This window comes from Methylopila capsulata (genome assembly GCF_016907975.1).
Classification (GTDB): Bacteria; Pseudomonadota; Alphaproteobacteria; order Rhizobiales; family Methylopilaceae; genus Methylopila; species Methylopila capsulata.
The window spans coordinates 112,087-168,702 of record NZ_JAFBCY010000002.1; the positions used below are offsets into that span (position 1 = coordinate 112,087).

Sequence of the window (56,616 nt, forward strand, 5' to 3'; positions counted from 1 at the left end):
TATTCCCGGCTGAACGCATCCGGGCTGAAATACTCGCCCGGATCGACGTTGATGGGGTCAACCTGACTCGAACCGTTGTAAGGCGCGTTGTTCAGGCGCGAGAACTTGAAGTGATTGACGTCAAATCCGACGACCGTCTGATTTCTAAGACCGAACAGGGTGTAGTCGAAGGTCGCGTCGGTGCGGTTGCCGACCTGCTCGTGTTCATGCGTGATAGCGACGTAGCTCGAACGATCGATCCGGCCTGCTCCGGGAATCCAGCGATATCTTTCCGCGTTGCGATACTCGCGGTCTGCGGTAATTCTGTAGAATATACTCTTGACGGCCACGCCGTCGGTCGGCGTCCATTCGGCCTTCAATTGCGTGATGTTGTCTTCGAAGCGGATCTCGCCGTCGCGGACATTGTAGTTCTTGCCGACCCAATCGCCCTCGACGATCCCGGCTCCCCGAAGCGGCGTGCCGAAATACTTCATTGGACGGTTGAACCCGCTGTCATGGGTGAACGTGAAGGCCAGGCCATCGACCGGCGCCCAACGCAGCGAGCCGCTGATCGCGACGTTCTTCGAGTTCCCACGGTCGACCCAGCCGTCGCTGCGATTGCCCGCGACGTCGAGGCTGTAGGAGAACTTCTCGTTGATCGGCCCGGCCGTGCCGAGCGCGAGGCCCGCAGTCTGATCGGTTCCGACGATGATCCGCGCCTCGTTGCGGCGCTCGTCCGTCAGCGGTTTCTTCGGGACGACGTTGATCGCGCCGCCGATCGCCCCCTCGCCATAGAGCACCGACGCAGGTCCGCGCAGCACCTCGATCCGGTCGGCCGTCCAAGTGTCGAACGGAAACGTGACCGTCCCGTTGCCGGGATAAAGCCGCGTGCCGTCATAGAGGATCGTGACCGAGCCGTTGCCCGAGAACCCACGCGCCGCGAAGGTCGCGCCGCCGTTGCCGGGCGTGCCGATGAAGCTCAGGCCGGCGGAGTTTTGCGTCACCGCCTCCTGCAGACTGTTCTGGCCGCGGTCGCGCGCGACCTCGCCCGAGATGACGTCGACGCTCGCAGGCGTCTCGAGAGGGGTGACGTTCAGACGCGACCCGGCCGTCGAGCGTTTGGTCAGGTTTGGCCCCGGCTGATAGCCGTCGCCTTCGCCCGTCACCGTGATTTCGCTGAGTTCGACCGATACGTCTTCGGCTGCGGCGGGATAGCCTGCGAGCAATGCTAACGAGGACGCGCCCGCAAGCGCGAAGGCGCGGGCGGGATTCGAAGCGGAAACGCCATAGGCGCTCCGACAGTTTGCAATGAGGTGGACGGACACGGCGGCTCCGGGCGACGGCAGTGGCACGTCACCGCGAACGAAGCCTCCCGATTCCCCGCCGAACAGGCGCGCAGAATCGTTCCGCACCCATCGAGGATCCCCGCCCGATGTGCTCGCGTGTGACCACGGCTGACGGCAGGTCTCCTGGCTCGCGGGTCGTCGTCCTCTCGTCGCCTTCCCGGGACCCGAAAGCCCAGTGGCAAATTGACGATGGACTCACCGCTTACAGTTGCGGGGGCAGCCACGGCATTGGACGTCGATCCGTCCTCACCGCGTTCCCTTTTGATCCCCGAAGGGAACCGTCGTGACGACAATTATGACGCAATCCGGAATTGCGCAACGGCATGTTTGCCGCAGCGAAACATGCCGTTGCGATTTTGCTCATAGGACATTCCCGCCGTCGAGACACCCGATGAGAAGCCGAACCGCCTCGGATGCGCAGAAGGATCGCCGCGGCCCACGCCGATGGATCACCTCGGCTTCGTGGAGTCCGTCGGTCGTCTCGAAGGCGTTGTCTTAGCTGCCGCCGACGCCGCCGACGGAGGGCCGGACGCCCGCTTCAGCCTCATGATCCAGCATACACCGCGCCGCACGAACTCGGCGCGGTTCAGTCCCGGAACGCAGCGCAGCAGCCGATGGTGACGTTTGCCCCGCCGTCTGCATTGCAAAGCAAAGCACGCCGCCAAAATTCCCGCATCAGATCAGACACGCGACCTATTCCGCAAAACAGATGCGCGACATGGACATATAACAACCATGTGAGCGCAAATGTATTATTACACACAACTACATACTCGTACAAAATATACAAAACAAGTCCATACACACGAAGCATAAGCGCCGGAGACTGATATGAAACTGATTTTCCTCATCGTTACTTCGAAGTTGATAATTTCAACATCGGCAATCGCTAACAATCTTCCCTATAATTCCACCAATCAGCACGAAAGAGATCGCGCCGATTTTTTTGAAACCATCCCGAAATCAGCATCAAAAGAATATTCTCGTGAGCCTTGGTTAAATCCGCCGGCTACCAATTCGACCAATCAGCATGCACGGGATCGCGCTGACTTTTATGGATCGTTGCCCAAACAGGTCCGCTAGGCTCATCAGAGCTGAGGACAATGAGCTTTGGTCCGGCGGCCAATCGCCGAAGGGCCAGCCTGTCCGGCTGGCCCTTCTCTTTGACGACATGTCATTCCCGCCAGGTTGAGCCGATCAACTGGAGGGCTGGACCCCGGCGTCGAATGACGCCAGCTCGTTTCATTCGGCCAAGCTCCTTGGTGACGGCCTCACGCTGCGTGCCAATACGGAGAGCGAGGCTCTGATGTGTGGGAAGGCGGTTGATTATAAGCTCCGATCCTTCCGCTTCCGCGAGGCGCAGGAGTTCCGCAGCGAGCCTCTGCGGCATTCGAAGCATCGCGGCTTCGATGATCCTTTGCGATGTCGTGCACTGGCGTCGCGACATGGCGCGCGCCACCGCCTTCGCGAATTCGGGAGAGACATCGAACGCCTTAGCGAATTGCCCGCGCGCAAAACGCCAGACCTCTACGTCTGCGCTCTCGGCGACGACGAAGAGAGGAGCGTCGCATTCATCAAACGCAAAGGCCTCGCCCACAAGGTCGCCCGGCTCGGCCTCCCCTAGGAAAGCCTCGTCGCCGGTTGGGAGCAAGGTACGAATCGAAAGACGTTCTGAAATCACGACCAATGTCGTCGCCGTTTCACTAGAAAGCTCTAATCGCCGGCCTCTCGGTAGAGTGAGCCTCTGAGCGTAGATCGATACAGCCTCATTCTCGATTTCTATAAGCAAAGATACACGATCATCTGACTGAGCAGAATGCTCGCAAAATCTCGGGAATGTCATGACGATGCTCATGCGTATCGGCGCACGCGAAGGCGTTAGCCGGTAGAGGGAACCGATTGCGAGAGTTAAGCGCGCAGGTCTCCGCGAGGCGGACGCGTAGGGCGCAAACAGTCGATTCCGCAGGGCGAGCTTGGTCGGACGTGGAACGCGGCCGGCCGGCGTTCCGCCGCCTCAAGACGCGGGACATCTATCATTATGGCGGCGGAGCAGCCGGCCGCGCAATCAATCGAAGGCCCACGCAGCGACCCGCTCCCGCATGAGTCACTGTAGTCCTGACAAACAACAGTTTTACTCGAATTCGCATTATACCCAGCATAATGCTCGCGCTGAGCATGAGCAGAAACAGAAAATATAATAGTAAATATAACTATTAATGAGACAAATAATCTCAATTTAATTTCAAGACATTTTCTCGAAGTAGCCGATCCGTGCTTCATACTTTTGGACGACGCTTTTTATCAGAGCCTCGTCTCGGGGACCGACGCCCCGGCGACGAGGAAGTGAAAAGCGGCAAAAGCTTCGCCCGGCGGCTAAGCTTCTGCTGTCGGCTCATACGACGTCGCCCGCCGGCGCGGGCCGGAACGCAAGGATGTCTGGATCTTCGGCGTCGGGCTTCCGTCGGCGGCTGAACAGAACGTAGAGCGCAGGCAGCACCAGAAGCGTCAGGATCGTCGACGAAACGATGCCGCCGATGACCACGGTCGCCAGGGGACGCTGCACCTCCGCGCCGGGGCCGGTGGCCAAGGCCATGGGCACGAAGCCGAGCGAGGCCACCATCGCGGTCATGAGCACCGGCCGCAGTCGGGTCATGGCGCCCTCGAGCACCGCGTCCATCAGCTCCTTCCCCTCCGCGCGCAGCTTCTGGATGAAGGCGATGATGACGAGGCCGTTCAGCACCGCCACGCCGGACAGGGCGATGAAGCCGATGCCGGCGCTGATCGACAGCGGGATGCCCCGCAGCAGCAGCGCCGCGACGCCTCCGGTGAGCGCGAGCGGCACGCCCGAGAACACCAGCATGGCGTCCTTGAACGAGCGCAGGCTCATGAACAGCAGCGCCAAGATCAGCAGCAAAGCGATCGGCACCACGATCATCAGCCGCTGAGTGGCGGAAACCAGCTGTTCGAACTGTCCGCCCCAGCCGATCCAATAGCCCGTCGGCAGCTTCACGCCGTCGGCGATCTGCCGCTGCGCGTCGCCGACGAAGGAGCCGAGGTCGCGGTCGCGCACGTTGGCGCTCACCACGATGCGGCGCTTGCCGTTCTCGCGGCTGATCTGGTTGGGGCCCGGCGCGACCTCGAGCGAGGCGAGCGAAGACAGCGGCACGTAGCGCGTCTGCGCGGCGGGAGCGCCGAACGCCGCGGGCGTGGGCCGGGCCCCGCCGTCGGCGTCCGCCGGCGGCAGCGGCACCGGGAGCGCTTTCAGCGCCTCGGTGTCAGTCCGCAGCTTCTCGGGCAGCCGCATCACGATGTCGAAGCGGCGGTCGCCTTCGAACAGCTGGCCCGCCTCCTTGCCGCCGACTGCGATCTCGACGATTTCCTGCACGTCCGCGACGGTGACGCCATAGCGGGCCAGGGCGTTGCGGTCGAGCCTGACGGTCAGGATCGGCAGGCCGGACACCTGCTCGGTCTTCACGTCGGCCGCGCCGGGCACCTTCTGGAGCTCCGTCTGCACCTCGCCGGCGACCTTAAGCAGGGTGTCGAGGTCGTCGCCGAAGATCTTGACGCCCACGTCCGAACGGACGCCGGAGATCAGCTCGTTGAAGCGCAGCTGGATGGGCTGCGACAGCTCGTAGTTGCTGCCGGGAATCTCCTCGGCGGCCTTCTCGACGTCCTCCATCAGAGCGGCCTTGGACTTCCTGGGGTCCGGCCACTGGTCGCGGGGCTTCAGCATGATGTAGCCGTCCGAGATCGACGGCGGCATGGCGTCGGTCGCGACTTCGGCGACGCCGGTGCGGGCGAAGACCTCCTTCACCTCGGGCAACTGGACGATCCGCTTCTCGAGCGCGGTCTGCATCTCGAGCGACTGGGTGAGGCTCGTCCCCGGAACGCGCAGCGCCTGGATGGCCGCGTCGCCTTCGTCGAGGTTCGGAATGAACTCGCCGCCCATCCGCGACGCGGCGAGACCGGTGACGACCACCAGCGCCGCGGCCGCCGTGGCCACCGGCCACCGCAGCCTGATCGACGCCCCGAGCAGGGGCCGGTAGACGGCGCCGGCACGCCGCATGAACCAGTTCGGCTTCTCCGACACCTTGCCGGTGACGAAGATCGCGATCGCGGCCGGCACGAAGGTCATCGAGAACAGCGAGGCCCCGAGCAGCGCGATCAGCACCGTCACGGCCATGGGCGTGAACATCTTGCCCTCGACCCCGGTCAGGGTGAGCACGGGCAGATAGACCACCGCGATGATCATGGTGCCGAACAGGCTTGGCCGGATGACCTCGCTGGCGCCGGCGAGGATCGTGTCGAACCGCTCGGACATGGTTAGCAGGCGGCCGCGACGCTCCTGCTCGTGGGCGAGCAGCCGGAGGCAGTTCTCCACGATGATCACGGCGCCGTCGATGATGATGCCGAAGTCGATCGCGCCCAGGCTCATCAGATTGGCGCTGACCTTGTTCTCGACCATCCCGGTGATGGTGAAGAGCATGGCGAGCGGGATCACGAAGGCGGTCACGATGGCCGCCCGGATGTTGCCGAGCAGCAGGAACAGCACGGCGATGACGAACAGAGCGCCTTCGACGAGGTTCTTCTCAACCGTGGCGATCGTCGCCTCGACCAGCGTCGAGCGGTCGTAGACGGCGCGCGCCTCGACGCCTTCGGGAAGCGTCTTGCGAATCTCGTCGAGCTTGGTCGACACCCGGTCGGAGACCGTGCGGCTGTTCTCGCCGATCAGCAGCATGGTGGTGCCGAGCACCACCTCGTGTCCGTCGAGGGTCGCGGCCCCGTTGCGCAGCTCGCGGCCGTCCTTCACCTCGGCCACGTCGCTGACGCGGATCGGGGTCCCCGAATGGGAGCCGATGACGATCCGCGCCACATCCTCCCCGCTCAGCGCCTGGCCGGGCGTGCGGACGAGATACTGCTCGCCGTTCCTCTCGATGTAGCCGGCGCCCACGTTGCTGTTGTTGGAGCTCAGGGCCGTCATCACGTCGCGGAAGGTGAGCCCGTAGGCCATCAGCCGCGCCGGGTTCGGCAGCACGTGGAGCTGGCGCTCGTAGCCGCCGATGGTGTTGACCTCGACAACGCCCGGCACCGTGCGGAGCTGGGGCTTGATGATCCAGTCCTGGATCGTCCGGAGGTCGGAGGGGCTGTAGTCCGCGCCGTCGGGCTTCTTCGCGCCGGGCTTGGCGTCCACCACGTAGTTGTAGATCTCGCCCAGACCGGTCGAGATCGGCCCCATCGCGGTCTCGGTCCCCGGCGGCAACTGGTCCTTCGCCTGCTGCAGCCGTTCGTTCACGAGCTGGCGCGCGAAGTAGATGTCGACGCCGTCTTCGAAAACGACGGTGACCTGGCTGAGGCCGTAGCGGGACAGGGACCGCGTGTAGTCGAGATTGGGCAGGCCGCCCATCTCCGTCTCGAGCGGATAGGTGATGCGCTGCTCCACCTCGAGCGGAGAGAAGCCGGCCGCGGTGGTGTTGATCTGGACCTGGACGTTGGTGATGTCCGGCACCGCGTCGATCGGCAGGCGCAGGAAGTTGAAGACGCCGAGCGCCGCGACGGCGAGACAGCCGACGACCACCAGCCAGCGCTGGCGAATGGAGAAGGCGAGTATGCGTTCGATCACCGGGCAGCCCCCCGGCCGACGCGCCGTTCAGTGCTCATGGCTCGCGCTCCCCTTGGCGAGTTCAGCCTTGACCACGAAGCTGTTCTTCTCGGCGTAGTCGTCGCCGGCCGTCAGGCCCGACGTCACCTCGACCATCGCGCCGTCGCGGCGGCCGAGAACCACGTCCCGGGCCTCGAACCGGTCGCCATCGCGGACGAACACGACGTCGCGCCCCTCGAGCGACTGCACGGCTGCGACCGAGACCGCGAGCGCTACGGGACGCTCCGCCGTGTGCAGCGCGCCGGTCGCGAACAGGCCAGGCCGGAGCCGGCCGTCGTTGGAGATCACGGCCCGGGCGAGAGCGCTCTGGGTGTCCGCCGCGCCGATCGGGGCGACGTAACCGATGGTCGCGGGGATCGGCGCGCCGCCGTCCTCGGGATCGATGCGCACCTCCTCGCCGACGGCGACCTTGGAGAGGTCGCGCCGGTAGACTGAGAAATCGACCCACAGGGTGGACAGATCCGTCACCACGAAAGCCGGCTTCTGCTCCGACACGTACTCGCCGAGCGACGCCTGCCGCTCGGTGACGACGCCCGTGATCGGCGCCTTGAGGTCGTAGCTCGTCAGGCTCTGGTTGCTCTCGATGACCGCGAGCAGATCGCCCTTCTTCACTTGGTCGCCCAAGCGCTTGGCGAGCGTGCGCACGACGCCGGGGAACCGCGGCGTCACCTGAACGGTGGCCTCCTGGTTCGCCTGCACCACGCCGTGGAGCTGCAGTTCCTCCCGAAGCGTTGCGGGCCCTGCGGTGGCGAGCTGGACGCCCGCCGCGCGGACCTTGGCGTCGTCCAGCTTCACGACGCCTTCCGGGAGTTCGTCTTCGCCCTCCGCGCCATGGCCGTGGCCCTCGTCCTTCGCGGCCCCCTTGGCGTCGACGGCGGCGACCGCCAGCGGCTTGCCGCCCGCGTCGGCCTTCGGCTTGTCGTGGCCGTGACCATCATCCTCGCCGGGCTTTCCGCCCGCGTCATGACCATGGCCGTCGTCCTTGCCGGGCGTCTCGCCCGCAGCGTGGCCGTGGCCATCGTCTTCGACGGGCGTCTCGTCCGCCCCGTGACCGTGGCCGTCGTCCGTCCCGGCGCCGGCTGGGGCCGCCGTGTCGGGACGGGGCTCGCCTCGCGTGCTCTCGGCGTACGCCTCGCCGTCACCGCCGAGCAGGCCGATATAAAGCGACAGGGCCTTGCCGGGAAGATCGGCGGGGTCGTTCTGGCCGACGTAAAGCGCGCCTGCGCCCACGATCGCGCCGACCAGCAGGGTGGCGGCGTCGCGCTTGATGGAACGGCTCACGGGCGGTCTCCTCGACCCTGGACGTTGGAGCGATCGGCGAGGGGCGCGGAGGCGGCGTCGCGGCGCGCATCGGGGCAGCGCGGCTTCAGCGCGTAGCCTTTGTAATTGTGGGTTTTTTCACCGTGCCCGTGGCCCCGGTGCTCCGGACCCATGGTGTGGTCGTGGCCGTCGCCGTCGGTGTGCCGGAACGCTCTGTCCCGAGCTTCGCAGTCCGCCCCACCCGGGCCTGCGGCGACGGCGGTCTCCGCGGCGAGGGCGCCGCCGCCCGGCGCCGCGCCGAGACCGCCAAGCATGAGAGCGACTGCCATGCATGAGGCCGAACGGGTCATGGCTTGTCTTTCGTCGACAGAACGAGGGCGGTTCCCGTCAAGCCTTCGAGGCTCGCGAGGGTGGAGTGGAAGGCGATCAGAGCGTCGATCTCCCGGAGCGACGCTTCCGAGAGCGCGGCTTGCGCGTCGAGCAGTTCCAGCAGCGTGTAGCGGCCTTCGCCGTAACCGGTGCGGATGCTCTCGTAGGCTTCGCGCGCCACGGGGAGGACATTGGCGCGGAGGAGCCGGGCCTCGTCGTAGGAGGCGCGCAGCGACTCGTAGGCGCGGCCCACCAGAATGATCAGGCCGTTGCGCGCGACGTTGCGCTCGGCGTCGGTCTTGGCGACGGTCTCCTGCGCCTCGTAGATCCCGCCCTGGTTCCGGTCGAACAGCGGCAGCGGCACGCTGAGCGATACGACCGCGGCGTTGGACTTGTCCTCCCGGTAATGCCGCCAGCCGACGCCCGCCGTGATGTCCGGCACGGCCTTGGCCTGGGCCGCGGCGAGCAACGCCCGGCGTTGCGCCTTCACGGCGGTGAAGCGAGTGATCTGGGGATTTTCCAGCGCGCGCCCCAGCAGGCGGTCGAAAGCCGGCGGCGCGCCGATACGTCTGATGTCGCCGCCGACGCGGGCGAAGGACGGCGTCGCCTCGCCGATCAGCACCGCGAGTTCGCGCCGTGCGGAGAGGAAGCCGGCCTTGGCCTTACCGAGCTCGACCCGAGCGATCTCGGTAGCGAGGCGGCCGCGCGAGATTTCGGCTCCCGACGACGCGCCGGCGTCGACCCGCTTCTGAAGCAGGGGCGTCAGGCGATCGAGATCGGCGACCTGGTCTTCGAGCTCCGCGACGCGGCGCTGCGCGCCGGCGGCGCGGGCGAAGACCTCCGCGGTCTCCGCAAGAACCTGAAGCCGCGTCGCGGCCCGGTCCCAGCGCGCTGCGTCGATCTCGGCGGACGCCGCCGCGATCCGGGCGCCGCGCTTGCCGCCGAGTTCGAACAGCTGGCTGATTTGAAGCGTGGTTTCGGCCGCGTCGAGGTTGCGCTTCGACCTGGAGCCGAACGCGTTGTCGACCTCGAACGCCAGCTCGGGGTTCGGTCGTGCGGTCGACTGGAGGCCGCGTCCCGCTGCGGCGCGGATCTCACGATCGGCGGCGGTGAGACCGGGGCTTGCGGCGACGGCGCGGTTGAGCGCCTGGGACAGCGTGAGGGTTCGCGCCGGCGGCGCGGCATGGAGCGCGGACGCCGGAAGCAGCGCGAGCGCAACCGCCAGCGCGAGCGCGCGGGATCTGACACACATGATGGGAGACCTAAACGGAACGAGCGAAGGCTAGCGCGCAGTCACACAGCCGGCACGGAGCACGTTCGGTCAGTCCCGAGGAGGAGGGAGGTCGATGAGTGGAGCGCGTCCGAGCATCGCCGGCTGGCTCGTCCAGACCGAAGCAGATCCGGCGACGGCTGGCGCGATTTCACCTGGTTGATGCAGATCCGTCAGAGCGGAACAACCATGACAGCCGTGATCTACAAGGGTGAAAGCGGAGTCAGCGCTTCCCGTTTCCTGACTTCTCTGATCCGAACCGCTGACGCCGACCGTCGCTGAGGCGTCGAGGCGCGCATAGCTCGCGGTCGCCCTGTCCCCAACGAAAGCGAACAGACAAAGCGCCACCATGATGCAGGCGCAGATATGCCCGCATGTCGCAGCCAACGCCTTCGTCACACGCTTCATCCCGACGCTTTCGATTTTCCGGTCCTCAAAGTCAAGCGCTCACCGGTCACATGGTTGCGATGAAGGACGCCTAGCGCAAAATATCCCTTGCACCCCTGTAGGGCGGGGCCTTTTTATTTATCTCGTCTTCTGAGATCCCTGCCTATCCTTGTATTCCTCGGCGTATCTGCCCGAATTTGCTCCCGATTTACGCGGCGGCACAGTCCAGATTTTGGTTGGCCACTTATTAGGGGGGACGATCCGAACGTCCCAGTAGCCATCGGCGCTAAGGGGTTTGGCGCTTGGAAACCAAGTGGATTCGGCGCGCACAGGCGATAGGGAAACGCCTGATATGAGTATCGACCCGAAGATAATCTTAAGCATATCGAATCCTTCCGAGCGGCGGGCTCGCCGCCACTCGAAAGGATAGAGGTTATCCCCCGACCACCATGTGGCGATCTCCACATCCCTCAGAACCAGTGCTGTTCGTTCATGAGCAGGCGAGCCGCCCTATGCCCGCGACGGCTGCACGCGCGAGTGGCGCAATATTGCTCGAGCCGCCGGGATACCAGCCGACGTCTGGAACATGGATGCGCGGGGCGCTCGACCATACGCAATCGTCAACGACCGCTCGCTATCTGCGGGACGCGATCGGAAAGAGCCGTCAGGTCGCGAATCTTCGCGCGGCCACAGGACGCTGAAGAACGAGGCTGAACAGGCCGTCGGGACCGCGGGAAGAACGTGGGGAACGCGAGTTCGGCGCCAGGCCGTTAACAGGCTGCAACTGCTCTGTGTTTTTGGAGCGGGCGAAGGGAATCGAACCCTCGTATGCAGCTTGGGAAGCTGCCGTTCTACCATTGAACTACGCCCGCGTCGGGCGGACCATAAGCTGGCCGCGTGCAGGCGACAAGCCGGTTTCCCCGCGGCTCCCGCTCCGGACGCGACCTCGTGATCGGGGTGCGTCGGCGCGGTTGTCGACGCCGTTCCGCGCAGGGAGTAAACGATCGGCATGCGGCGCATCGGACGCCGCTGAAGCGAAGGCGCCCATGGCCGGAACCGGGCTCACCCGTGACCAAAGCCGAAAGCGGCCCAGCGCGGCCGCGGTCGCGACCGCTCTCGGCCTTGCGGCGATGGTCGCGGCTGGCGTCGCGCTCTGGGCGGCGGAGGGCGGCTCGGTGTTCCTGGCGAACGCCTTCGCCGCGGTCATGACCTGTTTCTGAACGGAGTTCGCGCATGTCCCCCCGTACGGCGTTCTTTGCGGGCGCGGTTGTCTTCGCGCTCGGCGCGGCCGGCCTCGGCGTCGCCCTCGTGCACCTGACCTCGGGCGGCGGGGCGACCGCGACGCAAAGCTCGAGCGTCGGCGGCCCCTTCGCGCTGGTCGACCAGGACGGCGCGCCGGTGACCGAGGCCGCGTTCAAGGGCCATCCCTACATCGTGTTCTTCGGCTTCACCCACTGCCCGGACGTGTGCCCGACCGCGCTGTCCGACATCACGCAGGCCTTCGAGGCGCTCGGCGCCGACAAGGACAAGATCCGCGCGGCCTTCGTCACCGTCGACCCCGCGCGCGACACCCCCGCGGACATGAAGGCCTATCTGGCGAGCTTCTCGCCGCGGATCGTCGGGCTGACCGGCTCGCAGGAGCAGATCGACGCCACGGTGAAGGCGTTCAAGGCCTATGCCAAGAAGGCGCCCCTCGCCGGCGGGGACTACACGATGGACCACACGGCGATCGTCTACCTGATGGACCGCAACGGCGCCTTCGTGCAGCCGCTGAACCTGAAGCGCGCCCCCGACGAGGTCGCGGCAGAGCTCAAACGCTACCTCTGAACGCCGGACGCGCGGCGGGAGGACAGGCCGTGCGCCGTCTTCTCCCAATGCGTGGCGCTGTCGAACAGGATCTGCCCGAGCGCGCGCCACGCCGCGACGCCCACGAGCAGCCAGTAGATCGGCATCGTCAGCAGGTCCACGGCGAGCGACGACGGCCCGCGGCGGTCGACGCCGATCCAGCCGCAGGCGAGCCCCACGGCGTAGCCGGCGAGGAGGTTCGTCACGTGAAAGGTGGCAAGCGTCTGCTCCGCCAATGAGGCAGAAGGCGCGAGCAGAGCCCCCGTACAGAGAGCGACCAGGAGCCCCGCGACCACGGCGGGATAGGCGAGCGCCGTCGCCGCCACGCCGCCGACCACGAGATGGGCGGCGATGAACCGGCGGACCCCGAGCCGCCGCGCGAGGTCGCCCGACCGCCGGCCGTGCACGACGGCGGTCACCATGTAGCCCTTCATCCAGCGCGTGCGCTGGCGGATCCAGAGCCCCGGCGTGGCCGGCGCCTCCTCCCAGGTGACGGAATCCACCGCGCGCGTCGACCAACCGCGGCGGGCGAGCCTGAGGCCGAGATCGGCGTCTTCGGTGACGTTTCCGGCGTCCCAACCGCCGACGGTGCGCAGCGCCGCGGTCCGGAAGTGGTTGGACGTGCCGCCGAGCGGGATCGGGAGATCGAGAGCCGCGAGCGCGGGGACCACGACGTCGAACAGCGCGGCGTACTCGATGCGGAACTGCCGGGCGAGCCACCCGTCCCCATGGTTGTCGATGGCCAGCCGCGCCTGGACGCAGGCGACCGTCTCGGGACTTGTGCCGAAGGCGTCGAGCGCGCGGCGCAGCTGGTCCGGCTCGGGGCGATCCTCCGCGTCGAACACGGTCAGGAACCGGCCGCGCGCCGCCATCAGCCCGGCGTTCAACGCCCTCGGCTTGGTCTGGGGCCCGCCGGCCGGCAGTTTGAGCACCTCGATCCCCGCCCGCGGCGGACGCCCTTCGAGGGCGCCGAGCGTCTCCCGATCGTCCGCTTCCACCAGGAGCTTGATGTCGAGCTTGGCCGCCGGATAGTCCAGCCGTTCGAGCGCGTCGAGCAGATCCGGCACGATCGCCGCCTCGCGGACGAGCGCGACCAGCACGGTGTAGATCGGCAGGCTTTGCTCGGACCGAAACAGCAGCGGCCGCTCCGGTAGCGCCGGTGTCAAAGCGATCGCCAACCGGAACGCGTTCATGACGAAGAACAGCCCTCCGACCGCGGACGCGCAGGCCGCGAACACCAGGGGGCTGACGAAGGCCGCGACGACGAGGGAGGCGGCGACGATGAAAAGCAGGGTCCGTGCGCGCGCGTTGATCCTCGGCATGCCGTGCGCCACCGTGAGTTCCGGCGCAACGAGCGCCGGGCCGGTCGACGCCGCCTCCGCCAGCGCGCGCCCCGCGCAGGCGACCGCGAGATCGGCGAAATCAGCGGGTCCGAGAAGGGCGACGCGGCCGCCCTCGGCCGCGTGCAGGGCCGAAAGGCGCGCCAGGCTCGCGACCGAGACGCCCCGCGCCGCCACGACGATCACCTGTCGCGCGTCAGCGTCGCTGAGCGCGAGCGTTCCCGTCCGCATGGCGTTGGCGAAGGTCTCGGCGTCGATCGGCGCCGGCGGCGCAAGCTCGGGGACGTAAAGCGCGACGCCGAGCCCGCGCGCGAGCCGCCCGACCAGATCGCGCTCGGGAAGGAGGCCGGACGCCAGCAGCGCGTCGAAGGGTTCGCACCCCGCGTGGTCGGCGTCCGCAAGCGCTGCGAGAAGAGCGCCGGGGGCGACGCCTCCGGCCGCAAGCGCGACGAACTCCTGGGGAAGCGCGCGGACCACGCGCGCGGCCTCGAGCGCATGGAACCGTCGGGACGAACCGGGGTGCGACGTCTCAAGGCCGGCGCGCGACCGCGCCCCGCCCTCGGCGCGAGACTCCTCAGCTCCCCGCACGATACCCAGCCCCCCGGCGTTTACGCGCTTTGCAGGTGAAAAGTGTAGAATCGCTCCGAGCGAGGAGTCGAGTCCTATGCAACTTTCAGGCGCACATGCGCGCGCGATCGCCCTAGCCCTGTTCGTCGTCGGCGCATGGACGCCCGCCGCGGCCCAGACTCCTGCGCCGTCGGCGGCTGCCGACGTCGCCATTCCGCGCTTTTCCGATCCGAGGACGCGCATCGAAAAGCCCGATCTGCCCGCGGGCCGCGTTCTGAGATGGGCGACAGGCGACGACTACCCGCCGTTCCATTACGCCGACGGCGACGGCCAGCCTGCGGGCTTCGCGGTCGATCTCGCGCGCGCGATCTGCAGCGAATTGCAGGTCGCCTGCACGTTGCAGGCCTGGCGGTGGGACGCGCTGCTCGACACGATCGACAAGCGTCAGGCCGACGCCATCGTCGCCATGGTGCGGCCGACGGCCGAACTCCGCGCGCGCTTCGGCGTGTCGGAACGGTTTCACCAGACGCCGGCCCGCTTCGTGGCGCGCAACGACAAGGCGATCCCAGGCGCGACGCCGGAAGCGCTCGCCGGACGCGCGGTCGCCGTCGTCGAGGGCTCGGCGCACGAGGCCTTCCTCAAGACCTTTTTTCCCCAGGCGGTCGCAAAGCCGTTTCGGAACGCCGACGAGGCGCGGGCTGCGGTGAAAGAGGGCCGAGCGGACGCCGGCTTCGGAGACGGCGTGGCCTTGGCCTTCTGGCTGAACGGCACCGCCTCCGGCGGCTGCTGCCGCTTCATCGGAGGTCCCTTCGCGGAAAGCCGCTATTTCGGCGAGGGCGTCGGCGTTCTGGTGCGGCCGACCGACGACAAGCTGCGGCAGGCGATCGACTACGCCCTACAGCGCTTGGACGAGAACGGAGCTTATGCCGAGATCTACCTCCGGCATTTCCCCGTCAGCCTGTGGTGAGGGGCGGCGTCGATTGACGCGCGGGCGGGCGGTTTCTAGTTTCCGCCCTCTTTTACCCCTAACGCCTGCAGGCATCATGACCGTCCTCGACGCATCCGCCCTCGCCGCTCTCGCTCGCACCTCGAACGCCTGGCCGTTCGAGGAGGCGAAGAAGCTCGTCGAGCGGCTGAAGAAGCATCCGAAGGACGAACCGGTTCTGTTCGAGACCGGTTACGGTCCGTCCGGCCTGCCGCACATCGGCACCTTCGGCGAGGTGGCGCGCACCACCATGGTGCGGCATGCCTTCCGCACGCTGACGGAAGACAAGATCCCGACGCGGCTGCTGTGCTTCTCCGACGACATGGACGGCATGCGGAAGGTGCCGGACAACGTGCCGGATCCGGCCGCCCTGCAGCCCTATCTCCAGATGCCGCTGACCTCCGTGCCGAACCCGTTCGGCGGCGACTATGCGAGCTTCGGCGCGCACAACAACGCCATGCTGCGGCGGTTCCTCGACACCTTCGGCTTCGACTACGAGTTCGCCTCGGCGACCGACTACTACAAGTCCGGCAAGCTCGACGGCGTGCTGCTGAGGGCGGCGGAAAAGTACGACGCCATCATGGCCGTAATGCTGCCGACGCTGGGCGAAGAGCGGCGGGCGACCTATTCGCCCTTCCTGCCGATCTCGCCGGTCAGCGGCCGTATCCTTTATGTGCCGCTGAAGCACGTGGACGCGAAGGCGGGAACGATCACCTTCACCGACGAGGACGGCGTGGAAAAGACCGTGCCGGTCACCGGCGGTCATGTGAAGCTGCAGTGGAAGCCGGATTTCGGCGCGCGCTGGGCGGCGCTCGACGCCGACTTCGAGATGTTCGGCAAGGACCACCAGACCAACGCGCCAATCTACGACCGGATCTGCGAGATCCTGGGCGGCGTGGCTCCGCAGCATTACGTCTACGAGCTGTTCCTCGACGAGAACGGCCAGAAGATTTCGAAGTCGAAGGGCAACGGCCTGACGATCGATGAGTGGCTGACGTACGCCAGCCCGGAAAGCCTTGCGCTCTACATGTACCACAAGCCGCGCGAGGCGAAGAGGTTGCACTTCGACGTCATCCCGCGCGCGGTCGACGAGTACTTCCAGTTCCTCGGCGGCTTCGGCCGTCAGGAGCCCAAGCAGCAGCTCGGCAACCCGGTCTGGCACATTCACTCGGGCGAGCCGCCCGCGGCGGACATGCCGGTGTCCTTCGCGCTGCTGCTGAACCTTGTGTCGGCCTCGAACGCCGAGAACCGCGCCGTGCTGTGGGGCTACATCGGCCGCTACGCGCCCGGGGTGACGGCCGAGACCCATTCGAAGCTCGACGAGCTGGTGGGCTACGCGCTGCGCTACTACGAGGACCACGTGAAGCCGACCAAGCGCTTCGCGGCGCCGGACGAGGTGGAGCGGCAGGCGCTGGAAAGCCTCGACGCGGCCCTCGGCGCCCTCCCCGCCGACGCGCCGGCCGAGGATGTGCAGACGGCGCTCTACGACGTGGCGCGCGCCGTCCCGCGCTACCAGGACTTCAACGCCAAGGGCGCCACGCCGGAACGCCCCGGCGTCAGCCAGGAATGGTTCTCGGCGCTCTACAAGACGCTGATCGGCCAGGAGAAGGGCCCGCGGTTCGGCTCCTTCATCGCACTCTACGGCGTCGACGAGACCCGCGCGCTGATCCGGCGCGCGCTCGACGGCGAACTCGCCCAGGCGGCGTGAGAGGAAACGAACGATGTCCTATGGGTCCTCCGGCGCCGCGCGCTTCTTCGGCGGCTCGCCGATCGGCGTCATCCTGCGTCTGCTGTTGCTGTGCGTGATCGTCGGGCTGGTGCTGGACCAGCTCGACCTCGACGTGTTCCGCCTGCTCGACTACGCGATCGACGTCGTCCGCGACCTGATCGCCAACAGCGCCGACCTGCTGCGGACGCTGCTGCGCTACCTCATCATCGGCGCGATGGTGGTGATCCCGATCTGGCTCATCCTGCGCGTCCTCAAGATCGGCTCCGGCCGGCCCTGATCACGCGGGAACAGCGTGAAGGGTAGCGCGCGCGGTCAGCCCGGCCCCGCCGCAGCGACGGCTTGCGCGTCGACGCCGACCAGCGGCGCGAGCGAGCCGGCGCCTGCGGCCTCGATGGCCTCGGTCAGCGCCGACAGCGTGCGCCGGACCAGGCCGGGGCCCTCATAGATCAGGGCGCTGTAGAGCTCGACCAGAGTCGCGCCCGCTCGGATCTTCGCCAGCGCGTCCGCGCCCGACGCCACCCCGCCGACGCCGACCAGCGGGATGCGCCCGCCCGTGCGCAGGTACGTCTCGGCGAGCGCCCAGGTCGCGCGGCGGAACAGCGGCGCGCCGGACAGCCCGCCGGTTTCCCCGGCCGCCGCCGAGCGCAGCGTTGCTGGACGCGCAAGCGTGGTGTTCGAGACGACCAGCCCGTCGAGCCCACGGTCGAGCGCGACCTGCGCCACGTCGTCGAGGCCGTAGAGGTCGAGGTCGGGCGCGATCTTCAGCAGCACCGGCCGGCGCCGGCCGGCGCGGGCCGCCGCCGCGTCGCGGGCGTCGAGAACGCGCGCCACGAGATCGTCGAGCGCCGCTTTCGCCTGCAGATCGCGCAAGCCCGGCGTGTTGGGCGACGAGACGTTGACCACGAAGAACGACGCGACCTCGGCGAAGGTCTCGACGCCGGCGACGTAGTCCGCGGTGCGGTCGGCGGAGTCCTTGTTGGCGCCGACGTTGACGCCCACGACCCCCGGCCGCCCCGCGCGCCGCGTCAGCCGGCCCAGCGCCGCCGCCGCGCCGTCGTTGTTGAAGCCCATGCGGTTGACGATCGCGCGGTCCTCGCTGAGCCGGAACAGGCGCGGCTTCGGATTGCCGGCCTGAGGCTTCGGGGTGACCGAGCCGATCTCCACGAAGCCGAAGCCCAGCGCCAGCATGGCGTCCGGGACCTTGGCGTCCTTGTCGAGGCCGGCCGCGAGGCCGACCGGGTTCGGGAAGCGGAGGCCGAACGCCTCGACCGCGAGCCGGGGATCGTTCGCCGGAGCGCGCTGCGCAGGCATCCGCTCCAGCGCGGCGAGCGTCGCCGTGTGGGCGGTTTCGGCGTCGATCGCATGCAGCGCGACGCGGGCGAGCGGCCAGAGCGGGCCGATCACGCCGGGGTCTCCTCGAACGACGCCGGGGGAAAGGCGTGGCTTCCGCCGGCGTCCAGCGGCAGCGGGGCGACCCAGCGCACTGCGTCGAGCCCGAGCGGCGCGTAGAGATGCGGGAACAGCGCCCCGCCGCGGGACGGCTCCCACTTGAGGGCTGGCCCGAGCGCGCCGGCGTCGACCGCGATCAGCAGCAGGTCGTCCTGGCCGGCGAAGTGCTTGGCGGCGGTCTCCCGCGCCTGGGCGGCGGTCGAGAAATGGATGTAGCCGTCCGCGAGGTCCACCGGCGCTCCGTCGAAACGGCCGGCCGCCTCCGCCTCGCGCCACAGCGCGGCGGGCGCGATCTTGTAGATCAAATCAGGCGTCATGATCGATCGACCCTTGGACGGCGCCGGCACGGAACGCACCCCGACGTGCGGCGTTGAGGCACCACGACGCCTTGCGGTGGATTAAAGCCGCGAGGACGCGCTCGCAAGGCCGGCCGCCCGCAGAATGTCGCTGGACACGGGGCGTAAAAGGTACTAATTCCTATCGAAACGACGTCCGAGACGCCGTTTCGACACGGTGGAGTCCGATGTCATGCTGGGCCACGGCCAGATCTGGGCGGCGATAGACGCGTTGGCGGCCAAGAACGGGCTGTCGGCGTCAGGGCTTGCGCGGCGATCGGGCCTCGACCCCACCACCTTCAACCGCTCGAAGCGCATCGCCGCCGACGGACGGCCGCGGTGGCCCTCCACCGAATCGATCGCGAAGGCCCTCGACGCCACCGCGACCAATCTCGACAGCTTCATGGGCCTTCTGACCGACGGCGCCGCCGCGCCGCGCCGGCATGTGCCGCTGATCGGCCTCGCCCAGGCCGGCGAAGGCGGCTATTTCGACGACGCCGGTTTTCCCGTCGGCCAGGGCTGGGACGAGATCGAGCTTCCCGGCGCCGACCGCGAGAACGTCTATGCGCTTGAGATCGCCGGCGACTCGATGTCGCCGGTCTACCGCGACGGCGACGTCGTGCTGGTCTCGCCCGGTGCGGCGGTGCGCCGGGGCGACCGTGTGATCGTGCGCACAACAGGCGGCGAGGTTCTCGCCAAGGAACTCGCCCGCTCGACCGCCAAGCAGGTCGAGTTGAGGTCGATCAACCCGGCGCATCCCGACCGCACCCTGCCGACGTCCGAAGTCGCCTGGATCGCCCGCATCGTCTGGGCCAGCCAGTAGCGCGCGCCTCGTCGACGGTCCCGTAACCTCAACACAGGGAAGGTCGCCATGCAGGTGGCGTTTCTCGGGCTCGGCACGATGGGCGCGCCGATGGCCGCCAATCTGGCGAAGGCGGGCGTGGCCCTACGGGTGTGGAACCGTTCGGAGGGCCCTGCGGCCCGGCTTGCGGAGGTCGGCGCGGAGCCCGCGGCGAGCCCGGCCGAGGCCGCCCACGGAGCGGACGTGCTGATCGCCATGCTCGCGGACGACGCCGCCACGAAGGCGGTCCTGCTCGACGGCGGCGCGCTCGAGGCGCTGGCGCCGGGCGCGCTGCTCGTGAACATGGCGACGGTCGCGGTCGCCTTCGGCGCGTCGCTCGCCGACCAGGCCGAAAGATGCGGCGTCGCCTATGTGGCGGCGCCCGTGCTGGGCCGGGTGAACGTCGCGGAGGCCGGCGAACTCAACATCCTCGCCGGCGGACGCGCCGACGCCATCGACCGCGCGCAGCCGCTGTTCGACGTCATGGGCCGCAAGACCTGGCGCTTCGGCGAGCGGCCCGAACAGGCGAACGCGGTGAAGCTCGCGGTCAATTTCATGCTGGCCAGCGCCATCGAGACCATGGGCGAGGCCGCGTCGCTCGCCGAAGGCCACGGCGTCTCGGGCGCCGACTTTCTCGCGATGGCGACCTCGACCGTGTTCGCGGCGCCCGCCTATCAGGGCTATGGCGCGGCGATCGCTTCGGGGACGTTCGAGCCGGCGGGCTTCAAGCTGTCGCTCGGGCTCAAGGACGTCCGGCTCGCTCTCGAAGCCGCGGAGGCGGCCCGGACGCCGATGCTCTTCGCCGCCGTGCTACGGGACAATCTCATCGACGGCGTCGCGCATGGCGAGGGCGATCTCGACTGGGCTGCGCTTGCGAAGGTCGCCGCTCGCCGCGCCGGGCGTCTCTGACCCCACCCCAAAGATACGCGCGGCGGTCTCGCCGCGCGCGTTGCGCTATCCAGGCCCTCCCTCGCAACACATCTTCCGACGGCCGCGCGATCGACGTCGCCAATCAGCCGATTTCCTTCCGACATCACAGCATTACTGCGGCGATGAAATCGCTGGGGCGGCCCGCGAAGCGGCCTTCCCTGGCATGCCAGCGCAGGATATGGATGGCGTACGGTCGTTCGCGACGAGGGCGTGCGCCGAAAGTCGCATCGTGCCTTGGAGAGATTCAAGGGCATCTTGCGCCGTCGGTTTTGCGCCCGCGCGACGCCGAGGCGTTTGCGCGCGCTCAGCGCCTCCGGCTCCTGCGCCGTAAACGTTGATTACGACCAATCGGTCAGCCTAGAAGTTTTTCTGAATGACAACACTAGGTTGACTGAATTCACCAGAATATGCGGCGGTTTTATCGTCCAAACGACCACGTGACCAGCTGTCGCATAGTTCTTTCTCACTCTGATCTCTATTCTGCGCGCCAACAATGCGCTTAGGAGGAAACAATGGCGAGACGCCCCGGCAAGAACTTCCTGTTCGTCCCCGGCCCGACGAACGTCCCGGAGCGGGTGCTCCGCGCGATGGTCGTGTCGCAGGAAGACCACCGCTCGCCGATCTTTCCCGAGCTGACCAAGCCGCTCTATGAGGGCCTAAAGAAGGTCTTCAAGACGAAGGACGGTCAGGTCTTCATCTTCCCGTCCTCCGGCACCGGCGGCTGGGAAGCGGCGCTCACCAACACGCTCGCCCCCGGCGACAAGGTGCTGACGGCACGCTTCGGCCAGTTCTCGCACCTCTGGACCGACATGGCCCAGCGCCTCGGCCTGGACGTGCAGATCCAGGAAGAGGAGTGGGGCACGGGCGCCCACGAGGAGAAGATCGAGGAGGCTCTCGTCGCGGACACCGCGCATGAGATCAAGGCCGTCATGGTCGTCCACAACGAGACCGCGACCGGCGTCACCTCCAACATCGGCGCCATCCGCAAGGCGATGGACGCCGCCAAGCACCCGGCGCTGCTGTTCGTCGACTCGGTCTCGGGCCTCGGCTCGATCGATTTCCGCTTCGACGAGTGGAAGGTCGACTGCGCCGTCTCCGGCTCGCAGAAGGGCCTGATGCTGCCGGCCGGCCTCGGCTTCGTCTGCGTCAGCCAGCAGGCGCTGAACCTCCGGAAGAACTCGAAGCTCAACAAGGTCTATTTCGACTTCCAGGACCAGATCAACACCAACCCGTCCGGCTACTTCCCCTACACGCCGGCGACCCCGCTGCTGCACGGCCTGCGCGAGTCGCTGCAGTGCATCGAGGACGAGGGCCTGGAGCAGATCTTCCGCCGCCATCACGTGCTGGCCGAAGCCACCCGCAAGGCCGTCGACGCCTGGGGCCTCAAGCTCTGCGCGAAGTCGCCGCGTTGGCACTCCGACACCGTGTCGGCGATCCTGGCTCCGGAGGGCATCGACGCGGCGAAGATCATTCGCCACGCCTATGACCGCTACAATCTGGCGCTCGGCGCGGGCCTCTCGAAGGTCGCGGGCCGCGTCTTCCGCATCGGCCACATCGGCGACCTGAACGAGCTCATGCTGCTGGGCGCGATCGCGGGCGCGGAAATGTCGATGCTCGACAACGGCGTGAAGATCAAGGCCGGCTCCGGCGTCGGCGCCGCGCAGGACTACCTGCGCGACAACCCGATCGAGGCCCAGGCCGCGGCTCCCAAGGCGGCCTGACCTGACGTGAAGCGACCGGGCGCGCTGGACAGAGCGCGCCCGGTCGTCATTCTGCCACGGTCAAAAACGCCCGAGTCCCGACGGGGGAACGCTCCCGCGCGGACCGGCGCATGGGGAGCGCAATGACGCACAAGATCGTCTTTCTGGACCGCGAAAGCCTCGACGCCAACGTGCGCGCGCCGAGCTTTCCGCATGAGTACGTGGAGCATCAGTCCACCTGGACGCCCGACGAGATCGTCGAGCGCCTGAAGGACGCCGACATCGCCCTGATCAACAAGGTGCCGATGCGGGCCGACGTTCTGAAGCAGCTGCCGAAGCTCAAACTGATCGCCGTCGCCGCCACCGGCACAGACGTGGTCGACAAGGCCCAGGCCAAGGCGCAGGGCATCGTCGTCTCGAACATCCGGAACTACGCCTTCAACACCGTGCCGGAGCACGTGATCGGCCTGATCTTCGCGCTGCGGCGCGCGATCGTGCCCTACGCGAACTCGGTGAAGCGCGGCGACTGGAACAAGTCGCAGCAGTTCTGCTACTTCGACTATCCGATCTACGACGTCGCCGGCTCCACGCTCGGCATCGTCGGCTACGGCGCGCTCGGCAAGTCGATCGGCAAGCGCGCGGAAGCGCTCGGCATGAAGATCCTGCCCTACGACGTCTTCCCGCAGGACGGCCTGGTCGACTTCGAGACCGTGCTGACCCAGTCCGACATCATCACCATTCACGTGCCGCTCACGCCCGACACCAAGAACCTGTTCGGGGCGGAGCAGTTCAAGAAGATGAAGAACAGCGCCATCCTCATCAACACCGCCCGCGGCGGGCTGGTGGACGAGGCGGCCCTGCTCGAGGCGCTGAAGTCGGGCGAGATCGGCGGCGCGGGCTTCGACGTGGTGGCGCAGGAGCCCCCGAAGGACGGCAACATTCTGTGCGACGCCGACCTGCCGAACCTCATCGTCACCCCGCACGTCGCGTGGGCGTCGAAGCAGGCCATGCAGATCCTCGCCGACCAGCTGATCGACAACGTCGAGAACTTCGTCGCCGGCAAGCCGTCGAACGTCGTGGAGTGAAGCCCGCCGCGTAGAGCGCCCGAACCTCCGCCGTCATGCCCGTCTTCGGGCATCCACGACTTGGGGTTGGGAGGCGCTCTACGTCGCAGTCGTGGATGCCCGAAGACGGGCATGACCGGCGGGTGAGGAAACGGCGTTGCTCGTACGCCCCTGCGGCGCGAGCGATCAAACAAGACAGCCCGAACGCGGGCGACAGGGAAGACCATGACCAAGAAACTGCTGTTTCAGTTCGACACCGACCCGACCCCGAGCGTCTTCGACGTCGTCGTGGGCTATGACGGCGGCGCCGACCACATCACGGGCTACGGCAATGTGACCCCGGACAACGTCGGCGCCTATGTCGACGGCACGATCTACACGCGCGGCGGCTCGGAGAAGAAGTCGACGGCGATCTTCGTCGGCGGCGGCGACATGGCGGCGGGCGAGGCGGTCTACGACGCCGTCCAGAAGCGCTTCTTCGGCCCGTTCCGCGTCTCGACGATGCTGGACTCGAACGGCTCGAACACGACGGCTGCGGCCGGCGTCGCGCTGGCCGTGAAGGCGCTCGGCGGCGACGTCAAGGGCAAGAGGGCCGTCATCCTCGCCGGCACCGGCCCGGTCGGCATGCGCTCGGCCGCGATGCTCGGCAAGGAAGGCGCGACGGTCGCGATCGTCGGGCGCGCGCTCGACAAGGCGCAGAAGGCCGCCGACAACATCGAGAAGCGCTTCGGCGTGAAGGTCGAAGCGGTCGAGGCGAAGAGCGGCGACGACCGCGCCAAGGCGGTGTCGGGCGCGAACCTTGTGTTCTCCGCCGGCGCGATCGGCCTGGAGCTGCTGGCCGAAGACGTCTGGAAGTCCGAGGCTTCGATCGAGATCGTGGTGGACTACAACGCCCAGCCCCCGCTCGGCATCGGCGGCATCGACGCCATGGACAAGGCCAAGGAGCGCCACGGCAAGCTCGCGCTCGGCGCGCTCGGTCTCGGCGGCCTGAAGCTCAAGCTCCACCGCACGCTGATCGGCAAGCTGTTCGAGGCGGCCGACCAGTCCTTCGACGCGGACGAGATCTACGCGCTCGCGAAGGAGATGGCATGACGGCCAAGGACCAGACCCTCGGCGTCTTCCTGGACGAGCTCGCGAGCGAGGCTCCGACGCCGGGCGGCGGCGGCGCGGCCGCGATCCACGGCGCGACCGGCGCGGCGCTGGTGTCGATGGTGATCAACCTCACCGTCGGCAAGCCGAAGTACGCCGAGGTCGAGGCCGAGCTCAAGGACGTGCTCGTCCGCTCGGAAGCGTTACGCGCGCAGCTGACGGACGCGATCGACGACGACGTGAAGGCCTTCGACGCCGTGATGGGAGCCTACGGGCTCCCGCGCGGAACCGACGAGGAGAAGGCCGCGCGCGTCGAGACGATCCAGGCCGCGCTCAAGGTCGCGACCGACGTGCCGCTCGAAGCGGTGCGGCTCTGCCGCGACGTGATCGACCTTGCGGCGATCACCGCCGACAAGGGCAACCTCAACGTGATCTCGGACGCCGGCGTCGCCGTGCAGTCGGCCTACGCCGGCCTGCTGAGCGCCGCCCTCAACGTCCGGGTGAACGCCAAGTCGATCAAGGACCGGGAGTTCGCGGACGCCCGCATCCAGGAACTCGAGACGCTGCTCGGCGAAGCCGAGACGCTCACGAAGAAGACGTACGACGTGGTGAAGAACAAGGTGAGCTGACCACACACGAAAGCTCGCGCGTCGGTACGTTGAAACGCAAGGAGGGTCGTGATGGACGTTCACGAGTACCAGGCTAAAGAACTGCTCGCGAGTTTCGGCGTCGCCGTCCCCAAGGGGGCGGTGGCGTTCAGCCCGGACCAGGCGGTCTACGCCGCGACCGAGCTCGGCGGCTCGTTCTGGGCCGTCAAGGCGCAGATCCACGCCGGCGCCCGCGGCAAGGCGGGCGGCGTCAAGCTCTGCCGCACCTACAACGAGGTGCGCGACGCGGCGAAGTCCATGCTCGGAAAGCGCCTCGTGACGGCCCAGACCGGACCCGAGGGCAAGCCTGTCCAGCGCGTCTACGTGGAGGTCGCCGACCCCTTCGAGCGCGAGCTCTATCTCGGCTTCGTACTGGACCGTAAGGCCGAGCGCGTCGTCGTCATCGCCTCCACGCACGGCGGCATGGAGATCGAGGAGATCGCCCAGAACGACCCCGAGGCGCTGATCCAGATTGTCGTGGAGCCCGCGGTCGGCCTTCAGCAGTTCGAGGCGCGCGAGCTTGCGTTCCGGCTCGGGCTCAACATCCGGCAGGTCTCGGCCGCCGTCCGCCTCATCATGAGCGCGTATCGCGCCTTCCGCGACACCGACGGCGTGATGCTGGAGATCAACCCGCTCGTCGTGACCCGCGACGACCGCCTGCTCGCGCTCGACGCCAAGATGTCGTTCGACGACAACGCGCTGTTCCGTCGTCACAACGTCGCGGACATGCACGACCCTTCGCAGAGCGACCCGCGCGAGGCGCAGGCGGCCGAGCACAACCTCAACTACATCGGGCTCGACGGCGAGATCGGCTGCATCGTCAACGGCGCGGGCCTCGCCATGGCGACCATGGACATGATCAAGCATGCCGGCGGCAGCCCCGCGAACTTCCTCGACGTCGGCGGCGGCGCCAGCCCCGAGCGCGTCGCGACCGCGTTCCGCCTCGTGCTCTCGGACAAGAACGTCAAGGCGATCCTGGTCAACATCTTCGCCGGCATCAACCGCTGCGACTGGGTCGCGCAGGGCGTGATCCAGGCCGCGAAGGAGGTGAAGATCGAGGTGCCGCTGATCGTGCGCCTCGCCGGCACCAACGTGGAGGCCGGCAAGAAGATCCTGGAGGAGAGCGGCCTCGACCTGATCGCCGCGGACACCCTGTCGGAGGCCGCCCAGAAGGCCGTCGCCGCCTACAAGACCGCGGCCTGAGGAGACCGATCATGAGCATCCTCATCGACGAGAAGACCCCGATCATCGTCCAGGGCATCACGGGCGACAAAGGCACCTTCCACGCCAAGGAGATGATCGAGTACGGCTCCAACGTCGTCGGCGGCGTGACGCCCGGCAAGGGCGGCAAGACGCACCTCGGCCTGCCGGTGTTCAACACCGTGAAGGACGCGGTGGCCGCGACCGGCGCCACCACCTCGATCACCTTCGTCGCCCCGCCGTTCGCGGCGGACGCGATCATGGAGGCCGCCGACGCCGGGCTCGCCCTCGTCTGCTCGATCACCGACGGCATCCCGGCCCAGGACATGATGCGCGTGAAGCGCTACCTGCGCCGCTACCCGAAGGACAAGCGGACCATGGTGGTCGGCCCGAACTGCGCCGGCATCATCTCGCCGGGCAAGTCGATGCTCGGCATCATGCCCGGCCACATCTACCTCAAGGGCAACGTCGGCGTGATCTCGCGCTCCGGCACGCTCGGCTACGAGGCGGCGTCGCAGATGATGGCGCTCGGCATCGGCATCTCGACCTCCGTCGGCATCGGCGGCGACCCGATCAACGGCTCGTCCTTCCTCGACCATCTCGCGCTGTTCGAGCAGGATCCGGAGACCGACGCCGTGCTGATGATCGGCGAGATCGGCGGCCCGCAGGAGGCCGAGGCCTCGGCCTGGATCAAGGACAACATGACGAAGCCGGTGATCGGCTTCGTCGCGGGGCTGACCGCGCCGAAGGGCCGGCGGATGGGCCACGCGGGCGCGATCATCTCGGCCCAGGGCGACAGCGCGGCGGAGAAGGCCGAGATCATGCTCTCCTACGGGCTGACGGTGGCTCCCTCCCCCGGCGACTTCGGCACAACGGTTGCAGAGGTCCTGGGCAAGCTCAAGAACGCGGCCTGACGCTCCGCACGCCGGCGTCGGCGCCTCAATAAGCGCCAACGCCGGCCGTCATCCGTCTCCAAAGACGGCGCGCCTCCGCACGTCGGTAGAAGTGGACCTCGCGATGACCTCGATCGTTCAACTTGCTCCCCGCGCGACGCCCGACGCCGGCTTCGCCGCTCCCATGATCACCGGCACCGAGCCGGACACCGCGACGGAGATCCTGTTCCAGTCGCTGCTCGACGTCTGCCGCCGGCATCAGCCGGAACTCGAGGGCGTGCTCAAGGGAGAGACCGACATCGCGGGCCTCAGCCCGGAGTTGATGGGCCGCGCGCTGCAGGTCCAGGGCATCTGGTTCCGCCTGCTGTCGATCGTGGAGGAAAACACGGCGATGCGGCGGCGGCGCCACGCCGAGCGGACCCTCGGGCGCGCGGAGGTCAAGGGCACCTTCTCGAGCGTCCTCGCCGACGCCGTCGCGGCGGGCGTGAAGCCGTCCGAGATCCACACGCTGCTGCGCGAGCTGCGCATCCGCCCCACCCTCACCGCGCACCCGACCGAAGCGAAGCGCGTGACGGTGCTGGAGAAGCTCCGTCGCATCTATCTCGACCTGCGCGAGCTGGAGCTGCCGCGCTGGACCGAACGCGAGCGCGTCGCGCTGATCGCTGACCTCCGCGACCAGATCGAGCTGATCTGGATGACGGGCGAGTTGCAGCTCGAGAAGGCGACGGTCGTGCGCGAGGTCTCGTGGGGCCTGCACTTCTTCGACGAGTCGCTGTTCGACACGCTGCCGGAGGTGCTGGATTCGCTCGAAGCCTCGCTCGCCGAATACTACCCGGACGAGACCTTCGAGGTGCCGGCGTTCTTCCAGTTCGGCTCGTGGATCGGCGGCGACCGCGACGGCAATCCGTTCGTCACCTCCGCGGTCACCCGGACGACCCTCAAGCGCAACGGCCGCGCCTCGATGCGGCGCTTCCGCACCCGCATCGTCGATCTCGGCAAGCTGCTGTCGATCACCGAGCGGTCGCTCCCGACGCCGATCTCGTTCCGCAAGGAGCTCACAGCCCGCCTCGCCGCGAGCGGCGAGGGACAGGCGATCGAGGCGCGCAACCCCGGCGAGCACTTCCGGCAGTTCCAGACCTGCATCCTGCGGAAGCTCGACGCCACCATCGAGCGCAACAAGGAGGAGCCCGTCATCCTGCCGGGCCCCTTCTATGTGGACGCCGACGAACTGATCAACGACCTCAAGGCCCTCGAACAGGGACTGGTCGAGGCCGGCTGCCGCTCGCTCGCCGTGAACCAGGTCCGCCCGGTGCGCCGGATGGTCGAGCTGTTCCGCTTCTCGACGGTCCATCTCGACGTGCGCGAGAACTCCACCCGCACGACCAACACGCTGCGGGAGATGTGGGCCGCGATCGAGGGACAGTCCGCCGATCAGGCCCCGGACGTCGAATCCCGCGAGTGGCGCGCCTGGCTCACCTCGGAGCTGTCCAAGCCGCGGTCGACGCCGCGCCGGCTTGACGGATTGTCAGACGACTCGCGCGAGACGCTCGCGACCTTCGCGCTGGTCGCCGAGATGCGCACGGAGCTCGACCGCGAGGCCGTGGGCTGCTTCGTGCTGTCGATGACGCGCTCCGTGAACGACATCCTCGGCGTCTACGTCCTCGCCAAGGAAGCGCGGATCTATCTCGACAGCCCCGGCGTCGAGATCTGCCAGCTGCCGATCGTCCCGCTGTTCGAGACGATCGAAGACCTCCGCGCCGCGCCGGCGATCATGAAGGAGCTGCTGTCGATCCCGCTGGTGCGCCGGTCCGTGCGCTGGCAGGGCGGCTACCACGAGGTGATGATCGGCTACTCCGACAGCAACAAGGACGGCGGCTACTTCGCCTCGAACTGGGAGCTCTACAAGGCGCAGGCCAAGCTTACCGAGGTCGGCGAGCAGGCGGGCGTGCCGATCGCGTTCTTCCACGGTCGCGGCGGCTCGGTCTCACGCGGCGGCGCGCCGACCGCGCGCGCAATCGCCGCTCAGCCCCCCGGCGCGATCCGCCGGCAGTACCGCGTGACGGACCAGGGCGAGGTCGTCTCGTTCAAATACTCGAACCGCGGCACCGCCGCCTACCAGATGGAGCTCACCGCCGCGGCGGTGATCCAGCACGTGCTGAGCTCGCAGAAAGAGCGCGCGGCGGCGCGGCCGGAGTACGACGACGCCATGGAGGCGCTGTCGGGCGCCTCGCGCGCGGTCTACAGCAACCTCATCAGCCATCCCGGCCTCGTCGAGTACTTCCAGAACGCGAGCCCGCTCGACGAACTGGCGCTCCTGAACATCGGCTCGCGCCCCGCCCGCCGCTTCGGCGCGCGCACGCTCTCCGATCTCCGCGCGATCCCGTGGGTCTTCGCCTGGGCCCAGAACCGCCACATCATCACCGGCTGGTACGGCATCGGCTCGGCGCTCAAGAACTTCATCGACGTCCGGGGCGACGAAGGCGAGGCGCTGCTGAAGCGCATGTTCGAACAGTCGAAGCCGTTTCGACTGATCCTCGACGAGGTGGAGAAGACGCTGCGCATGGTCGATCTCTCGATCGCGCGCGAGTACTCCGGGCTCGTGCCGAACGAGGCGGTCCGCGACGACATCTTCCGGATGATCGAGGAGGAATACGCGCTGACCTGCGAGATGGCGCTGCGCGTCTCGGGCGGCGGCGAGATCGCCTTCCGCTATCCCGCTTTCCGGGAACGGCTGGCGGAGCGCCTGCCCGTCATCAACCAGGTGAGCCACGAGCAGGTCGAACTGCTCCGCCGCTACCGCGGCGAAACCGATGAGTTCAAGCGCGAGGAAGCCAAATCCGCGCTTCTTCTGTCCATTAACTGCATCGCCGTCGGATTCGGCGCCACAGGATAAGATTAGATCGAGGCGTATGCGCTTTTCGTAGTTTATCCGAACTGATGTGTTGCCCTCATAGTTATAATGAGTACGGTCCGCCGCAGCGATCGTGCTTTGAAATTCGCTTCAGGAGGAAAGTATGAGCTTCACTCTGGTTCAGCAGGCCACGCCGCGTCTGCACCGTTCTGAGCTTGCGGTGCCGGGCTCGAACCCGACCTTCATGGAGAAGTCCGCGCAGTCAAACGCCGACGTCATCTTCCTCGACCTCGAGGACGCGGTCGCGCCCGACGACAAGGAGCAGGCCCGCAAGAACATCGTTCAGGCCCTGAACGAGATCGACTGGGGCACGAAGACCATGATGATCCGCATCAACGGTCTCGACACCCACTACATGTACCGCGACGTCGTCGACATCGTGGAGCAGTGCCCGCGCCTCGACATGATCCTGATCCCCAAGGTCGGCGTGCCGGCTGACGTCTACGCGATCGACGTGCTCGTCACCCAGATCGAGCAGGCGAAGAAGCGCGAGAAGAAGCTCGGCTTCGAGGTGCTGATCGAGACCGCGCTCGGCATGGCGAACGTCGAGGCGATCGCGACCTCGTCGAAGCGCCTCGAGGCGATGTCCTTCGGCGTGGCGGACTACGCCGCCTCCTGCCGGACCCGCTCGACCGTCATCGGCGGCGTGAACCCGGACTACTCGGTGCTCACCGACAAGGACGAGGCGGGCAAGCGCGAGACTCACTGGCAGGACCCGTGGCTGTTCGCCCAGCAGCGCATGCTGGTCGCCTGCCGCGCCTACGGCCTGCGCCCGATCGACGGCCCCTTCGGCGACTTCTCCGACCCGGACGGCTACCTCTCCGCCGCCCGCCGTTGCGCCGCCGCTGGCTATGAGGGCAAGTGGGCGATCCATCCCTCGCAGATCGACCTCGCCAACGAGGTGTTCACCCCGTCCGAGGCCGAGGTCACCAAGGCCCGTCGCATTCTCGAGGCGATGGAAGAGGCCGCCAAGGCCGGCCGCGGCGCCGTCGCGCTCGACGGCCGCCTGATCGACATCGCCTCCATCCGCATGGCGGAAGCGCTGATCGAAAAGGCCAACGCGATGAAGGCCGCGTGATCAGCGTTTCGAACGTCGATCGCAATCCAAGCGCAGAACGGCCGGGGCTTCGCTCCGGCCGTTTTCGTTTGAGCTCGCCGTCTCGGCGGCGTCAGCCCGCGCCTTCCGCGCGCGGCGGAGCTGCGGCGCTCGCGGCTTCGTCTTCGGCCTGCTTGCGGTAGTCCTTCAGGAAGCCTTCGAAAGCGGCCGTCGTCGCGATCGAGCGCGCCACCTCGCGGAAGGCCTCGCCGCGCGCCTCGATCGGCGCCGTCACCACTTCGAAGGCATGGGCGTCCGGGCTGTCCGCCATCTTGGAGGCGAACTTCTGCCGGATGCGGTCGAGGCCGAGATCGTCATCGGCGAGCGACAGCGAGATCGCCGCCCGCATGACGTCGGCGCGCTCCGACGCGTCGAGCGGCTCGGGCTTGCGCCACGCCGGGCCGAGCGCGACCTCCAGCGCGTCGCCCGCCTCGCTCCAGCGCCGCGCCGCCCACAGCACGTCGGCCTTCAGCCGCGCCGCCTCGGGGCCGAGGCCGTCCGCCATTTCGAGCGCGAGCTCCGTGCGGCCGGTCTGCGCCAGAGCGCGCGCGTCGAGCATCAGGCGGGTGCGGACGAGCGACGCCGGCAGGTCGGCCTGCCGCGTCTTCTGCAGAACCCGCGCCGCCTCGGCCGGCTTGTCGTTCATCAGGTAGATCATGGCCGCGCGCGCGGCGACCTGCGCGCGGCCGGCCCCCGTCAGGCGGTTTTCGATCTGGTACTCGAGCAGCGCCGAGGCCTGGTCGAGCAGATCGACCTCGACCAGCTTGTCCGCGAGCCGCCGCACCAGCTCGTCGCCGCGCTTGCCGCCGGGGCTGAGCTCCTGGAAATCGTAGAACAGCGCCAGCGCGTCGACCTTCTGCATGCGATCGACCGCCGGCCCCAGGAACAGGTCGGTGAACCGCGCCTGCATCCGGTCCTGCAGCGTGCGCGTGGCTTCGACGTCGGGGAACGCCTCGATCGCGGTCTTCAGCGTGGTGAAGGCGTCGCGCCAGCGCTCTGCGTCGGCATAGAGGCCGGAGAGGCGCGCAAGCCCCTCGGCTTCGATCCAGTCGCCGCGCCAGCCCGTCACCAGCCGTTCGAGCGCGGCGATGGCGTCCGGGATCGAGACCTTTCCTACCGTCAGCCGCAGCTCGATCGCCCGCAGCTCCGCCTCGGCGGCGGAGATCGGATCGGCCCCCTTCAGCACGACGTCATAGGACTGCAGCGCCTTGTCGGTCTGGCCGAGCGCCTCGAAAACGCGGCCGCGCATGACCTCGCGCGCGCCCTGCCCGTGGATCGCCGGCAGCAGCTCCAGGCGATCGAAGGCGCTGACCGCCGCGACGTGATCCTTCGCGTCGAGCGCGAGCGACACCTCCATCTCGCCGAACAGCGCCTGGTAATCGGGCGGCAGCGCGCCGATCGCGGATGCGCCCTTGCGCAGGTAGTCCCTCGCCGGCCCGACGCGCCCTTCCCCGGCCTCGGCGAAGGCGCGCCACAGCGAGGCCTCGGGGCTGGCCGCGAGCTGGGGCGTCGAGAGCAGCTGGATGGCGGTGGTGTAGCGGCCGAGCTGCGCCGCGGCTGCGGCGCGCAGAATGGCGACCCGCGGGTCACGTTCGGCCAGCCCATCCTCCCCGACCGTCGCCTCGATCACCGCGCGGGCGTCCGCCGCCATCCTCCGGAACGTGTAGAACCGCGCCAGGGCGATGCGCGCTTCGATGCGCTCGTCGGGCGTCGCGCGGGCGGCCGCGTCGAGCAGCTTGCGTTCGCGCGCGTGGAACCGCTCCGAAACCGCCTCGCGGCCGCCGGCGGCGTCGAGCACGACATCCGACGCTGGGCCGCCGGCGCCGGCCTCCGCGGCGCGCGCCCCGCCGCCAATCGATAGCGACAGCCCGGCGTCGCGTTCGATCGCGAGCGCGTCCATCTTCGCCGTCATCCGCACGTCGTCAGCCATCGGCAGGGCGACCACGCCCTGCGCGGTCAGCAGGAGCCCGACCTCGACGAAGGCCTGCGGCCGAAGCGAGGCGCGCGCCGGGCCCGACAGGGACGCCACCATCAGGCGGTCGCCGAAATCCGGATCGTCGATCTCGCGGACGCCGCCGAGGCCGTCGAGACGCGCGACCAGCCCGCCGCGGCCGTCCCGGCCGAAGCTGGAGGCGAAGTCGATCGGATCGGCGCCGCCGAGGATGTCGTCGCCGAGCGAGACGATCCAGGCGGCCCCCTCGGCGGCCGCCGTCACCGCGCGGGGCTCCGCCAGCTTGAGACGGATGACCCGGCCGCGCTCCACCACGCTCTGCTCGATGGCGAGGATCGCGCCGTTCGAGGCCTTGAGGACGTCGTCGAGCGGGATCGGATCGGGCGTGTCGAACACCGCCCAGGCCGTACGGCCCCGCGAGAACACGGCGGCGGGGGTCGGCTTGTCGAACGGAAACCGGATGCGGAGCGACTGGCCCGACCGGCTGAGCTCCGGCCGGCCGGCCGCCGCGGGAGCGACGGGGGCCGCAGGCGCCTCCGCGCCGGGAACGCTTTGCGGGGCGGGGGCCGGGACAACCTTCGGCGCGTGGACCTCCGCGGCGACGGCCGAAGCTGCGGCCGCGAGGGCGCCCTTCAGCGCTTCGACGGGATCCGCGCGCGCGGCCGGGCGCGGCTCCGCGTGGTGGGGATCGGCGTCGCTCCCCTCGCCCGCGTCGGCGGAGGCCGCGGCGTCGTTCCGATCCACGTCCAGCACATAGGTGTCGTCTTCACGGAAGCCGCGCACCGCGACGTCTTTCGGCGCCGGGACGACGACGGTGACCCCGCCGTTGGCGCGACGGACCGCCAGTCCGGCGAGCGGCGTCGGCAGCCCCGCCTTAGCGGCGGCGATGTCGAACGGCATGTCCGCGCCGAACGTCACCAGCGCCGTGTCGCCCTTGCGCGTGAGATCGACCTGCACGCGGGGGTCCACGCCGAACACGAGCCTTCGGAAGGTGGGATGCGTGGCGCCGGAAACGGTGAGCGGCGTCGCGGCGGCCGCCTTTCGCACCCGCGCCTCGAGCTCCGCGATCCGGCTTCGGCGCGCCTGGCGGCTCATCTCGGCCACGACCTCGGGCGGCAGGCTGGGCTTCATGCCCTTCCATGTCGTCGGCAGCAGGTCGACGTAGAACGAATCGCCCGCCTCCTGCGCGTTCAGGATGACGCCGCGTTCCAGCGCGAAGCGGATGGCGGTGTCGTCGGCCTCCTTGCGGACGATGCGGACCAGGCCGCGCAGATCGCGGCCGAGCGTGCCGAGATCGACCTCCGTCGGCTCCCCGAAGCTGACGACCAGCACCGTGCCCGACAGCGAGGCGCTGATCTTCGGCATCTGGTCGAAGGCGAAGACGAGACGGGCGTAGCCCTCGGGCTGGACGCCGGCGGTCACCGTGGCTGTCGCGGCGCGCGCGGAATCGGCCGCGGCGCAGGTCCAGCCAAGCGCCAGCGCGGCGAAGATCGCCCGCAGTCTCACCCCCGACACGTCGACCAGGTCCCTCACCCTCGCGCTCGCCTGCGACCGGACGGCCGCACCGAACACTTTTAAGGACGAGCCGTTGGTGGAAGGTTACCGGCGCGGCGGAATTCGCGACGCGCGGTCAGGGATTGGCGGAGCGTCCGACGATCTGCGGCAGGTCGTTCGCAGCCACCGGCCGCGGGGCGAGCGACCCGTCGCTGCGGCGCGCCATCGCGACCGTCAGCCTCTCCGCGCTGTCGGGCGACATCTGACCCATGACCTCGGCGAGCTTGCGGGGGTTCATGCGGCTCGCGACCTCGATCAGCACGGAGGCGTCGAGGCGCTCGAAGATCCGCGCGGCCTCCTTCACCTTCATGCCCTCGTAGAGCACGATGAGCTCCTTGAACTTGGCCTTGTCCTCCTCGCGGCGGCGATCCTCCGCCGCCGAGACCTGCTCCTCGAGCCGCTTGAGTTCGACGAGGCGCTCCTCCATCCGGCGCTCGGCCGCCTTGATCAGGTTTTCGCGGACGTCGAGGTCGCTCGCCTTGGCCTCGATCGTCTCGCGGCGCTTCTGCAGCGCCTCCAGCAGAGCCTTCTCCGACGCGGAGGTCGCGGGCTCGGTCGGGGCCTCCTTGGGACGGACGGCGGGCGGCGCGGCCTCGCCGTGCTCCGCCGCCTCGGGCGCGGCGCCATGCCCCTCGGCCTTCGGGGCGCCGGCGGCCGCGGCCGGGCTCGCGAACAGGTAGCTCGTCTGCGTGACGAGACCGACGGTCTTGAGCGCGAGCAGCGCCGCGGCCGCGGTCATCACGATCGGCATCAGGCGGATGCGGTCGGCCGTCATGCCGGCGAACCGGCGCTGAGGGCCCGGATGCGCGAGGCGAACAGCTCGGCCGCCGCGGCCGTCGCGGCCGAGCGGCTGATCGGCTCGGCCTCCTCGGCGACGCGGCGGATGAGCGCGCGGGTCTCTTCCTCCTCCTCGGCGCGGCGGCGGGCGGCCAGCCGCACGGCCTCGCGATCCGCGTCCCGCCGGGCGATCTCGTCCATGCTCGCCTCGCGCGCGGCGTGCTCGCGCGCCGCCTTGGCGATCCGCGTGATGCGCTCGATCACCTCCTCGCCCGCGCTCAGCTGGCCGGCGATCGCGGTGGACATGGTTTCGGCGCGCCCGAGCCGCTCGGCCAGGGTGTCCTCGCAATGGCCGAGCGCCGCCCGGAGCGCGACGATCGCGCGCTCGGCCGCGTGGGTCGAGGCGACGAGCTCGGTGATCGTCTCGCGCATCACGCCTTCGTCCGCCCGCAGCTTGCCGAGCCTGCGGTTCAGCAGCGCGCAATAGGCGATGGTCGCGACGAGCAGGACCGCGACGAGCGACTCGATCGCGAAGCCGACGACGTTCTCCATGGATCAGGCGTCCTTCCGGGATTCGCCGGCCGCCTCGAAGGCGGCGAGCGTGGTGTGCGAGCGGCGCAGCGGACGGGCGATCTGGACCGCGACCTTGTCGCCGGCGCGGCCCATGCGCGCCTCGGTCAAGACCTGGTCGCCGCACCGAATCTCGACCAGTTCGTCGGGCGCGACATCGAGCATCAGCGTGTCTCCAATGTCGAGATCGAGGATGGTGCGCAGCGGGAGTTTCTTGTCGTAGAGCACGGCGTGGAGCTCGGCCTCGGCGGACCAGATCTCGGTCGCGAGATGGCCCTCCCAGGTCGCGTCGCGGCCGAACTTCTCGCCCATGAACTGCTGCAGCAGCGTCTCGCGGATCGGCTCGATCGTCGCGTAGGGCAGCAGCACCTCGATGAAGCCGCCGCGGTCCTCCATGTCGATCCGCAGATTGACGAGGATCGCGGCGTTGGCCGGCCGCGTGATGGCGGCGAAGCGGGGGTTCGTCTCCAACCGGTCGAGCGAGAAGTTGACGTTGGTGATCGGCCGGAACGCCTGTTCGGCGTCGGCCAGCACCACCTCGATCATGCGCTGGACCAGGCTGGTCTCGATCGTGGTGTAGGGGCGGCCCTCGACCTTCATGGTCGCGGCGCCGCGGCGGCCGCCGAGCAGCACGTCGATGATCGAGTAGATCAGCGCGCTGTCGACCGTCATCAGCCCGAAGCCGTCCCACTGGTGGGCCTTGAACACCGAGAGGATCGCCGGCAGCGGGATCGAGTTGAGGTAGTCGCCGAAGCGCACCGAGCGGATGCCGTCGAGCGAGACCTCGACGTTGTCCGAGGTGAAGTTGCGAAGCGAGGTCGTGAGCAGCCGGACCAGCCGGTCGAACACGATCTCGAGCATCGGCAGGCGCTCGTAGGAGACGAGCGCCGAGTTGATGATCGCGCGGATGCCGGACTGGGAGTTGAGGCCGAGCTCGTGGGGGTTGAATCCGAGGAGGCCGTCGACCTCCTCCTGGTTCAGGACGCGGTCCGGAGACTTGCGGCCGCCGTCGTCCACGGCCGCGGGCCCGCCCAGCATGGCCGCCCACTCGGCCGCCATCGCCTCGGCGTCCTCGCCGACCTGCTCCGCCATCGCGGCGCCCCATTCGGCCGCGAGATCGTCGTCGTCTTCCCCCGCCATCGTCCCGACCCTTCTGGTCCGCGCCCTACTGGACGACGACGTCCTTGAACAGCACCGCGTCGGCGCGCGCCGGAGCGATCGCGACGTTCACCCGGCGCAGAAGCTCTTCCTTGAGGCGGTAGGCCCCGGCCGAGCCCCGCAGATCGCTCGGGCGCATCTCGCGCAGATGGGTCTGGAAGCTGTCGATCACGCGCGGAAGCAGGGGCTTGATCGCCTCCACGAGCTCCGGGCTGCCGACCTCGAGCGCCACCGTCATGCGGACGTACTGCTGCCGCTCCTTGTCGACGGTCGCCAGGTTCACCGTCATCTCGGGCAGTTCGACGAACGCCGCGGACTTCGCGGGCGTCGCGGCCTGGGCCTCGCCCTCGCCGCCGTGCTCCCCGCCGTCATGACCGGAGGACGCTGCGGCCGCGGCGCCATGCTCGCCGCCGCCCTTGGCGAACATCAGGTAGCCGCCCACGCCGCCGCCGATCACGACCACCGCCGCGGCGGCCGCAATGACGACCAGTTTCTTCTTCGACTTCGGCTTCGCCTCGCCGCCTGCGCCTTCGGCTTCCGCCATTCCCGACACGCGGCTCGCGCCGCGCCCCCCATCGCCCCAGGCGACCCGTCCGCCATGGTTAACGAATAGGTCGCAAAGGTTAAGGAACTCTTGAAAATGCGTTTCGCCCGGCAAGTTCTGCCGGGCATTTTGCGCCGCTCGCCCCGATGGCGCCGGGCGGCCGCGAACGGCTGCGCGGCGTCGACCTGCTCAGTTCTGAACGACCGCCGACGTTGGCACGGCGCGTGCAATCCCCTCGTCGTGAGCGCCGCTCGTCGGGGAGGACAAGCGGGGCGCACGCGGAAAGCAAACACGGACCACGGGAGCGTTTGGTGGAAAACGCGTCTCTCGTCGGGTTGTCGCGCCAGGTCGTCCTGCGCCGCGAACTCGACGTTATCGCCAACAACGTCGCGAACATGAACACCACCGGCTTCAAGGCCGAGCAGATGGTGTTCAGCGAATTCATGATGCCGAACGCCCGCGACGGCACGTTTCCGACACAGGATCAGAAGCTGTCCTTCGTGCAGCAGCGCGGAACCTGGCACAGCTTCGCCCCGGGCAACGTGGAGGCGACCGGCGGCGCGATGGATTTCGCGATCGACGGCGAGGGCTTCTTCGTGGTCGAGACGGAGGCCGGCGAGCGCTACACCCGCAGCGGCGAGTTTGGGGTCAACGCCTCCGGCCAGCTCGTGACGGCCAACGGCGCGCCTCTCCTGTCCACCGCAGGCCCGATCCAGCTCGCGCCCAACGAGACGGGGCTGACGATCGGCCGGGACGGCACCATCGCGACGAGCGAGGGCGTGCGCGGCCGCCTCCGCCTCGTCAGCTTCGACGACCCCCGGGCGATCCATAAGATCGGCAGCAATCTCTACGCGACCACGGAAGATCCGAAGGACGCGCCCGCCACGACCGCCGTGGTGCAGGGCGCGGTCGAGAAATCGAACGTCAAGCCGATCGTCGAGATGAGCCGCCTGATCGAGGTGAACCGGGCCTACACGTCGATATCCGGGATCCTCGACGCGCAGAACGACATCCGGCGTTCGGCGATCGAGAAGCTTGCCGAGGTCCCGGCGTAAGCCGGCGAAGACGGACGGAGACGCACCATGCGCGCCCTCAACATCGCCTCGACCGGCATGGCCGCCCAGGAGGCCAACGTCGAGATCATCTCGAACAACATCGCGAACATGCGGACCACCGGCTTCAAGCGCCAGCGGGCCGAGTTCCAGGACCTGCTCTACCAGTCGATGCGCCAGGTGGGCGCGTCGAGCTCGGACACCGGCACCGTGCTCCCCACGGGCGTCGACGTCGGCTCAGGCGTCAAGCTGGTGGCGACGCCGCGGGTGATGAGCCAGGGCACCGTGGCCTCGACGGAGAAGACTTACGACGTCGCCATCAAGGGCGAGGGTTTCTTCCAGGTCCAGCTGCCGGACGGCCGCACCGCCTACACCCGCGACGGCTCGTTCGAGCTCGACGCCAACGGCCAGCTCGTGACCGCCGACGGCTACACCGTCCTGCCCGGGATCACCGTTCCCACCAACGCGCTCAGCGTCAGCATCAGCGCGACCGGCGGCGTAGAGGCCACCATCCAGGGCCAGACCGCCCCCCAGGCGCTGGGGCAGATCGAACTGGCGCGCTTCATCAACAAGTCGGGCCTCGAGGCCAAGGGCGACAACCTGTTCCTCGAGACGCCGGCGAGCGGCACGCCGCTGGTCGACAATCCCGGCGCGGAGGGCTTCGGCACCACGCTCCAGTCCTACCTCGAAGCCTCGAACGTCAACGCCGTCACCGAGATCTCGGATCTGATCGCGGCCCAGCGCGCCTACGAGATGAACTCGAAGGTCGTCGCGTCCGCCGACCAGATGCTGCAGTCCACCTCGTCGATGCTGCGGTGAGATCCATGATCCGTCTCGCCGCCTTCGCCGCCGTCCTGCTCGCGTCCTCCGCCGCCTTCGCGGCCCCGACGCTGCGCGCCGAAGCGCTGGTCTCCGCCGAGATCGTCACCCTCGGCGACCTCGCCGACGACGCCGGCGCCGACGCGGGCGTCGCCCTGTTCCGCGCGCCGGACTACGGCCTCACCGGCGCCGTGCCGGCCGATGTCGTGATCGCCGCCGCGCGCCGGGCGGGCGTCGAGGACGTCTCTGCCGGCCTCGTCTCCGAGATCGCGGTGACGCGGCTCGGCCGCAGCGTCACCGGCGACCAGGTGATGGAGGCGATCGCGGCCCGCGCCGCAGCCGACCTCGGCGCAGAGCCGTCCGCCATGCGCGTCACGCTGGACGACGACCGCCCCGTGCATCTTTCGCCCCAGAACCGCGGCGCCGTGGAGGTCTCGCAGTTCGCGCTCGACTCCCGCACCGGCCGGTTCGAGGCACTCCTCGGCGCGGACCGCGGCGCGCGCGGGACGCGCGTCACCGGCGCCGTGGTCGAAACCGTCGAAGTGGCGGTGACCGCGCGCCCGCTCGCCCGCGGCGAGGTGCTCCGGGACGCCGACCTGATCGTCGAGCGCCGCCCGAAGGCTGGAAACGGTGGCGCGGTCGATCTCGAGGGCGCGCGCGGCCTCGCCACCCGGCGCGCGCTGCGCGAGGGCCAGACCTTCCGCGCGAACGATCTCATGCGCCCCCAGCACGTGGAGCGCGGCGGCTTCGTCACGCTCGTCTACGGCGGCTCCGGCATGTCGCTGTCGCTCAAGGCCAAGGCGCTGGCGTCCGGCGCGCAAGGCGATCTCATCGACGTCCAGAACGTCCAGTCGAAGCGCATCGTCAGCGGCGTCGTCACGGGGCCGTCCGAAGTGACGGTGACCGCGGCTCCGACCGCCATCGCCCGACGCTGAAAGGAACCTGTCCGATGCGTCTCCCCCTCGCCTTCCGCCTGACCGGCCCGGTGGTTCTTGCGAGCCTGCTCGCCGGCTGCGGCGCCGCCGACCGGCTCGCCGGCATCGGCAAGCAGCCCGCCCTCTCGGCGATCGAAAACCCCACCACCCAGGCGGGCTACAAGCCGGTGCAGATGCCGATGCCGGAGCCGATGCCGGTGTCGTACCAGCCGAACTCGCTGTGGCGGTCCGGCGCCCGCGGTTTCTTCAAGGATCCGCGCGCCCGCCAGGTCGGCGACCTTCTGACGGTGAAGGTCGACATCACCGACAGCGCCAAGCTTGAGAACACCACCAAGCGCAGCCGCACCAACACGGAGGCCGCGAACCTCGACAACGTGCTCGGCTACGAGGGCTATCTGAAGAAGATCCTGCCGGGCGGTGTCGATCCGTCGAACGCCGTGAAGGCCGGCTCGACCTCGTCGAGCGAAGGCGAAGGCTCGGTCGACCGCAAGGAGACCCTGGTCACCAATGTCGCGGCGGTCGTCACCCAGGTGCTGCCCAACGGCTCGCTGGTGATCGAGGGCAAGCAGGAGATCCGCGTCAACTTCGAGATCCGCGAATTGATCGTCGCCGGCATCGTCCGGACGGAGGACATCGACAGCGACAACACGATCGAGAGCGAGAAGATCGCCCAGGCCCGCATCGCCTACGGCGGCCGCGGCCAGATCACCGACGTGCAGCAGCCGCGCTACGGCCAGCAGGTGATGGACGTCCTGCTGCCGTTCTGAGGCTTAATCCCCTTGCGGGCGGCGGCGCGGCAGGGCCCGCCCCGCCAGTCGTCCGCGAAGGCTTCGCGCGTTAACCCTGCGTCCACCCGCAGTTAACCCCGCGAAGCTGGACGCGGCCGCCGGCTCCTCCCGGCGGCCGCTCCCCTGTTCTCGCCTCAAGAGCGTCCGTTCGCGGCGGCCTTCAGGCGAAGCACCCGGCCCTCGGCGCTGTCGGTCAGCAGGTAGAGCATGCCGTCCGGGCCCTGGCGGACGTCGCGGATGCGCTCGCCCATGTCCTCGAGCAACCGCTCCTCCTTCACGACCCTGCCGTCGCTCATCTCTAGCCGCGCCAGCATCGGGATGGCGAGACCGCCGACGAAAGCGCTGCCCTTCCAGCCGGGAAGCGCGTCCCCGCCGTAGAAGGCGAGGCCCGAGGTGCCAATCGAGGGCACCCATTTGTAGACCGGCTGCTCCATCCCTTCCTTCTCCGTTCCCTCGCCGAGGGCTGCGCCGGAGTACTCCTTGCCGTAGGTGATGACCGGCCAGCCGTAGTTCTTGCCGGCCTCCGGCTTGTTCAGCTCGTCGCCGCCCATGGGCCCGTGCTCGGTCACCCAGAGCGCGCCGTCCGCCGGATTGATCGCCGCGCCCTGCGGGTTGCGGTGGCCGTAGGACCAGATCTCGGGCTTGGCGTCGGCGCGGCCCTCGAACGGGTTGCCCGCCGCGGGCTTTCCGTCGAGCGTCAGCCGCACGACCTTGCCGAGCGTCTCGTCGAGGGCCTGCGACTTGACGCGGAACTCCTTGTCCGAGCGTTCGCCGACGGTCACGAACATCGTCTTCCCGTCGGGCGCGAACACGATGCGCGAGCCGTAATGCTTGGTGGAGGCGTACTTCGGCGCCTGCCGCCAGATCACCTCGACGTTCTCGAGCCGCGCCGCGTTGTCCGCCAGTCGCCCGCGCGCGAGCGCCGTGCCGTTGACGCCGCCCTCGCCCGCCTCCGAGAAGGTGAAGTAGACGAGCCGCCCGTTGGCGAAGTCCGGCGAGACCGCCACGTCGAGCAGACCGCCCTGCCCGCGCGCGTCCACCTTCGGCAGGCCGGTGACCGCGGGCGAGACCTTACCGTCGGGCAGGATCAGCCTCAGGCGTCCGGCCTTTTCCGTCACCAGCATTCGGCCATCGGGCAGGAAGGCGAGCCCCCAGGGATTCTCGAGGCCTGTCGCCACCGTCTCGACGGAGAAGCTCTGCTTCTCGGACTTGACCGTCTCGGCTTTCTTGGCCTGCGCGAAGGCGGGAACGGTGGCGGCCGGCGCCGACGCGAGACCCACCGCCGTCGCGAGCAGCAGGGAACGGGCGAGCGACGCCTGGCGCATGGGGAGCATCTCCGGTTGTGTCATGGACGGGAGGTAGGCGCGGACCTCGCCGGTTCAAATCAAGAAGGCGTCAAGCGCGTCGCGAAGCTGTCGGTGGCCCGCACCAGACGGTCGAGGATCCCCGGCTCCGAATAGGCGTGGCCGGCGTCGTCGACGATGTGCAGCTCCGCCTCCGGCCAGGCCTTGTGCAGGTCCCAGGCGGTCACCGCCGGGGTCGCCACGTCGTAGCGGCCCTGGACGATCACCCCGGGCACCCCGCGGAGCTTGTGCGCGTCGCGGATCAATTGCCCCTCCTCCATCCAGCCGGCGTGGGTGAAGTAGTGGTTCTCGATCCGCGCGAAGGCGAGCGCATAGGCGTCGCCGCCATGCTGGCCGGTGATGGCCGGGTCGCGCAGCAGGGTGATCGTCTCGCCCTCCCACACGCTCCAGGCCTTCGCCGCCTCCAGCCGCGCCGCGGCGTCGTCGCCGATCAGCCGCTTGCGGTAGGCCGCGATCAGGTCGCCGCGCTCGGTCTCGGGGATCGGCGCGAGGAATTGCTCCCACTTGTCCGGGAAGAGCAGCGACGCGCCGGACTGGTAGTACCAGTCGAGCTCGAAACGCCGGAGCGTGAAGATCCCGCGAAGGACGAGCCCGGAGACCCTCTCCGGGTGGGTTTCGGCGTAGGCCAGCGCGAGCGTCGAGCCCCAGGAGCCGCCGAAGACGAGCCAGCGCTCCGCGCCCGTCATGACGCGCAGCCGCTCGATGTCCGCGACGAGGTCCCAGGTGGTGTTGGCCTCGAGGCTCGCGTGCGGGGTCGAGCGCCCGCAGCCGCGCTGGTCAAACAGCAGGATGCGGTAGCGCTTCGGGTCGAACAGGCGGCGGTGCGCCGGCCCGCAGCCGCCGCCGGGCCCGCCGTGGAGAAACACCACGGGCGCGCCGCGCGGGTTGCCGCACAGCTCCCAGTAGACCTGGTGGCCGTCGCCGACGTCGAGCATGCCATGATCGTAGGGCTCGATCGGCGGGTAGAGCGTGCGCCTGTCGCCGACCGCCGCGCGTCTTGCATCCGCCATGTCGTCGCTCCGCTCCAGCGCGCCGTTCGAATCCGCGCGACGGTGATCGCGTCGCCGACGTCCGTCAACCGCGCGCCGGGGCCGGCAGATTGTGCCGGCCGGCAGAAGAGGTCCGGTCGGGCGGGAGCCGCAGGTCCAAGAAACCGTTCAAAATTCAACGTTCTCGTCTTGGCCCAGCGCTTGCTCCGTCCGACAGGCGCGGGGACCGCCAGTTCGAGGAGAGTACGATGGGCATCTACGGAGCATTGACCACGGCGGTGAGCGGCCTCAGCGCTCAGTCCTACGCGCTCGAGAACATCTCGGGGAACATCGCGAACTCGTCGACGACCGCCTACAAGCGGACCGACACCGCCTTCCAGGATCTGGTGACGGATTCCTCCAGCGCGAAGACCCAGTCCTCGGGCTCCGTGAAGGCTTATTCCCGCCCCACCAACGACGTGCAGGGCACCGTCACGGACGCTGAATCGTCGACCTCGGTCGCGATCAGCGGCGACGGCTATCTGCTGGTCCAGGATTCGACCGGCACGGCGAACGGAGCGACGACCTTTACGGGAACCGATCTCTACACCCGCCGCGGCGACTTCGAGCTCGACAAAAACGACAACCTCGTCAACGGCGCCGGCTATTACCTGATGGGCAACCGCGTGTCGGCCTCGGGCGCGGCCTCGAGCACCCCTGAGGTGATCGACCTGTCCAACGACGAACTCTACCCCGCCGCCAAGACCACCACCGTCACGTATCAGGCGAACCTTCCGACCGCGCCGCAGACCGAAAACTACGACGCGACCGATCCGACCTCGTACCTGCTGGACTCGTCCTTCGGCGCGGCGATCTCGGGCGACGACGCGGACGACTTCCTCGCGAACTCCGTCGCGGGCGGCTCGGTGACCGTCTACGACCAGAACGGCGCCGCGAAGGAGCTCGAGGTCCGTTGGGGGAAGACCGCCAACGCGGACGCGACCTCGGGCGCCGACGACACCTGGTCGCTGTATTACATGTCGGATTCGACCGCGACCGGAACGGAGACGGCCTGGACCCAGATCGACGCCGACGCCGGGACCGCGGGCGCGCAGGGCTATGTCTTCCAGGACGGCAAGCTGACGACGCCGTCCTCGGGCGCCACCACGATCACCGGTCTGACGATCGACGGCACGAGCTACGGCGACGTGTCCCTCAACCATGGCGCGGGCCTGACCCAGTACGCCGACAGCGCCGGCGCCGTGACGACCTCAAAGCTCAACCAGAACGGCGTCGCCTCCGGCGAGATGACGAGCCTGGCGATCGAGGACGGCGGCTCGCTGGTGGCGACCTACAGCAACGGCAAGACCAAGACGCTGTACGAGATCCCCGTCGCGACCTTCGCCGCGGACAACCAGCTGAAGCAGATGGACGGCGGCGCCTTCGCCGTCACCGACGCGTCCGGCCCGGCGTCCCTCGGCAGCGGCTCGTCGATCGTCGGCAGCGCGATCGAGGGATCGAACGTCGATATCGCGGACGAGTTCACCAAGCTCATCGTCACGCAGCAGGCCTACTCGGCCAACACGCGCGTCGTGACGACCGCGAACTCCATGATGGACGACGTCCTCCAGATGCTCCGTTGACGTCGTTCCCGGCGCCGCCGCTTCCGGCGGCGCGCCGGCCGACCGCTCTTGATCAGGCGTGACGATGGGCCTTTCCGCCTCGCTTTCCACCGCGCTCTCCGGCCTGAGGACCACCCAGGCCGGGCTCGATCTCGTCGCGAACAACGTCGCGAACGCGAGCACGCCCGGCTATGTCGCGAAGTCGCTCACCACAGAGCAGAGCGCGACCGGCGGCGTGAAGGTCACGGAGGTCAAGCGCCAGATAGACCTCTACCTGCAGCGCCAGCTGCGGTCCGAGAGCGCGACCTCCGCGAACGCCTCCACCAAGGCGGACTACCTCGACCAGCTGCAGTCGCTCTTCAGCACCGTGGACGGCGACACCTCGATCGACAGCCTCGTCTCCAGCCTCTCGTCGGCCTTCGACGCGCTGGCGACGTCGCCCGACAGCACGACGACGCAGGGCTCGGCCGTGCAGGAGGCCGTCCTGCTGGCGCAGGCGCTGAACGACGCCTCGAACGGCGTGCAGGGCCTGCGCCAAAACGCCGACGACGCGCTCGCGAGCGGCGTCGACGTCGCGAACGAGGCGCTCACGTCGATCCAGGATCTCTCGCGGAAGATCGTCGCCTCCAACGACGACGGAACCCGCGCCGCGCTTCAGGACCAACGCGACCAGGCGATCAACGAGCTCGCCGCGCTGATGGACGTGAAGGTGACCGACACCGGATCGGGCGACGTGCGGATCGCGACGACCAGCGGCCTCACGCTCTACGACGCCGGCGAGGCCTCGCGGCTGTCGTTCGAGCCGACGTCCAATGTCACGCCGCAGAAGGCTTATTCCGACGACGCCTCCGAGAGCACGCTCGGCACGATCACGCTCACGCGCTCCTCCGGCTATTCGGCCGACCTGCTGGCGGACGGCGGCCTCAAATCCGGCGAGCTGCGCGCGCTCGCCGAGCTGCGCGACGAGACGCTGCCCGAGGCGCAGGCCCAGCTCGACGAGCTGGCGGCGAACCTCGCCCAGGCCTTCGGCTCAACGACCGTCGCCGGAGCGGCGGTCACGGGCGGCGTCGACCTTTCGACCGCGGGCGCCCAGCCCGGCGACACGATGACGGTCTCCTACACGTCCGGCGGCAAGACCCGGACGGTGACCCTGGTGAACGTCACGGACCCCGCGCGGCTGCCGCTCCACGGCGGCGTCACGGCCGATCCCGACGACACCGTGATCGGAGTCGACTTCGCCTCGGCGACGGCCGCCGACGACATCGACGCGGCGCTGGCGGCCGCAGGGATCGACATCGACGCGGCCGAAACCGCCGGCGGCTTCGCCTTCACGGCGTCGGACGCGAGCGTGACCGTCGCTGGCGGCTCGTCGAAGATCACCGCCACCGTTCTCAGCGACGACGGCGTGGCGCTGCCGCTGTTCGTGGACGCGGGCGACGCGATCTACTCCGGCAGCCTCGACGGCGGCGACCAGCGGACGGGCTTCGCGGGCCGCATCGCGGTGAACTCCGCCGTCACCGACGATCCCGCGCTGCTTACGGCCTACTCGTCGACGGCCGCGGCGAGCGACTCCACGCGCGCCGACTTCCTGGTCGATGCGCTGAAGACCGACCGCGGCTTCCGGACCGACGCCGGCCTCGGCGGCGCGTCGTCCGGCTACAGCGGGACGATCGGGGAGTTCGCCCAGGACATCGTGGCCTATCAGGCGTCGGCCAGCGCAACGGCGACGCGCGTCTCCGAGAGCCAGTCAGCCGTCGTCTCCGCCTTGCAGGATCGCTACGCGTCGAAATCCGGGGTCGACGTCGACTCCGAGCTCACGAACCTGATCACGCTTCAGACCGCCTACAGCGCCAATGCGCGCGTGATGACGGCGGTCAAGGAGATGATCGACATGCTGCTGCAGGCGTAAGGGCGGACCGATGACGACGATCGCATCGAGCCTCTACAGCCCGAGCCTGCTGAAGGCGATGGCGAACAACAGCGCCAAGCTTCAGGATCTCTCGGAGCAACTGGCGACCGGCAAGGTGTCCTCGACCTACGCCGGTCTCGGAACGGGCCGCGACGTGGCGCTCGCCATGAAGGCGAAGCTGACGCAGCTCGACTCCTATGACAGCGTCGGGGCGATCATCAGCTCCCGCATCGGCGTCATGAGCACCGTGGTCGACGGGCTCGACACCATCGCCTCGGAGATCGCGAGCTTCGACTCGAGCGCGAGCTACAGCCTCTCCGGCGGCCAGACCGCGACGCAGTCGCAGGCGGGGGCCTATCTCGACGAGGCGATCGGTTACCTCAACACCGATTCCGACGGCCGCTATCTGTTCTCGGGCGCTTCGACCGACGCTAAGCCCGTGCTGACGGCGGAGCAGATGCTGGCCGACGACGGCGACAAGGCCGGACTGAAGACCGTGATCTACGAACGCGGCCTCGCCGATCTCGGCGCGGACGGCCGGGGCCGGCTCGACGTGTCGGGAGCGAACGGAACCTCCTTCACCGTGTCGGAGGAGGCGTCGGGCCCCTTCGGCTTCAAGCTCTCCGCCGTGTCCTCATCCCTCACCGGGGGCGTCGTGGAGGGCCCGACCGGCGATCCCGCGACGCTGACGCTCGGCGTCGACGGCGCGCCCTCCGACGGCCAGTCGGTCACCGTGACGCTGACGCTGCCCGACGGATCGACAGAGCAGATGACGCTCACCGCCCGAACCGACGACGGCGCGGCGTTGCAGGACGGCGAGTTCCTGATCGGCGCGACGCCGGAAGAGACCACCGCGAACCTTCAGGCCGCCTTCGACGGCTCGCTCAAGACGCTCGCGGACACCTCGCTGACCGCGGCCTCGGCGGTCGCGGCCGGAGACGACTTCTTCACCAGCGGCGGCGAGCCCGCCCGCGTCGCCGGCTTCGACGGGACCTACGCGACCCAGGCCGAGCGGGCGGCCGCGCTCCAGGGCGCGACCGCGCTCGACACGACCGGCACCGCGGCCCGCACCGTGGCCTGGTACCAGGGCGACAGCTCCACGGCCGATCCGCGGGACGCCGCAACCGCGAAGGTGGCCGACGGCGTCAGCGTGTCCTACGGCGCCCGCGCCAACGAGGAGGCCTTCGCGAACGTGATCAAGTCGCTGGCGGTGCTCTCCGCCACGACCTTCTCGGCGAGCGATGAAAACGCCGAGGCCCGCTACGAGGCCCTGCGCGAGCGGACGGTGGGCGCGCTGTCCTCGACCGAAACCTCGTCCGCCCTGCAGTCGGTCGCCTCCGACCTCGCCATCGCCAACACCTCGGTCAAGGCGGCGGGCGATCGTCACGACGCCGCCCGCGCCCTCGCGGAAGACGCGCTGTCCGGCGTCGTCGACGCCGACAGCGACGAGGTGACGGTGAAGATCCTTGCGCTGCAGTCGAGCATCGAGGCGAGCTACAGCGTGGCGGCGACCCTCAAGTCGCTCAGCCTCGTCAACTACCTCTGACGCTGGTCAGGCCGCCTTGGCGCCGCCGGCCTCGGTCTTCAGCCAGGCCGCGCCGCAGGCTTTCGCCAGCTCGCGCACGCGCAGGATGTAGCTCTGGCGCTCGGTCACCGAGATGACGCCGCGCGCGTCGAGCAGGTTGAAGGCGTGGCTGGCCTTGATGGCCTGGTCGTAGGCGGGCATCGCCATCAGGTGTCGGCCCTCGCCCGCTTCGCCGGCCTTCAGCAGCGCCTGGCACTCCGCCTCGGCGTCTTCGAAATGCCGCTTCAGCAGGTCGACGTCGGCGTGCTCGAAGTTGTAGCGGGAGTACTCCTGCTCGGCCTGCCGGAACACGTCGCCGTAGGTCACCTTCTCGTCGCCGTCGCGGCCGTTGAAGTTCAGGTCGAAGCCGCGGTCGACTCCCTGGATGTACATCGCGAGGCGCTCGAGACCGTAGGTCAGCTCGCCCGAGACCGGGTCGCAGTCGACGCCGGCGACCTGCTGGAAATAGGTGAACTGCGACACCTCCATGCCGTCGCACCAGCACTCCCAGCCGAGCCCCCAGGCGCCCAGCGTCGGGCTCTCCCAGTCGTCCTCGACGAAGCGCACGTCGTGCACCGAGGGGTCGAGGCCGATCGCCTTCAGGCTGTCGAGATAGAGCTCCTGCAGATTTGCCGGCGACGGCTTCAGGATCACCTGGAACTGATAGTAGTGCTGGAAGCGGTTCGGGTTCTCGCCGTAGCGGCCGTCCTTCGGGCGCCGGGAGGGCTGCACGTAGGCCGCCTTCCAGGGCCGCGGGCCGAGCGCGCGCAACGTCGTCGCCGGATGGAACGTGCCGGCGCCGACCTCCATGTCGTAGGGCTGCAGCACGACGCAGCCCTGCGCCGCCCAGAACCGCTGCAGCGTCAGGATAAGCCCCTGGAACGAACGGGAAGGGCTCAGGGCGTCGTCGGAGGTCATGGGGCGTCGCGTTCCGGAAGGGCGGGAGAAGCGCGCGGACGCTAGTCGCGGCGGCCCTTCAGGGTCAAGCCGCGCAGGCCGTCACTGGCCGCCCGGCCGCCATTCGCCGGTCGCGGGGTCCCGGCGCAGCGTGGGGCGCAACGCCTTGTCCGCGTCGACGCCGTTGCGGTCCGCGGCCTCGAGTTCGCGGTTGATGCGCCGCCATTCGCGCTTGATCGCTTTCGCGCCGTAGACGGCGCCCGCGGCGGCGGCGGCGAAGACGAGGAACGGCGGCATCGCGGTCTCCGAAGCGTTGAACCCGAACTGGCGGACGGCAAGCGTCGCCCGCGATCATGACGCCGTTGCGGCGACAGGCAAGAGAGCCTGCCGCCCGAGGCTCACAGGCCGAAGCGCGACCAGAGCGCGCGCGCCTCGATCGCCGCCATCGCCTCATCGGGCAGGCTCGCCTCCACGCCCTCAGCCCCGCGGCCCATCAGCCGCTTGAGCAGCGGCGTCCGCTTCGTCATCAGCCGCAGCTCGACCTTGTCCCCCCAGCGCTCGCGCATGACGGAGCGCAGGTCCCCGATGCGGTCGACGAGGCCGAGCGCGAGGCCCGACGAGGCGGTCCAGAACGCCCCGGTGAACAGCTCGGCGTCGTCCGAGAGCGACGCCCCGCGGCGCTCCTTCACGAGCGCGATGAAATGCTCGTGAACCTCGCGCTGGATCTCCTTAAGCCGCTCGACGTCCTCGGCCTTCTCCGGCTGGAAAGGGTCGAGGATCGCCTTGTTCTCGCCGGAGGTGTAGAGGCGCCGGTCGATCCCGAGGCGCTCGATCGCGCGGTCGAAGCCGAAGCCTGCGGAGACGACCCCGATGGACCCGACGATCGACGAGGGGTCGGCGACGATCTCGTCGCCGGCGCAGGCGATCATGTAGCCGCCGGACGCGGCGACGTCCTCGACCACGATGGTGACGGGAAGGCCCGTCTCCTCCGCGAGCTGGCGGATCCGGCGGCAGATGAGGTGCGCCTGAACCGGCGAGCCGCCGGGCGAGTTCACGATGACCGCGACCTCCTTGGCGCCCTCGACCGCGAAGGCTTTCTCCAGCGGCCCGGCGACGCTCGACAGCGTGACCGCGGGGCGGAACGGCGTGCCGATCCCGATCGCGCCCTGGATGCGGACGACGGGGACGACGGTGGAGGGCGTTCGCCAGCGTTCTGGCAGAACGGGGCGAAGGGCGGCCCGGAGGCGGGCGGAGGTCGAGAGGCTCATGCGCCGAGACATAGGCGCCCGAGGCGGCGGCGCCAACGCGGGCGGCGTCGATGAACGCTCGATGAACAAAGGGCTCAGAGAGAATTCAGGGGTCGCCGCCTATTTCTGTGTGCAAGACGGCTTGGTTGGTCTGCGATGACGCAGACGGCGCGAGCCGACGGCTTTCAGGGCGCTCCGCGGCATCGCGCGCCGCCCCTGTCCTGAGGAGGACGCCATGTTTCGTAAGTTCGTTCTCGCCGCAGCCCTCGCCGCTGGCGGCTTCGCGGCCGTCCCGACGGCCGCCTCCGCGGGCGACGTGTCGGTGCGCGTCGGGGTGGGCAGCCCCGGCTACTACGGCGGCGGCTACTACCAGCCGGCCTATCACCGCGGCTATCGCCACCGCTACCGGGAGCGTCCGTACTACGGCTACTACGCGCCCCGCCCGCGCTATTACGGCTATGGCCCGGCGCGTCCGCGCTGCCGCGTGACGACCGTGCGGTCGTGGAACGGCTACCGCTACGTGACCCGCACCCGCGAGGTCTGCGGCCGCCGCTACTACTGATCCGGGCCGTCGGCCCCGACGCGAACGCCGGCCCTCGCGGCCGGCGTTTTCATGTCGTCCATCGCGAGCGCCGCCCGGCCGCGCTGGACGTCCATCGCCTCCGGGGTGAAGCCGTCGCCCTCCCCGTGAAGCACGAAGGGCGGCAGCAACGCGAGCGCGCCGCGGCTGCCTTTTCGCGCCGCGAACAGGACGCGGATCGCCGGCTCGTCGGCGCGCGCATGCACCGCCCGCAGCCGCGCCTCGCCGAAGCGCCCCTCCGCCCGCGCGACCAGCTCGCCGATCGCCTCCGGGCGATGGATCATGACGAGGCCGCCTCCGGGCCTCAGCACCCGGGCGGCCGCGCGCATCCAGATTTCCACCAGCCCCTCGTCCGCCGCATGGGCGCGGGCCTTGTCGGCGTCCGGCGAGGCGCGGAACCGGCGCGTCGCGTCGAAGGGCGGGTTCGCGACCACCAGATCGAGCGAGTCGCGGCGGGGCGAGCCGTCGCGCCGCCCGACGTCCGCGACGTTGCAGATCCGGAGCTCGACCGTGTCGTCGAGGCCGTTGCGCCGGATGTTCTCGGCGGCGATCCCCGCCGTCGCCGGATCGATCTCCACCAGCGTCATGCGGCCGGCTCCGCTAAGGGCGAGCGACAGGCCGACGGCGCCCACGCCGGCCCCGAAATCCGCGACCCGCGCGCCGTCCGCCATCCGGCCGCGCGCAGCCGCGGTCAGCAGCGCCGCGTCGGTGCCGACGCGGTGGCCCTTGCGGGGCTGCAGCAGCTTCAGCCGCCCGCCGAAGAACAGGTCGTCGGAAAGGTCGCCGCTCACTGCGGCTCGGGGCGAAGCTCGTGCGACAGGCCGCTCTCCGCCAGAATGCGCCGGGCCTCCGCCGCGTCCTCGTCGCCGACCAGCACGCGGGCCGCGAGAATGCCGAGCGAGCCTTCGAGGACGCTCATGTTCGCGTCGAGCACGATGTGCTCCAGACCGGCGTCGGTCAGGGTGGCCTGCACGAAGGAGAGCAGCACCCGGTCGTTGCTTCTGAGGATTTCCTGCATCGCGTTCCGTTCGGTTTCGACGCGGCCATGATGGCCCGCCGAGGTGGCGGGAGCAACGCACGACGTGGCGGCGGCGCCACAGCGGGGCGAACGTTGCCGTGCGTTTACATCTTAGGCGGCGATGGCCTCACGCCGGCCCCACTTGCGCCCCGACCGCCCTCGATCGTCCCGGCTGTGACCGACGCCCTCGTGAGTGAAGAGCGCCATGCGTACCGAGTTGACCGCCCTCATCGTCGCCATACTCCTGGTGGTCCTCGCCTCCCAGCAACTGATGGCGGCCAAGGCCGTCGGTCAGGCGCTCGGCGCGCACTGACGGTCTGCCTCCCGACGTTTCGGCTTGTGCCTCTGGAGGCCTCTGGGTAGGGTCCGCCCCGTTCGCAACCGTCGAGGAGCGCCGGGTTTGGGCGTGGTGGTACCGTTGGACGAGCGGTCGGAGACCGGCGAGATCGCCGGCGTCGGCCCGCTCGTGGAGCTCGTTACGCCCGGCATGGAGCGCGTCAACGCCTTCATCCTGTCCCGCACGGGATCGGACGTGGCGATGATTCCCGAAGTCGCGAACCATCTCATCAACTCCGGCGGCAAGCGGCTGCGCCCGATGCTGACGCTCGCGACCGCGGCTCTCTCCGGCTATTCCGGCGACGGCGACGTGAAGCTCGCGGCCTCCGTCGAGTTCATGCACACCGCGACGCTGCTGCACGACGACGTGGTCGACGGCTCCGAGATGCGCCGCGGCAAGCTCGCCGCCCGCATGCTCTGGGGCAACGAGGCGAGCGTGCTGGTGGGCGACTTCCTGCTCGGCCAGGCCTTCAAGATGATGGTCGAGGTCGGCTCGCTCGAGGCGCTCCGCATCCTCGCCGACGCAGCGGCCGTGATCGCCGAGGGCGAGGTGATGCAGCTCGCCGCCGCCAAGAACACCGCGACCACCGAGGACGACTACCTCGCCGTGGTGCGCGGCAAGACCGCCGCCCTGTTCGCCGCCGCCTGCGAGGTCGGGCCGGTGATCGCGAACCGCCCGAAGGCGGAGCAGGCCGCCGCCCGGTCCTACGGCATGAACCTCGGCATCGCCTTCCAGCTGGTCGACGACGCGCTCGACTACGGCGGACGCGAGGCCAAGCTCGGCAAGAAGGTCGGCGACGACTTCCGCGAGGGCAAGATCACCCTGCCCGTCGTGCTCGCCTACCGCCGCGGCTCCGAGGACGAGCGCGCCTTCTGGAAGCGCACCCTCGAAGAGGGGAAGATCGAGGACGGCGACCTTCCCGAGGCGATCCGTCTGCTCGCTAAGCACGGCGCGATCGACGCCACGCTGGAGCGCGCCCGCCATTACGGCGCGATGGCCCGCGACGCCCTCGCCCTGTTCCAGGACCGGCCGCAGGCGAAGCCGCTGCTGGACGTGGTGGGGTTTGTCACGGCGCGGGCGCACTGAACCTTCAGCGCGCGTCGTTTCATTCCTCCGGTTGCCGCCTGCGCCAGGCGTAGACCTGCGAAACGATCGCGACTCCGACGGCGATGATCGCAATGTCGAAGGCGACCTCCGCCACGAGGGCGACAGACGGCGCGCGGGCGAACAGCGCCCCCACCGCCACGGCTGCCGCCGTGATGGCTAGCGCCGACATCATCGCCGCGAGGAAGAGCCTGAGGACCGCCCCTCGGCTGGCTCGGAACGCCGCCCGAAGGCTGCGGCCAGGCGTTTCGACCGCGATCGCCGGAAACACCAGGGAAATGCGAAGCCCGGCGTAAGTCGCCGCGACGATGACGGCCGTGATGATCACCCCGAACACGAAGCCAGAGTTGGACGCCAAGGCGATCGGAACGAGGATCAGCGTCACCGCCGCAACGATCATCTGAAGGATCAGGGTTACGACTGCGAACTCGAGGACGATCGGGACGAGCCGTGGAAGATCGGCGAACCCGGCGATCTCTCGCAGCAGGATGTACCGGTGCACGACGACGGCGAGCAGCGCGGTCAATCCGCTTGATGCGACCATAATCGCGAGAGATGCGGCCACGCGGCCCGCATCAAGCGATTTCGGAGCGCCGACGGTCAGAGCGTCCTGCCATAGCGCTAGCAGCGCGAAGCCTGCGAAGATCGCGCCGAAGATGGGCGTCATGGCCCATGCCGCGCGCCCGGATTGGACAAAGGCGTCCTTCGTCAGCTCGATCGGCCCCGGGCCGCTGGAATCGCTCATTCTTCTTCGCTCTGTCTGTATCCACGACGGAGGATGTCGTCCGGACGTGAAGAAAAGACGAAGCCCGACCTCACCCCCTCGGCCCGAACAGCACCACCGCCGCGCCGGCGACGCAGATCGCGGAGCCCGTGAGGTCCCAGCGATCGGGCCGGACGCCCTCCACCGCCCAGAGCCAGCCGAGCGAGGCCGCGACGTAGACGCCGCCATAGGCCGCGTAGGCGCGGCCGGCGGCCGCGGCGTCGACCAGCGTGAGGAGCCAGGCGAACAGCACGAGCGAGGCCGCGCCCGCCGCGAGCCACGCCGGCGTCGCGCCGAGCCGGAGCACCGCCCAGAAGGCGAAGCAGCCGGCGATTTCGGCCAGCGCGGCGGCGACATAGATGACCGGCGTCATGCGTGCCTCAGCGCAGCATCGTGGAGCGCACCCACCAGGCGGGCGCGGCCTTCGCCAGCGCGCGCGCGGCGCGGCGGGCCTCCTGCGGCGAGCCGAACAGGCCGAACACCGTCGCGCCGGAGCCCGACATGCGCGCGGTCCGGCAGCCCGTCTGGGAGGCGAGCATCAGAAGCCCGGCCGCGATCTCCGGCGCGATGCGGACCGCCGCCGCCTCCAGGTCGTTGCGGCCGCGGGCGATCCAGGCCGCGACGTCATCCGGCGGCGCGTCGCCGTCGCGCGTCTCGCCGGGGGCGAGACCCAGCGCGCGGAACACCTCGGCCGTCGGCGCGGGACGCAGGGGGTTCATCAGCACCGCCGGCGTCGGCGCGATCTCGACGGGCGTGACCACCTCGCCGCGCCCGGTCATGCGCGCGGCCCGGGAGCGCAGGCACACCGGCACGTCGGAGCCGGCCTCGGCCGCGGCGTCGAGAAGGCGCGGGTCGTCGTTCGCAAGCCCGTTGAGCTGCGCCAGCAGCCGCAGCGCCGCCGCGGCGTCCGCGGAGCCGCCGCCGAGGCCCGCGGCCACCGGAATGCGCTTCGTCAGGGCAAAGCCGCCGAGCGCGAGGCCGTCGACGCGCGCCGCGAGGGCGCGGGCGGCCTTCAGCACGAGGTTGTCGTCTCCGTCCCCCGCCGGACGGGCGAAGGGCCCGTCGACCGTCAGCCCGAAGGGCGCGGCGGGCTCGAGCGTCAGCGCGTCCGCGGCGCAGCCGGCGAAGGCGGTCAGGCTGTCGAGGTCGTGATAGCCATCGTCCCGGCGCCCGAGCACATGGAGCGTCAGGTTGACCTTGGCCGGGGCGCGTTCGCGAAGCGGCATCGCGCGCCGTCGCCCGGCCTCAGCCGCCGCCCTTCTTCTCCTGCGCGTCGGCGGCGTTGGTCGGAGGCGTCTCCGGCAGGCCGTCCTTGAGCTTGGCCTCGATCTTCTTCAGCTCGTCCGGCTCCGGGTTCAGGTCGCGGGCGTGGCTCCACTGGAACCCCGCCTCGAGCCTGCGGCCGACCTTCCAGTAGGCGTCGCCGAGGTGGTCGTTCATGACCGGGTCCTGCGGCCGAAGCTCGACCGCGCGCTCCAGCTCGCGGACCGCGTCGTCGAACTGGCCGAGCTTGAAGTGCGCCCAGCCGAGGCTGTCCACGATGTAGCCGTCGTCGGGCCGCAGCTCGACCGCCCTCTGGATCATCTTCATCCCCTCGTCGAGGTGGATGCCCTGGTCGATCCAGGAGTAGCCGAGGTAGTTGAGCACGAGCGGCTGATCGGGGACCAGCGACAGGGCCTTCTTCAGGTCGGCCTCGGACTTCGCCCACTCCTTCGAGCGCTCGTAGGCGATGCCGCGGACGTAATAGAGCGACCAGTCGGCCCGGCTCGGCGCGGCCGGCTGGGCGGCGGCAGCGGCCGCCACGGGGGCGGACGCGGGCGTCGCCGCAGCTTCGGCGGCCTGCGCCTGCGCCGGCAGCACGATCGTCTGCCCCGGCGCGAGCGCGCCGGACCGCGGGATGCGCACGCCGTTCGCGCGGTTGAACGCGGCGAGCTCCGGCCAGCGCTTCGGGTCGCCCAGATGGTCGCGGGCGAGCGTCCAGAGGCTGTCGCCGGCTTTGATGACGTAGGGCCTCGACGCACCGTCCGCCTGAGGTGCGGCCGCAGGCGCAGGCGCAGCGGCCGCCGGCTCCGCGGTCTTCGCGGCGGCGATCAGATCGATCGCCTTGGTGTAGGTCTCGGCCGCCTCTTTGAACTGCTCGCGCCCGCGCTCGATGTTGCCGAGGGCGACCAGCGCCTCCTGGTCGTCCGGCGCCGCGGCGATCA

Annotated in this window: 50 protein-coding genes, 1 tRNA gene, 1 pseudogene and 1 riboswitch (2 of these 53 cut by a window edge); of the genes and pseudogenes, 25 read left to right on the top strand and 27 right to left on the bottom strand. The window is 69.2% G+C overall.

Going from position 1 to position 56,616, the window contains the following annotated elements:
• A protein-coding gene (locus tag JOD31_RS06250) for a TonB-dependent receptor (RefSeq protein ID WP_204949458.1) crosses the window boundary here: on the bottom strand, positions 1–1,304 show its 5' portion. 910 nt of this gene lie to the left of the window's left edge; only the first 1,304 of its 2,214 coding nucleotides appear in the window; its start codon is at positions 1,302–1,304; its stop codon lies beyond the left edge, outside the window.
• Between the two features lie 117 nt (positions 1,305–1,421).
• A riboswitch (cobalamin riboswitch) is annotated at positions 1,422–1,623 on the bottom strand.
• Positions 1,624–1,721: 98 nt separating this feature from the next.
• Positions 1,722–1,868, bottom strand: a pseudogene (locus JOD31_RS06255) (IS3 family transposase); the annotation flags it as partial.
• Positions 1,869–2,156: 288 nt separating this feature from the next.
• Between JOD31_RS06255 and JOD31_RS06260 the strand changes: the two are divergent.
• A complete protein-coding gene (locus JOD31_RS06260) occupies positions 2,157–2,408 on the top strand; it encodes a hypothetical protein (RefSeq protein ID WP_204949459.1) in 252 nt (83 codons plus the stop codon).
• Positions 2,409–2,499: 91 nt separating this feature from the next.
• Here the strand turns inward: JOD31_RS06260 and JOD31_RS06265 are convergent, their stop codons facing one another.
• The 6 genes from JOD31_RS06265 to JOD31_RS06290 all read right to left on the bottom strand — a co-directional run bounded on the left by JOD31_RS06265 (position 2,500) and on the right by JOD31_RS06290 (position 11,142).
• Positions 2,500–3,180 carry a Crp/Fnr family transcriptional regulator gene (locus JOD31_RS06265; RefSeq protein ID WP_204949460.1) on the bottom strand — a complete coding sequence of 227 codons (681 nt, stop codon included), beginning with the start codon at positions 3,178–3,180 and terminating at the stop codon, positions 2,500–2,502.
• 537 nt (positions 3,181–3,717) lie between these two features.
• Positions 3,718–6,945: an efflux RND transporter permease subunit gene (locus tag JOD31_RS06270; RefSeq protein WP_204949461.1), complete on the bottom strand. Its 3,228-nt coding sequence runs from the start codon at positions 6,943–6,945 to the stop codon at positions 3,718–3,720.
• Positions 6,946–6,972: 27 nt separating this feature from the next.
• Positions 6,973–8,265, bottom strand: coding sequence for a divalent metal ion exporter adaptor subunit IhpB (ihpB, locus tag JOD31_RS06275; RefSeq protein ID WP_428980900.1), 1,293 nt, complete (start codon positions 8,263–8,265; stop codon positions 6,973–6,975).
• Entirely contained in the window at positions 8,262–8,573 is a 312-nt protein-coding gene (locus tag JOD31_RS06280; protein WP_204949462.1) for a hypothetical protein, read from the bottom strand. Before JOD31_RS06280 ends, ihpB begins: the two co-directional genes overlap by 4 nt.
• A 17-nt stretch (positions 8,574–8,590) precedes the next feature.
• The gene (locus JOD31_RS06285) at positions 8,591–9,865 is read right to left on the bottom strand and encodes a TolC family protein (RefSeq protein ID WP_204949463.1); all 1,275 of its coding nucleotides are present in this window, start codon (positions 9,863–9,865) and stop codon (positions 8,591–8,593) included.
• Positions 9,866–11,068: 1,203 nt separating this feature from the next.
• Positions 11,069–11,142, bottom strand: a tRNA-Gly gene (locus JOD31_RS06290).
• Positions 11,143–11,316: 174 nt separating this feature from the next.
• On the opposite strand from JOD31_RS06290, the gene JOD31_RS06295 reads away from it, so the two are divergent.
• Both JOD31_RS06295 and JOD31_RS06300 read left to right on the top strand, forming a co-directional pair.
• On the top strand, positions 11,317–11,490 hold the full coding sequence (locus JOD31_RS06295) for a hypothetical protein (RefSeq protein ID WP_204949464.1): 174 nt from the start codon (positions 11,317–11,319) through the stop codon (positions 11,488–11,490).
• A gap of 13 nt (positions 11,491–11,503) precedes the next feature.
• On the top strand, positions 11,504–12,097 hold the full coding sequence (locus JOD31_RS06300) for an SCO family protein (protein ID WP_204949465.1): 594 nt from the start codon (positions 11,504–11,506) through the stop codon (positions 12,095–12,097).
• On the opposite strand, the gene JOD31_RS06305 is transcribed toward JOD31_RS06300, so the two are convergent.
• Positions 12,088–13,932, bottom strand: coding sequence for a glycosyltransferase (locus JOD31_RS06305; RefSeq protein ID WP_271206104.1), 1,845 nt, complete (start codon positions 13,930–13,932; stop codon positions 12,088–12,090). The two genes, JOD31_RS06300 and JOD31_RS06305, sit on opposite strands and share 10 nt — an antisense overlap.
• Positions 13,933–14,119: 187 nt before the next feature.
• Here JOD31_RS06305 and JOD31_RS06310 point away from each other — a divergent pair, with 187 nt between their 5' ends.
• The 3 genes from JOD31_RS06310 (at position 14,120) to JOD31_RS06320 (ending at position 17,013) form a co-directional block, all read left to right on the top strand.
• A complete protein-coding gene (locus JOD31_RS06310) occupies positions 14,120–14,989 on the top strand; it encodes a transporter substrate-binding domain-containing protein (RefSeq protein WP_204949467.1) in 870 nt (289 codons plus the stop codon).
• 76 nt (positions 14,990–15,065) lie between these two features.
• Complete coding sequence (locus JOD31_RS06315) at positions 15,066–16,715, top strand: lysine--tRNA ligase (protein ID WP_204949468.1); 1,650 nt, start codon at positions 15,066–15,068, stop codon at positions 16,713–16,715.
• A 13-nt stretch (positions 16,716–16,728) separates the two neighbouring features.
• On the top strand, positions 16,729–17,013 hold the full coding sequence (locus tag JOD31_RS06320; RefSeq protein ID WP_204949469.1) for a DUF6460 domain-containing protein: 285 nt from the start codon (positions 16,729–16,731) through the stop codon (positions 17,011–17,013).
• Between the two features lie 35 nt (positions 17,014–17,048).
• Here JOD31_RS06320 and JOD31_RS06325 read toward each other — a convergent pair whose 3' ends face one another.
• Positions 17,049–18,140 (bottom strand): quinone-dependent dihydroorotate dehydrogenase, encoded by a 1,092-nt coding sequence (locus JOD31_RS06325; RefSeq protein ID WP_204949470.1) that lies wholly within the window; start codon positions 18,138–18,140, stop codon positions 17,049–17,051.
• Positions 18,137–18,502, bottom strand: a complete 366-nt coding sequence (locus JOD31_RS06330) for a DUF952 domain-containing protein (protein ID WP_204949471.1) — start codon at positions 18,500–18,502, stop codon at positions 18,137–18,139. Before JOD31_RS06330 ends, JOD31_RS06325 begins: the two co-directional genes overlap by 4 nt.
• Positions 18,503–18,713: 211 nt before the next feature.
• Here JOD31_RS06330 and JOD31_RS06335 point away from each other — a divergent pair, with 211 nt between their 5' ends.
• From JOD31_RS06335 to JOD31_RS06380, 10 genes are all read left to right on the top strand, one after another.
• On the top strand, positions 18,714–19,343 hold the full coding sequence (locus JOD31_RS06335) for a S24 family peptidase (RefSeq protein WP_204949472.1): 630 nt from the start codon (positions 18,714–18,716) through the stop codon (positions 19,341–19,343).
• Between the two features lie 48 nt (positions 19,344–19,391).
• Positions 19,392–20,270, top strand: coding sequence for an NAD(P)-dependent oxidoreductase (locus JOD31_RS06340; RefSeq protein WP_204949473.1), 879 nt, complete (start codon positions 19,392–19,394; stop codon positions 20,268–20,270).
• A gap of 533 nt (positions 20,271–20,803) precedes the next feature.
• The gene (locus JOD31_RS06345; RefSeq protein ID WP_020188076.1) at positions 20,804–22,012 is read left to right on the top strand and encodes an aminotransferase class V-fold PLP-dependent enzyme; all 1,209 of its coding nucleotides are present in this window, start codon (positions 20,804–20,806) and stop codon (positions 22,010–22,012) included.
• A gap of 122 nt (positions 22,013–22,134) precedes the next feature.
• Positions 22,135–23,076 (top strand): D-2-hydroxyacid dehydrogenase, encoded by a 942-nt coding sequence (locus JOD31_RS06350; RefSeq protein WP_204949474.1) that lies wholly within the window; start codon positions 22,135–22,137, stop codon positions 23,074–23,076.
• A 204-nt stretch (positions 23,077–23,280) separates the two neighbouring features.
• Positions 23,281–24,147 carry an NADP-dependent methylenetetrahydromethanopterin/methylenetetrahydrofolate dehydrogenase gene (locus JOD31_RS06355; RefSeq protein WP_204949475.1) on the top strand — a complete coding sequence of 289 codons (867 nt, stop codon included), beginning with the start codon at positions 23,281–23,283 and terminating at the stop codon, positions 24,145–24,147.
• Positions 24,144–24,773, top strand: a complete 630-nt coding sequence (gene fchA, locus JOD31_RS06360; protein ID WP_204949476.1) for a methenyltetrahydrofolate cyclohydrolase — start codon at positions 24,144–24,146, stop codon at positions 24,771–24,773. The genes JOD31_RS06355 and fchA overlap by 4 nt, the downstream gene beginning before the upstream one ends.
• Positions 24,774–24,824: 51 nt before the next feature.
• Complete coding sequence (locus JOD31_RS06365) at positions 24,825–25,994, top strand: malate--CoA ligase subunit beta (RefSeq protein WP_204949477.1); 1,170 nt, start codon at positions 24,825–24,827, stop codon at positions 25,992–25,994.
• A gap of 11 nt (positions 25,995–26,005) precedes the next feature.
• Positions 26,006–26,905, top strand: coding sequence for a succinate--CoA ligase subunit alpha (gene sucD / locus JOD31_RS06370; RefSeq protein ID WP_204949478.1), 900 nt, complete (start codon positions 26,006–26,008; stop codon positions 26,903–26,905).
• A 103-nt stretch (positions 26,906–27,008) separates the two neighbouring features.
• Positions 27,009–29,777, top strand: coding sequence for a phosphoenolpyruvate carboxylase (locus JOD31_RS06375; RefSeq protein ID WP_204949479.1), 2,769 nt, complete (start codon positions 27,009–27,011; stop codon positions 29,775–29,777).
• 121 nt (positions 29,778–29,898) lie between these two features.
• On the top strand, positions 29,899–30,873 hold the full coding sequence (locus JOD31_RS06380) for an HpcH/HpaI aldolase/citrate lyase family protein (protein ID WP_204949480.1): 975 nt from the start codon (positions 29,899–29,901) through the stop codon (positions 30,871–30,873).
• A gap of 91 nt (positions 30,874–30,964) precedes the next feature.
• On the opposite strand, the gene JOD31_RS06385 is transcribed toward JOD31_RS06380, so the two are convergent.
• The 5 genes from JOD31_RS06385 to JOD31_RS06405 all read right to left on the bottom strand — a co-directional run bounded on the left by JOD31_RS06385 (position 30,965) and on the right by JOD31_RS06405 (position 37,445).
• A complete protein-coding gene (locus tag JOD31_RS06385; RefSeq protein ID WP_204949481.1) occupies positions 30,965–34,375 on the bottom strand; it encodes a tetratricopeptide repeat protein in 3,411 nt (1,136 codons plus the stop codon).
• A 97-nt stretch (positions 34,376–34,472) separates the two neighbouring features.
• Positions 34,473–35,171 (bottom strand): MotE family protein, encoded by a 699-nt coding sequence (locus tag JOD31_RS06390; RefSeq protein WP_204949482.1) that lies wholly within the window; start codon positions 35,169–35,171, stop codon positions 34,473–34,475.
• Positions 35,168–35,725, bottom strand: a complete 558-nt coding sequence (locus JOD31_RS06395) for a DUF6468 domain-containing protein (RefSeq protein WP_204949483.1) — start codon at positions 35,723–35,725, stop codon at positions 35,168–35,170. The genes JOD31_RS06390 and JOD31_RS06395 overlap by 4 nt, the downstream gene beginning before the upstream one ends.
• Positions 35,726–35,728: 3 nt before the next feature.
• Entirely contained in the window at positions 35,729–36,883 is a 1,155-nt protein-coding gene (gene fliM, locus JOD31_RS06400) for a flagellar motor switch protein FliM (RefSeq protein ID WP_204949484.1), read from the bottom strand.
• Between the two features lie 25 nt (positions 36,884–36,908).
• Complete coding sequence (locus JOD31_RS06405; protein WP_204949485.1) at positions 36,909–37,445, bottom strand: flagellar basal body-associated FliL family protein; 537 nt, start codon at positions 37,443–37,445, stop codon at positions 36,909–36,911.
• 311 nt (positions 37,446–37,756) lie between these two features.
• On the opposite strand from JOD31_RS06405, the gene flgF reads away from it, so the two are divergent.
• From flgF to flgH, 4 genes are read left to right on the top strand one after another with little or no spacing between them, the layout of a single operon-like run.
• Entirely contained in the window at positions 37,757–38,500 is a 744-nt protein-coding gene (flgF, locus tag JOD31_RS06410; RefSeq protein WP_204949486.1) for a flagellar basal-body rod protein FlgF, read from the top strand.
• A 27-nt stretch (positions 38,501–38,527) separates the two neighbouring features.
• Positions 38,528–39,316: a flagellar basal-body rod protein FlgG gene (gene flgG, locus JOD31_RS06415; RefSeq protein WP_204949487.1), complete on the top strand. Its 789-nt coding sequence runs from the start codon at positions 38,528–38,530 to the stop codon at positions 39,314–39,316.
• Between the two features lie 5 nt (positions 39,317–39,321).
• Positions 39,322–40,251, top strand: coding sequence for a flagellar basal body P-ring formation chaperone FlgA (gene flgA, locus JOD31_RS06420; RefSeq protein ID WP_204949488.1), 930 nt, complete (start codon positions 39,322–39,324; stop codon positions 40,249–40,251).
• A 14-nt stretch (positions 40,252–40,265) separates the two neighbouring features.
• Positions 40,266–41,018, top strand: coding sequence for a flagellar basal body L-ring protein FlgH (gene flgH / locus JOD31_RS06425; RefSeq protein WP_204949489.1), 753 nt, complete (start codon positions 40,266–40,268; stop codon positions 41,016–41,018).
• 155 nt (positions 41,019–41,173) lie between these two features.
• Here flgH and JOD31_RS06430 read toward each other — a convergent pair whose 3' ends face one another.
• Positions 41,174–42,364: a PQQ-dependent sugar dehydrogenase gene (locus JOD31_RS06430; RefSeq protein WP_204949490.1), complete on the bottom strand. Its 1,191-nt coding sequence runs from the start codon at positions 42,362–42,364 to the stop codon at positions 41,174–41,176.
• 59 nt (positions 42,365–42,423) lie between these two features.
• Positions 42,424–43,413 (bottom strand): prolyl aminopeptidase, encoded by a 990-nt coding sequence (gene pip / locus JOD31_RS06435; protein ID WP_204949491.1) that lies wholly within the window; start codon positions 43,411–43,413, stop codon positions 42,424–42,426.
• A 227-nt stretch (positions 43,414–43,640) separates the two neighbouring features.
• On the opposite strand from pip, the gene JOD31_RS06440 reads away from it, so the two are divergent.
• From JOD31_RS06440 to JOD31_RS06450, 3 genes are all read left to right on the top strand, one after another.
• Positions 43,641–45,014 carry a flagellar hook protein FlgE gene (locus JOD31_RS06440; RefSeq protein WP_204949492.1) on the top strand — a complete coding sequence of 458 codons (1,374 nt, stop codon included), beginning with the start codon at positions 43,641–43,643 and terminating at the stop codon, positions 45,012–45,014.
• 64 nt (positions 45,015–45,078) lie between these two features.
• Entirely contained in the window at positions 45,079–46,902 is a 1,824-nt protein-coding gene (gene flgK / locus JOD31_RS06445; protein ID WP_204949493.1) for a flagellar hook-associated protein FlgK, read from the top strand.
• Between the two features lie 10 nt (positions 46,903–46,912).
• Positions 46,913–48,448: a flagellin N-terminal helical domain-containing protein gene (locus tag JOD31_RS06450; RefSeq protein WP_204949494.1), complete on the top strand. Its 1,536-nt coding sequence runs from the start codon at positions 46,913–46,915 to the stop codon at positions 48,446–48,448.
• A 6-nt stretch (positions 48,449–48,454) separates the two neighbouring features.
• On the opposite strand, the gene JOD31_RS06455 is transcribed toward JOD31_RS06450, so the two are convergent.
• The 3 genes from JOD31_RS06455 to JOD31_RS06465 form a co-directional block, all read right to left on the bottom strand.
• Positions 48,455–49,384, bottom strand: coding sequence for a glycine--tRNA ligase subunit alpha (locus JOD31_RS06455; protein WP_204949495.1), 930 nt, complete (start codon positions 49,382–49,384; stop codon positions 48,455–48,457).
• An 81-nt stretch (positions 49,385–49,465) separates the two neighbouring features.
• Complete coding sequence (locus JOD31_RS06460; protein WP_204949496.1) at positions 49,466–49,660, bottom strand: hypothetical protein; 195 nt, start codon at positions 49,658–49,660, stop codon at positions 49,466–49,468.
• Between the two features lie 101 nt (positions 49,661–49,761).
• A complete protein-coding gene (locus JOD31_RS06465) occupies positions 49,762–50,643 on the bottom strand; it encodes a S49 family peptidase (protein ID WP_204949497.1) in 882 nt (293 codons plus the stop codon).
• A gap of 202 nt (positions 50,644–50,845) precedes the next feature.
• Between JOD31_RS06465 and JOD31_RS06470 the strand changes: the two genes are divergently transcribed.
• Positions 50,846–51,172, top strand: coding sequence for a hypothetical protein (locus JOD31_RS06470; protein WP_204949498.1), 327 nt, complete (start codon positions 50,846–50,848; stop codon positions 51,170–51,172).
• Here the strand turns inward: JOD31_RS06470 and JOD31_RS06475 are convergent.
• Together JOD31_RS06475 and JOD31_RS06480 are read right to left on the bottom strand one after the other, a co-directional pair.
• Positions 51,166–51,981, bottom strand: coding sequence for a tRNA1(Val) (adenine(37)-N6)-methyltransferase (locus JOD31_RS06475; RefSeq protein WP_204949499.1), 816 nt, complete (start codon positions 51,979–51,981; stop codon positions 51,166–51,168). The genes JOD31_RS06470 and JOD31_RS06475 overlap by 7 nt on opposite strands.
• Complete coding sequence (locus JOD31_RS06480; protein WP_103119449.1) at positions 51,978–52,208, bottom strand: putative signal transducing protein; 231 nt, start codon at positions 52,206–52,208, stop codon at positions 51,978–51,980. The genes JOD31_RS06475 and JOD31_RS06480 overlap by 4 nt, the downstream gene beginning before the upstream one ends.
• 418 nt (positions 52,209–52,626) lie before the next feature.
• Between JOD31_RS06480 and JOD31_RS06485 the strand changes: the two genes are divergently transcribed.
• On the top strand, positions 52,627–53,631 hold the full coding sequence (locus tag JOD31_RS06485) for a polyprenyl synthetase family protein (protein WP_204950393.1): 1,005 nt from the start codon (positions 52,627–52,629) through the stop codon (positions 53,629–53,631).
• A gap of 19 nt (positions 53,632–53,650) precedes the next feature.
• Here JOD31_RS06485 and JOD31_RS06490 read toward each other — a convergent pair whose 3' ends face one another.
• From JOD31_RS06490 to JOD31_RS06505, 4 genes are all read right to left on the bottom strand, one after another.
• Entirely contained in the window at positions 53,651–54,175 is a 525-nt protein-coding gene (locus JOD31_RS06490) for a hypothetical protein (protein WP_204949500.1), read from the bottom strand.
• Positions 54,176–54,464: 289 nt separating this feature from the next.
• Complete coding sequence (locus JOD31_RS06495; protein WP_204949501.1) at positions 54,465–54,785, bottom strand: YnfA family protein; 321 nt, start codon at positions 54,783–54,785, stop codon at positions 54,465–54,467.
• 7 nt (positions 54,786–54,792) lie between these two features.
• The gene (locus JOD31_RS06500) at positions 54,793–55,638 is read right to left on the bottom strand and encodes a 4-(cytidine 5'-diphospho)-2-C-methyl-D-erythritol kinase (protein ID WP_204949502.1); all 846 of its coding nucleotides are present in this window, start codon (positions 55,636–55,638) and stop codon (positions 54,793–54,795) included.
• Positions 55,639–55,657: 19 nt separating this feature from the next.
• On the bottom strand, positions 55,658–56,616 hold the final stretch of the coding sequence (locus JOD31_RS06505) for a tetratricopeptide repeat protein (RefSeq protein WP_204949503.1). It continues 1,093 nt past the right edge of the window; 959 of the gene's 2,052 nt are visible here — the last part of the coding sequence; the start codon falls outside the window, past its right edge; the stop codon is at positions 55,658–55,660.

Excerpts from the sequence above, each read along its gene's own strand:
- JOD31_RS06260 (WP_204949459.1), top strand. The coding sequence starts at position 2,157 with ATGAAACTGATTTTCCTCATCGTTACTTCGAAGTTGATAATTTCAACA.
- JOD31_RS06265 (WP_204949460.1), bottom strand. The coding sequence starts at position 3,180 with ATGAGCATCGTCATGACATTCCCGAGATTTTGCGAGCATTCTGCTCAG.
- JOD31_RS06280 (WP_204949462.1), bottom strand. The coding sequence starts at position 8,573 with ATGGCAGTCGCTCTCATGCTTGGCGGTCTCGGCGCGGCGCCGGGCGGC.
- JOD31_RS06285 (WP_204949463.1), bottom strand. The coding sequence starts at position 9,865 with ATGTGTGTCAGATCCCGCGCGCTCGCGCTGGCGGTTGCGCTCGCGCTG.
- JOD31_RS06295 (WP_204949464.1), top strand. The coding sequence starts at position 11,317 with ATGGCCGGAACCGGGCTCACCCGTGACCAAAGCCGAAAGCGGCCCAGC.
- JOD31_RS06300 (WP_204949465.1), top strand. The coding sequence starts at position 11,504 with ATGTCCCCCCGTACGGCGTTCTTTGCGGGCGCGGTTGTCTTCGCGCTC.
- JOD31_RS06310 (WP_204949467.1), top strand. The coding sequence starts at position 14,120 with ATGCAACTTTCAGGCGCACATGCGCGCGCGATCGCCCTAGCCCTGTTC.
- JOD31_RS06315 (WP_204949468.1), top strand. The coding sequence starts at position 15,066 with ATGACCGTCCTCGACGCATCCGCCCTCGCCGCTCTCGCTCGCACCTCG.
- JOD31_RS06320 (WP_204949469.1), top strand. The coding sequence starts at position 16,729 with ATGTCCTATGGGTCCTCCGGCGCCGCGCGCTTCTTCGGCGGCTCGCCG.
- JOD31_RS06330 (WP_204949471.1), bottom strand. The coding sequence starts at position 18,502 with ATGACGCCTGATTTGATCTACAAGATCGCGCCCGCCGCGCTGTGGCGC.
- JOD31_RS06335 (WP_204949472.1), top strand. The coding sequence starts at position 18,714 with ATGCTGGGCCACGGCCAGATCTGGGCGGCGATAGACGCGTTGGCGGCC.
- JOD31_RS06340 (WP_204949473.1), top strand. The coding sequence starts at position 19,392 with ATGCAGGTGGCGTTTCTCGGGCTCGGCACGATGGGCGCGCCGATGGCC.
- JOD31_RS06345 (WP_020188076.1), top strand. The coding sequence starts at position 20,804 with ATGGCGAGACGCCCCGGCAAGAACTTCCTGTTCGTCCCCGGCCCGACG.
- JOD31_RS06350 (WP_204949474.1), top strand. The coding sequence starts at position 22,135 with ATGACGCACAAGATCGTCTTTCTGGACCGCGAAAGCCTCGACGCCAAC.
- JOD31_RS06355 (WP_204949475.1), top strand. The coding sequence starts at position 23,281 with ATGACCAAGAAACTGCTGTTTCAGTTCGACACCGACCCGACCCCGAGC.
- fchA (WP_204949476.1), top strand. The coding sequence starts at position 24,144 with ATGACGGCCAAGGACCAGACCCTCGGCGTCTTCCTGGACGAGCTCGCG.
- JOD31_RS06365 (WP_204949477.1), top strand. The coding sequence starts at position 24,825 with ATGGACGTTCACGAGTACCAGGCTAAAGAACTGCTCGCGAGTTTCGGC.
- sucD (WP_204949478.1), top strand. The coding sequence starts at position 26,006 with ATGAGCATCCTCATCGACGAGAAGACCCCGATCATCGTCCAGGGCATC.
- JOD31_RS06375 (WP_204949479.1), top strand. The coding sequence starts at position 27,009 with ATGACCTCGATCGTTCAACTTGCTCCCCGCGCGACGCCCGACGCCGGC.
- JOD31_RS06380 (WP_204949480.1), top strand. The coding sequence starts at position 29,899 with ATGAGCTTCACTCTGGTTCAGCAGGCCACGCCGCGTCTGCACCGTTCT.
- JOD31_RS06390 (WP_204949482.1), bottom strand. The coding sequence starts at position 35,171 with ATGACGGCCGACCGCATCCGCCTGATGCCGATCGTGATGACCGCGGCC.
- JOD31_RS06395 (WP_204949483.1), bottom strand. The coding sequence starts at position 35,725 with ATGGAGAACGTCGTCGGCTTCGCGATCGAGTCGCTCGTCGCGGTCCTG.
- fliM (WP_204949484.1), bottom strand. The coding sequence starts at position 36,883 with ATGGCGGGGGAAGACGACGACGATCTCGCGGCCGAATGGGGCGCCGCG.
- JOD31_RS06405 (WP_204949485.1), bottom strand. The coding sequence starts at position 37,445 with ATGGCGGAAGCCGAAGGCGCAGGCGGCGAGGCGAAGCCGAAGTCGAAG.
- flgG (WP_204949487.1), top strand. The coding sequence starts at position 38,528 with ATGCGCGCCCTCAACATCGCCTCGACCGGCATGGCCGCCCAGGAGGCC.
- flgA (WP_204949488.1), top strand. The coding sequence starts at position 39,322 with ATGATCCGTCTCGCCGCCTTCGCCGCCGTCCTGCTCGCGTCCTCCGCC.
- flgH (WP_204949489.1), top strand. The coding sequence starts at position 40,266 with ATGCGTCTCCCCCTCGCCTTCCGCCTGACCGGCCCGGTGGTTCTTGCG.
- JOD31_RS06430 (WP_204949490.1), bottom strand. The coding sequence starts at position 42,364 with ATGCGCCAGGCGTCGCTCGCCCGTTCCCTGCTGCTCGCGACGGCGGTG.
- pip (WP_204949491.1), bottom strand. The coding sequence starts at position 43,413 with ATGGCGGATGCAAGACGCGCGGCGGTCGGCGACAGGCGCACGCTCTAC.
- JOD31_RS06440 (WP_204949492.1), top strand. The coding sequence starts at position 43,641 with ATGGGCATCTACGGAGCATTGACCACGGCGGTGAGCGGCCTCAGCGCT.
- flgK (WP_204949493.1), top strand. The coding sequence starts at position 45,079 with ATGGGCCTTTCCGCCTCGCTTTCCACCGCGCTCTCCGGCCTGAGGACC.
- JOD31_RS06450 (WP_204949494.1), top strand. The coding sequence starts at position 46,913 with ATGACGACGATCGCATCGAGCCTCTACAGCCCGAGCCTGCTGAAGGCG.
- JOD31_RS06455 (WP_204949495.1), bottom strand. The coding sequence starts at position 49,384 with ATGACCTCCGACGACGCCCTGAGCCCTTCCCGTTCGTTCCAGGGGCTT.
- JOD31_RS06460 (WP_204949496.1), bottom strand. The coding sequence starts at position 49,660 with ATGCCGCCGTTCCTCGTCTTCGCCGCCGCCGCCGCGGGCGCCGTCTAC.
- JOD31_RS06465 (WP_204949497.1), bottom strand. The coding sequence starts at position 50,643 with ATGTCTCGGCGCATGAGCCTCTCGACCTCCGCCCGCCTCCGGGCCGCC.
- JOD31_RS06470 (WP_204949498.1), top strand. The coding sequence starts at position 50,846 with ATGTTTCGTAAGTTCGTTCTCGCCGCAGCCCTCGCCGCTGGCGGCTTC.
- JOD31_RS06480 (WP_103119449.1), bottom strand. The coding sequence starts at position 52,208 with ATGCAGGAAATCCTCAGAAGCAACGACCGGGTGCTGCTCTCCTTCGTG.
- JOD31_RS06495 (WP_204949501.1), bottom strand. The coding sequence starts at position 54,785 with ATGACGCCGGTCATCTATGTCGCCGCCGCGCTGGCCGAAATCGCCGGC.
- JOD31_RS06500 (WP_204949502.1), bottom strand. The coding sequence starts at position 55,638 with ATGCCGCTTCGCGAACGCGCCCCGGCCAAGGTCAACCTGACGCTCCAT.